Genomic DNA, 57137 nt, shown 5'->3' on the forward strand with positions numbered 1-57137 from the left:
ATCGCACGACACGGCATCCACAACATCAACATCATCGACCTCGATAACGTCGCCGTATCGAACATCAATCGACAGCTCCAGGCCAGTCAGGCAACGATAGGCATGGCGAAAGTCGATGCGCTCGCCGAACGCATCGTCTCGATCAACCCCGAGTGCTCGGTGAAGCGGATAGAGGATTTCCTAACGCCGGAAAATGCCGCCGAGCTGCTTTCGTCACGACCGGACGCGGTGCTCGACTGCACGGATCAGACGTCTGCCAAAGTTGCGATGGCCGAGCGTTGTCATCTCGATGGACTGGCGCTGTTCATGGCGGGTGCGGCGGGCGGACGTACCGACCCGACACGCATCCGCCATTCGGATCTCGGTGGAAGCCAGGGCGACGCGCTGCTCGCCCGAGTGCGTTCCCTATTGAGAAAGGGCGGGCGCTTGCAGCTGTCGCGCAAGGAGCATTTCGGTATCGAGGTCGTGTACTCCGCCGAGCCCATGCGCAAACCGGCGGCCGAGGCCTGCGATGCGACGACCGCACCGCAAGGCCTGAGCTGCGCGGGCTACGGCTCGAGCGTCTGCGTCACGGCCGCTTTCGGTTTCGCGCTCGCGGCGCGCGCCATCGAACACCTGCTGACACACTGAGCGCAAGACTTTCGGCCGAAACACCGCTACACTGCGCCTGCGCCGTGCCAATAGGCGCGTTCCCTTGTCTCCCTGACAAGAGGAGGCATCAGCCTCCCTTCCGGAATCCACACCCTGTCTGCCTGTATTGGTGTCACTCAGCTTGAGCGACGGGCCGTCGCTGGAGAACTGTTTGAACACTGAAGTCGATTTCGCCGGGCTTGGCCTGGCCGAGCCCCTGCTGCGCGCCATTTCTGAAGAAGGCTATACGCAGCCCACACCGATCCAGCAGAAAGCCATTCCGCTTGTCATGGCCGGGCGCGACCTGCTCGCTGCCGCACAGACCGGCACCGGCAAGACCGCCGGTTTCACCCTCCCCATTCTTCATACGTTGATCAACCGCCCGGCCAGCATCCCGCCGGGACGGCCACGCGTGCTGGTCCTCACCCCGACGCGCGAGCTCGCGGCTCAGGTCGAGGAGTCGGTCCGCACCTACGGTGCGCACGCCAAGCTGCGTTCCATGGTCATGTTCGGCGGCGTTGGCATGAACCCTCAGCTGCAGGCGCTGAAGCAGCGCGTGGACATCCTCGTTGCCACGCCGGGCCGTCTGCTCGATCACCTGGGCGAAAAGACGCTGGATCTGTCCGGCGTCGAAATCTTCGTGCTCGACGAAGCGGACCGCATGCTGGACATGGGTTTCATCCGTGACATCCGCAAGGTGATTGCGGCGCTGCCGAAGGTGCGCCAGACCTTGCTGTTCTCGGCGACCTTTTCGCCGGAGATCCGCGAACTGGCCCACGGCATGCTGAACGACGCAGCCGAGGTGGAAGTTGCCGCACGCAATACGACCGCCGAGCGCGTCGATCAGGGCGTCTACATGGTTGAGCAGAAGCAGAAGCGTCATCTGCTGGCGCATCTGATCAACAAGGGCCAGTGGTCGCAGGTGCTGGTGTTCACGCGCACCAAGCATGGCGCCAACCGTCTAGCCGAACAGCTCGACAAGCAGGGCATTACCGCCGCTGCCATCCACGGCAACAAGAGCCAGAACGCCCGCACCAAAGCGCTGGCCGACTTCAAGACGAATACGCTGCGCGTGCTGGTCGCCACCGACATCGCGGCGCGCGGTCTGGACATCGACCAGCTTCCGCATGTCGTCAATTTCGAGCTGCCGAACGTGCCCGAGGACTATGTTCACCGCATCGGCCGGACCGGCCGTGCAGGCGCCAGCGGCGCCGCGGTGTCGCTGGTCGATCGCGAGGAAGTGAAGTTGCTGACGGCTATCGAGAAGGTGACCCGGCAGTCGATTCCGCGCGTGACGGCCGATGGTTTCGTGCCGGTCGCTGGCGCCAGCGAGGAGCCGGATCGCGGTCCGCGTCCGCAAGGGCGCGGTGCTCGGCCGGACGGTGCAACGCGCAGCAAACCTGCTTCCAGCAATGGACAGCAGCCACGCCAGGGCCAGCAACCGCGGCCAGCCGGCGATCGCCCGGCGCGTACATCGCAGAACAAGCCCATCGCGCGCGGCAATGGCACCCCTGCCCGCCCGCAAGGCCGGAGCGGCAGTGCCAATGGCAACGTCGCCAACGGCAACCGTACGCCTGCGCGTATCCACGACGATGACGACGACAATCGCGGCAATCGTATCCAGCCGGCGGCCAAGCCGCCGCGCGAGGTCAATGGCAACGTGATGCCGCGTGGCAACGAGGCGCGACGTCCGCAACAGCCGGCACTGTTCTCGCGCAATCGCAGCGGACAGCGATAACATCACGCCATTTGCATGAAGGGCCAGGGGCGACCGCGTGCGTGACGATGCACTGAAAGTGCTGAAGGACGTCTTCGGCCATCCCGGGTTCCGCGGTGCGCAGGGCGAAATCGTCGAGCACGTCGCGGCCGGCGGCGACGCTCTGGTGCTGATGCCGACAGGCGGCGGCAAGTCGCTGTGCTACCAGGTGCCGGCGCTGCTGCGCCCGGGTACGGCAGTCGTCGTGTCGCCACTGATCGCGCTGATGCAGGATCAGGTCGCCGCGATGACCCAGCTCGGTGTACGCGCCGCGTTCCTCAATTCCACGCTCGATCTCGATCAGGTGCGTGAAGTCGAGCGCAGCCTGCTCGACGGCACGCTCGATCTGCTCTACGTCGCCCCTGAGCGCCTCAACACCCCACGTTGCCTCGATCTGCTGAGTCATATCCGGCCGGCGTTGTTTGCCATCGATGAGGCGCACTGCGTCGCGCAGTGGGGACACGACTTCCGTCCGGAGTACCTGCAGCTTTCCGTGCTGCACGAGCGCTTCCCGGACGTGCCGCGCATCGCGCTCACCGCCACCGCCGATCCGGCGACGCGCACCGAAATCATCGACCGGCTCGCGCTGCACGACGCGCGTGTGTTCGTGTCCAGCTTCGACCGGCCGAACATCCGTTACACCATCGTGGACAAGGACGACGCGCGCAAGCAGTTGCTGCGCTTCATCCGTAACGAGCATCCGGACGACGCCGGCATCGTCTATTGCCTGTCGCGCAAGAAAGTGGACGAGACGGCCGAATGGCTGCTCGCGCAGGGCATCAAGGCGCTCCCTTATCATGCCGGCATGGACGCAGCGACGCGTGCTGCGCATCAGGCCCGCTTCCAGCGCGAGGAGGGCATCGTGGTCGTTGCCACCATCGCCTTCGGCATGGGCATAGACAAGCCGGACGTGCGCTTCGTCGCCCACCTCGATCTGCCGCGTTCGATCGAAGGCTATTACCAGGAGACCGGACGTGCCGGACGCGACGGCGGCGCCGCCGACGCGTGGATGGCCTACGGTCTGGCCGACGTCGTGCAGCAGCGTCGTTTCATCGACCAGTCCGAGGGCAGCGAAGCCTTCCGCCGCATCTCCAGCAGCAAGCTCGACGCGCTGCTCGGCCTGTGCGAAACCGCTCAGTGCCGGCGCGTGCACCTGCTCGCGTATTTCGGCGAGCAGGGGCAGCCATGCGGCAACTGCGACAACTGCCTGACGCCGCCGGAAACCTGGGACGCGACGGTCGCCACACAGAAGGCGCTGTCCGCGATCTACCGCACAGGCAATCGCTTCGGCGTCACCCACCTGATCGACGTGCTGCGTGGCAAGGACACAGAGCGCATCCGCCAGTGGGGTCATGACAAGTTGAGCGTGCATGGCATCGGCAAGGCCGAGGACGACAATCTGTGGCGCGGTGTTTTCCGTCAGCTGGTCGCGCTCGGGCTGGCCCGCGTCGATCACGAATCCTATGGCGCACTGGTGCTGACCGAAGCTGCCCGCCCGGTGCTGCGCGGCGAACAGCCGGTGATGATGCGTCGCATCGCCGAAAAAACGCGTGAATCGGCGGTGCGGCGCACACGCAGCGTCACACCGGTGTCGATGGACGGCGTCGACGCCAATCTGCTGGCAGCGCTGAAGGCGTGGCGGCTGGACGAAGCGAAAACCCAGTCAGTTCCGGCCTACGTCATCCTGCACGACAGCACGCTGATCGAACTGGCACGCAAACGCCCGGCGGATCTCGATGACCTGACCGACATACCGGGCTTCGGCGCACGCAAGGTCGAGCGCTACGGTGACTCACTGGTCGAGTTGATCTCAGGCTTCGAGCACTGACATATTGCACTGCAATAGTGCTTTGTCGTCTTTATGCCCCGACCTGACGCAGCGCTGATGATGGGGCGTGCGTCGGATTTGAATTAAAACAATGACTTGTTTTAAATCTCGTCTTGGTCTGGATATTGCATAGTGCATCACTGACTTCGTTATTGAAGCAGGGAGGGCATCATGCGTTGCAACATTCGACCACTCCTTTTCGTCGTCGCCTGCGCGCTGACACAACCGCTGACTGTCTGGTCGGCAGCACCCGATTGCCGTGCGAGCAGCCAGGATCCGCTGGCCGCTGAGGCGTGCCCGGAAAATGCGCGCTCCGCCTATCCGCTGGCGCACCTGTTCGAAAATCCGTCGGAATCACGAACCAGTCTTGCGCTGGCGGCGCTGCTGCTGGGCGGCATGGCGATGCGCGCCCGCGTGCGCTGATCGGCGCGGCAAGGGCGCCGCGCGCGCTTCAGTCCGCCTCGATACGGATGAAGCCGTCGCGGTTCGGCATCCGCACTGCCGGCAGAGTGCGTGCGTCCATGACGTCGTCAGCAGCGATCACGCCGTTGATGTGCAGCAGCCAGGCGCTGAGCGCATACACCTCGTCCGCGTTCAGCGTGCCGGGGGCGGTCATCGGTTTGGCGCGACGGATGAAGTCGAACAGCGTCGTCGCGTACGGCCAGTAGCTGCCTACCGTCTTGTCGGCCGCCGGTGTGTTCAGCGGGCGCGTCGCACCCGCCAGTTCCTCGGCGCTGCCGCCACGGGCGTCCTTGCCGTGGCAGGCGGCGCAGTGGTGGGCAAACAGCGCGGCGCCCTCGCTTGCCGTGCCGCGACCGGGCGGAAGGCCGCGACCGTCTGGAAATGCGTTCAGTTGCTGCCGGGCGAGGGTGGCGCCGTCGACCGGCTGTCCGAGCCGTGGCGCCTCGACCGCGTTCGGCGTCGCGGCGCAGGCGCTCAGCAGCAGCCCTGAAAGCAGTGCTGCAGCGTGCTCAGTAGGTGTGCGTGACCAGCCCATCGTCCTCGACTGCCCAGGCAACGATTGCGTTGTAGTGGAAATAGCCGGCGCGCCCGCGCTCGGCGACCAATGCCGCGCGTTCCGGCTGCAGATTGCCGCGCTCGTCGGTGGCGCGGCTTTTCAGTACGGCGGGCTTGCCGTCCCATCGCCACGGTATGCGGAAACGGGTCAGGCAGCGGGGCAGCGCCGGCGATTCGAGTGCAGCGTCGGCCCAGCTCTTGCCGCCATCGGCCGAAACCTCGACCCGCCGGATGCGCCCGTGCCCGCTCCACGCCAGACCGCTCAGCTGATAGACGTCGGGGCGCGGCAGCGTCTGGCCGTGCGAGGGTGACGTGATCAGCGACTTGCAGTCCATCGTGAACGTGAACTGACGCGCTTTACCCGATGGCTGCAACTCGGTGTACTTCGACGTTTCGTTGCGCGACATCACCGGCTGGTCCGTCACTTCGAGCCGCTGCAGCCATTTGACGTGCAGCACGCCTTCCCAGCCCGGCACGATGAGACGCATCGGGTAGCCGTTCTCCGGGCGCAGCCGTTCCCCGTTCTGGTAGAGCCCGATCAGGCAGTCGTCGCGCATCTTGGCCAGCGGGATGCTCATGTTCATCGCTCCCGCGTCGGCACCTTCGGCGATCACCCACGACGCGCCGACGTCTACACCCGCTTCGTCGAGCAGGAGGGACAGCGGCACGCCGGTCCATTCGGCGCAGGACAGCAGTCCATGCACGGAACCGGCTGATCGCTGTATCGGCTCGCCATGCCAGCCCGCGTTGCTGTTGCCGCCGCACTCGATGAACAGCATCCGCGAACGCATCGGGTAGCGCAGCAGCGATCTCACGTCGAAGCTCAGTGGCTGGCGCACGAGACCGTGCACGACAAGTCTGTGACGCGCCGGGTCGATCTGCGGCACGCCGTTATGGTGCCGCTCGAAGTGCAGGCCGTTCGGCGTGATGATGCCTTCGAGGTCTTCCAGTGGCGTGAAGGACACGCCGTTGCCGGCCACTGCACGGTTGGCGCCGATGCGTCGCGCCGTCAGGCGCTCGTGCGGCGATGGCTGACCGTAGGGAGTGAAGGGCGCGCCCGGCGTGTGCAACCACGGCAGCTCGTCAGCGGCCTGCGTATCGATGGCAGCCGCGGCCGTTGCCAGAGCCAGCCCGCGACGCAGGAACAGCCGGCGATCGAGCAGGCCGCCGCCAGCGACTTCCGGCAAGGTGTGGAGCGCGGGCCGTTGGCGGGACATGGGATCAGAGGAAGAGCGTCAGCACGCCGGTATAGCCGTACAACTGGTCGTGCGAAATTTCGCCACCCGCGAAGAAGCCTGCCACCGGCAGGCCGGGAAAGGCCTCCTCCAGCATTTCGGGTTCGGTGTTGTCGTCGCCGAACATGTGCGCTCCACGCGCGGCGCAGGATATGTAAAGCGCCGCGAGCGGCGGCTGCTCCAGTGTCGCGCGCAGGTCGTTCAGCATGCGCTGCATGTCGGCGCGGGCACAGTCCGCGTCGCGCCGGTAGAAGCGCAGCCTCTGTCCGACCTCGACCGTGTCGTTGATGGCGATCAGGCCGTTGCCAGGGTCGAGGCCGATCACGTTGCGCACGCGGAATTCGGCGTCGTCGCGACCGGTCACGCCAAGTCCGGGCAGGATGTAGCGCGCCGCCCGCCGCAGGTCCTGGCCGAGCGAGGTGCCGGCCGCGTCCAGGAAGGCGTCCAGCGCGGGGCGGCCGTTGATTTCGGTGATGACGTTCTGGTCGCAGGCCGTGACGACATGGGTTTCGCCTACCGCACAGCAACCCTGCGTCAGGCGCGTCATGATGGAAACCTGCTCGTTGAAGGCGACGCCGCTGATGCCGCCGCGCAGTGCCCCGTTGGCAATCATCGGCGCTTGTCCGCGCGCCAGCGCGAGTCCGCCGGTGACGAAGCCGCTCGACACCTTGGTGGCCATGTCGGCGACCAGATCGGCCATGTCCGGCGTTGCCGGATCGGCGTGCACCACGGCGAAGTAGGGCTGCTCGGGGGCGGCATCGGTACCGAGCGCGTTGGGCAGGCGCTCGCGGCCTGAGAACACGCGGAAGCTGCCCTCCGGCAGGCTGCCCACCAGCAGCGACAGGCCGGGCTGATCCTGCGCCGCGATGCCGCGGCCGATGACGCCGACCGAACTGGTGCCGACCCAGTTCTCGATGCCGGTGAGCCGGGTCAGGCGCTCGAACATTTCCTGCAGGTCGCCGCCGTAGTGATCGGCGAAGTAGACGAAGCCGAGGTTGGCGTCTTCAGGCATGTCGAGCGCCGACAGTGCCAGGTCCATCGCGACCGGCCAGTCTTCGTGGAAGGCCGAACTGGCGGCGAATCGGGCCATCCGCAGTACCTCAGCCTCCGCCGGAGGGCGGCGGCGTGTCGTCGCCCGGTGCGGTCGACGACGGATGTGCGGCACCGGCGTTCTGCATCAGCGTCCACGGCCACATGGCGGCATTGCCGAATGCCTGCATCGGGTTCTGTGCCGGGTCCTGCGCATGCGCCGCGCCGGTGGCCGCTGCGCCGGTGGCGCTGGCCGCCATCGCCTGCATGGTGGCCAGCGTCGCCCGCTGTACCTCCAGACCCTGGATGCTGGTCTGCAGCATGCTCAGGTTCATGCGCAGCCAGCCTTCGACCGCCTTCAGGTCGGTGATGCGCTTGTCCAGCTCGCCGACGTCGAGCGTCGGCGTGACGAAACCGGGTACCGGGAAGGGCATCTGCCCCCATACGGAACGCAGGAATTCCATCGGGTCGTACTGTGAGGAGTCGCTGGCCATGGCATCACCTGTGTCGGTCTGTGTGCGCCAAGCATAGCGCGCCGTGCGTCGCGGGGGGACACAAAAGAAAACGCGGCCACAGCGGGCCGCGTGAAGGGAGACACAACGTGCACAACGCCTTCATTCTTGTGCAGCGGCGCCGGCAGCGGCAATCGTCCGTTCGGCTTAAGCCGAAGCGACTTGCTCCTTCAGCTTGAACTGTATCAGCGTGCGCAGCTTGGCCGGCATCACCGGCTTGAGCAGCAGGTGGTGGCCGAGATCCTTCGCCTCTTCCAGGCGCTCCGGCGTGGCGCTGCCGGTGACCAGGATGGCCGGAATGTCGACGCCGAAGTGCCGGCGCACCGCCGCCACCACGTCCGGCCCGACTTCGCCGTCGCGCAACTGGTAGTCGGCGATGATGAGGTCGGGCGGCGCGCCGCGTTCGGTCACGCTGTTCATCGCTTCCTCGTGCTTGCTGGCGATCAGCGTCTGCGCGCCCCAGCTGCCGAGCAGCGCGGCCATGCCGTTCACGATGCTCGCTTCGTCGTCGATGACCAGGATGCAACGGCCGCCGAGATCGGCCTGGCTGCGTTCGGTGCGAACTGCGGTGGCGCGTACCACCGGCGCGCGACCCATCGGTACGTCGATGCGGAACACGGTGCCTCGACCGGGGCGCGACGCCAGGCTGACCGGGTGCGACAGCAGCGCCGACAGCCTCTGCACGATGGACAGGCCGAGCCCCAGGCCCTTGCGCCGATCGCGTTCGGCATTGGCCAGCTGTACGAACTCCTCGAAGATGCGGCTCTGGTCGTCCGCTGCGATGCCCATGCCGGTGTCCCATACCTCGAAACGCAACCCGTTGCGGCGCACGCGCGTGCTGACCAGCACGCCGCCCGCCGGCGTGTAGCGCATCGCGTTCGAAATGAGGTTGCGCAGGATGCGTTCGAGCAGCACCGGATCGCTGCGCACCCATGCGGCGCGCGAGCGGATGCGGAAGGCCAGGCCGCGATCGAACGCTTCGGGTTCGAAATCCATGCGCAGCCGGTCGAACAGAGCGCTGACCGATACATCGGTGATCTCCGGCTTCACCTTGCCGGCGTCGATCTTCGAAATGTCGAGCAGTTCGTTGAACAGGCCCTCCAGCGCCTCGACCGAACTGCTGATGCTGGTGACCAGATTCGCTACCTCCGGCTCATGCGCCTTGGCCGACAGCGCGGCGGCGAACAGGCCCATCGCGTGCAGCGGCTGGCGCAGATCGTGGCTGGCGGCGGCGAAGAACTGGCTCTTGGCGCGGCTGGCCTGATCGGCGCGGTCACGCGCTTCCGACAGTTCGATGTTCTGCGACTCCAACCGGCGGCTGAGCACCTCGTTGGCATATCGGCTGCGCAGCGCGCGCTCGATCAGCGCGTTGAAGTTCTTGCCGACCCGCCACAGCGCGATCATCAGCACCGACACGATGAAGGCCACCAGCAGGTCGTGCCGGCTGCCCTCCCAGATGTAGCGCGCGATCACCGGCAGCAACGTTGCACCGAGGAAGGTGTAGTAGCTGGGCAGGTGCATCGAGGTCAGGGCGGCCGCAACGCCGCACACCGACACCAGCAGCGACATCAGCACGATCTGCTGTTCCGGCGCTTCCGGGCTGAAGAACAGCCACAGCGTCGAACTCCACAGCACGCCGGAAATGGCTGCGCCGATCAGCCAGTAGGTGCCCCAGCGCGGCGCGCTGGCGGCGTCCGGTGTGGCACGCCTGTACTGGCGCAGCAGCACCAGGCGCGACACCTGGTTGGCCATCGACAGCACGAACCACAGTGCGACCGTCCAGAGCGGGAAGGTGTCATATACCGTCCAGGCGACCAGCAGCGTGCCGAGGATCTGACCACCGAAGGCCGTGCCCAGGTTCGCGTACAGCATCTGGATCTGCGTCGCCACGACCTGGCGGTCGAGCTGGGCCTGTTCGCCCGGCTCCAGCCGCGCGGCCGCGTCGCCGCGCTCGCGCGTCAGCGACTCGATGGTCGTGTCTTCGGGCAGCACGACCGGAGGCGTCATCTGGCTCATGGCGTCGAGCCCGGCGTTCCGAGCTTCAGTCCGATGCGGCTGGCTGCCAGCACCGCCTGCGTGCGGTTGCTGGCGCCGAGTGCCTTCAGGATGGCGGTGATGTGCACCTTGACCGTGCCTTCGGCCAGATTCAGCTCGCGGCAGATTTCCTTGTTCGGCTTGCCCTGCACCATCAGCGTCAGCACTTCCGCCTGACGCTCGGTCAGGCCGATGTCGGACGCGGTCTGCGGCCGTCGCGGTGTTTCCTCCTGGCGCGGCGCACCGAGGCCCAGTTCGCCGACGATGGCCTGCCGCGGCACGTAGACACCGCCGGACAGCACCAGACGCAGCGCGCCGAGCAGCACTTCGTTGGTGCTCGATTTCGGAATGAAGCCCATCGCCCCCTCGTCGAGCGCCGCCAGAACCGTGTCCGAGTCGTCGAAACCCGACAGCACGACGATGGGCAGCGCCGGATGTGCGCCGCGGAAGGTCTGCAGCGCGCTCATGCCACGGCAGCCCGGCAGCGTCAGATCGAGCAGGGCGAGGTCGAGATCGGGGTGCTCGTCGGCCAGCCGCAGACCGCCTTCGCAATCGGGCGCGTCGTACAGGCGGATGTCGGCCGCAAGGCCCGGGAGCACGTGGCGCAGCGCTTCGCGTATCAGTGGGTGATCGTCAACGATCAGTATCTTCATGGGAGTCCGGGGCCATCACGTCGTCAGCGCCTGAAAGTGCCTCGCGCATCGGAGACGTCAATAATGGCGGAAAGTGGCGCAACTCGGGACCTGTATTATTACTTTAGTCGTAGTCCGCTTGGATGAACTGCACCGCGAGGGTGCGCAATTACACTCAGGCGGCCCGCCTCCGGCTCACACCGTGCCGAGGCGGAGCACATCGACACGTCATCGGGAGGTTCTGTTTGGGCTGTCTGCTCATCGTCGAAGATCATGCGCTGGTACGCGAGGGCATGGCCCAGACGCTGGCGCGGCTGGGTGCGGAGTGGTGCGTGATCGAGGCGTCCGATGCGGCGCAGGCGCTGGCCGTGATCGACGGCGGTGCCGAGGTCGATCTGGTGCTGACCGACCTGATGCTGCCCGGCATGAACGGCTTTTCTCTGCTCGCCACGCTGCGCGAACGCGATCCGTCGCTGCCGGTCGTGGTGGTGTCCGCGCTGAGCGACAAGGCGACGGTGTCGCGCGCGATGCGTCAGGGCGCCTCGGGCTTCGTGTCGAAGGGCGATTCCGGCGACCAGCTGGTACAGGCGGTGCGCCTGGTACTCGACGGCGGCCTCTATACCCCGCCCGAGCGTCGCCCGCCCACTGCCCGGGCCGGACGCACGTCGGCGACGATACGCCCGAGTCCGGCCGACGACTACGGTCTGACGCAGGCGCAGACGCGGGTGCTGCATCTGCTTGCCGAGGGGCGTTCCAACCGCGAAATCGCCGAGTCGCTCGGCCTCGCCGAAGGTACGGTCAAGGTGCACGTGACACGCATCTTCAAGGCGATGAAGGTAACGTCCCGTGCGCAGGTGCTGATCGCGCTGGCGCAGCGCGGTACGCGCCGCGAGGGCTGAACGCGGGTCGCACGCAAGGCGCGTCCCGCAGCGACCGGCTCAGTGCGTGGTGGTGCTGCCCATCGTCGCTTCGACGCTGCTCCGTGACTGGGCCGGCAGGGCATGTTCCATCGCGTCCTCGGCGTCGATATCCACCTCTTCGTGGTCGATGCGCAGGATGTCCAGCACCGGTGCAGCGACACGGCGGCAGGCGTTGGCCAGCGGCGACGGCAGGCTGTCCGGGATGCGCTTCTGCAGCAGCTGCTTCGACGACGAAATCGCGAACACCGGTTCCAGGATGCGCGTGCGGTACTGACCGAGCTGGCTCTCGATCAGCTTGTCGGCGGCTTCGCGCGCCCACGGATTGGTTGGCCACTGGGTCGGAATCGCCAGTGCGCGCGGGAAGGTTTCCAGATCCTGCTGCACGGTGCGGATGTCCTCGTGCGAATCGCGGAAGGGCAGCAGCACCAGGTGGGCGAGGCCGTACAGGTGGCGGTCCATTTCGCTGCGGTTGGCGCCGCCGTCGATCACGCCTATCCACTTGTTCAGGCCGCGTATCTTGTCCACCACCTTGGCCAGCGCATCGCGCGAACGCGCGTCGGCAGTGAGATAGCGGCGGCCTTCGGGGTCAAGCGGCTCGCGACCGATGTCGGTCAGCACGCAGACCGAGCGCTGGTTCAGCAGCCCCAGACCCTGACACAGCATGTGTGAAAGCGTGGTCTTGCCGGTGCCGCCCTTGTTGCCGATCACGCAGATGATTTCAGCCATTTCGTGTTCTCCACCTACCGGGGTTCGAGCAACGATTATTCCGCGATCAGGCGTGCGCCATCGGCGGGAACTGCAGCCGAAACCGGTTCTATTTCCGCGACCGGGCGGCCATTCTTGCCGCGTCGTCCGGCAAATGTGTACACATATAGCGCACGGGCGGCCGGGTCGCCGTCGATGACGCGGTCCGCCGCCATGCCAGGAATTTCGAAGCTGTTGGCAATCAGTTGCCCATCCGCCTTCATTTCCAGTGCCGCCTTGCGACCCAGCCTCGGCATCGGCACCGGCGACAGGAAGGCATAGACGATGTCGAACTGCCCGAGCGGCACCGACCACAGATCGTCGCGCCGTATCGTCACATTGGGCAGATGGCGGTTGCGCCAGCGGGCGATCAGCCAGGGCAGTGGCGCGTTCTCGACACCGGTGAAGCGGCAGTCCGGCCGCGACATGGCGAGCCGGCGCAGCAGTTCGCCGGTTCCGCAGCCGAGGTCGACCAGATGGATGGCGCGCTCCTGCGGCAGCGCCTGCAGCAGCGCACGGGCCGTCGCCTGGTTGGTCAGGAACAGCGGCACGCGGCTGCGGAAAGTGGACCAGAACACCGCCGACAGCAGCAGGAAGGCAAACAGATACCAGGCCGGCGCGATGTCCAGCATGCGGGCGCCGACCACCAGCGGTGAGAACAGCAGATGGATCACCACCCACCAGCGCGGCGCCTTGAGAGTCAGCGCGAAGGCGGCGGCGATGCCCGCCTGCATGACGACGATGGCGCCGATACCGGCTGGCGGCGTCACCGTGTAGCGCAGCGCGAACACGGCAACGATCCAGGATACGAGCTGTATGGCGAGGGCGCGGAACAGGTGCATAGCGAGGCCGCCGTGCGGAAAGTCGATGCCCTTACAGTAGCCCAGCCGGCGCCTGCGCAGTCACCGATTAGCGCGCGCAATGGCCCGCATTCCCGCGATTTGGCGTCAGCTGCGGGTGGCTTCTTCCAGCTTGTGCAGCCAGTGCAGCGCGTGGACGCGGTCGCTGCCGCACATCTCCGCCGACGCCTGCAGCCCGCCGCAGCAGGCCGGGCGCTCGGGCGAACCGAAGATGGCACAGCGCAGGTCTTCGGTCAGCTGCACGCAGCGCACGCCCGCTGGCTTGCCATCGGGCATGCCCGGAATCGGGCTGGAGATCGACGGCGCGATGCAGCAGGCGCCGCAGCCGTCCCGGCACCGCAGGGCCTCAGTCATCAAGCGCTTCCAGCAGGCGGCGCACCGGCGCCGGCAAAGCCGCGGAGGTGACGTCGGTGCGTGGCTGCCAGTGCAGTGACGACTCCGCTGCGAGGGCGCCGCGCGCGTCGACCGCGACGCGCAGGGGCACCAGATGGAGTTCGAAGTGGGTGAAGCCGTGGATCACCGGCGCCATCGCCTGCGCCGCGCGGCCGGAGATGCCGTGCGCTGCCAGCCAGTGCGCCGCTTCGTGCAGCGCGTCGGGCAACGTCTGCGCCGCCAGTTCGGGCAGGCTGAGTAGGCCACCCCAGATGCCGTGGCCGGGCCGACGTTCGAGCAGCACCGCGTCGGCCGTCGTCACCAGCAGTGCGTGGCGCAGGCGCTGCGGACGCAGCTTCGCCGGGCGCGGCGCCGGCAGTTCGCGCTGCCGGCCCTGCAGGCGTGCTTCGCAGCGCGCCGCGACCGGACAGGCGTCGCAGCGCGGCCGGTTGCGCGTGCACACGGTGGCGCCCAGATCCATCAGCGCCTGCGTATAGACCCCGCCGTCGCGCGTCGGCATCAGCGCGTGCGCCAGTGCCCACATGCGCTGCTCGACTGCGCGCGTTCCCGGGAAGCCGTCGATGCCGAAGACGCGGGCGAACACCCGCTTCACGTTGCCGTCGAGTATCGGTGCATGCGCGCCGAAGCAGAAGGTGGCGATGGCCGATGCGGTCGAGCGGCCGATGCCGGGCAGGCTTTCGATGTCCTCGACTGTGGTGGGAAAGCGGCCGCCGAAGCGCGTCATTACCTCGCGCGCGGCGCGGTGCAGGTTGCGCGCGCGGGCGTAGTAGCCAAGGCCGCTCCAGTTCTCCATCACCGTCGCTTCGTCGGCGGCGGCCAGTGCGGCCAGCGTCGGAAAGCGCTCGATGAAGCGCCCGTAGTAGCCGATCACCGTCTGCACCTGAGTCTGCTGCAGCATGATTTCCGACACCCAGACGCCGTACGCGTCGCCGGTCTGCCAGGGCAGGTCGTGCCGGCCGTGCAGGCGCTGCCAGCGCACCAGCGTGGCGGCGAAGTCGTCGCCGACGGCTACCTCTGAGGGAGTATTCATGGGCGCGGATTGTAGGCCGTGATGCAAAAGCGGCGATAATCCGTGCTCACTTGCATGCAGCCCGCCCGATGAAGCTTCCCGCCGTCCACGTCCCGCGCCGTCCGGTGCCCGTCTCCGTTCGTCCACATGGAGCGGGGCGATGAGCAATCCTGCGCACGATAGCCGCAGCTTCCGCGACGCGCTGGGCCTGTTCGCGACCGGGATCACCGTGGTCACGACCCGCGCGCCGAATGGCGAGGCGGTCGGGCTGACCGTCAATTCCTTCAATTCCGTGTCGCTGGAGCCGCCGCTGGTGCTGTGGAGCCTGTCTCTTGGCTCGCCCAGCGAGGCGGCTTTCCGCGCCTGCTCGCATTACGCGGTGCACGTGCTGGGCGAAAGCCAGCAGGCGTTGTCGCGTCAGTTCGCCAGCAGTCGCGAGCAGCGCTTCGCCGGCGTGCAGACGACGGATGGCTTGGGTGGCGCGCCGCTGATCGAAGGCTGCCTGGCGCGCTTCGAGTGTCGCAACGACATCCAGTACGCCGGCGGCGATCACCTCATCTTCGTCGGCCGGGTGGAGCGCTTCGAGCGCAGCGCTGGCGATCCGCTGCTGTATTTCGGCGGCGGCTACCGCGGTATCCGCCAGCCCTGATCACCAGACGTAGCCCAGGCCCAGCAGCAGCGTCGAGTCGGTCGCCTTGCGGCCGGGCGCGGGCGTGCGCTCCCAGTCGGCGTTCAGCTGCGCCGAGGCGGTGATGCCGCCGGCGATCGGCAGGCGCACGCCGGTCTTGGTCCGGATGGTCAGGAAGTCGTCGTCGGACAGACTCCAGAAGCCGTCCTGGTCGTGGAACAGTTCGGCCCGACGGTCGAACACCCAGTGCGAGGCGCGCACGCCCCAGCCGGCAGCCGGATAGTCCTCGTCCATGCCGGCGACGCGGTCCAGATTGACGTGGTCGAGACCGGCACGCAGCGACAGCCGCGTATTGTCGTCGTTGTACAGCTGCCAGCCGTAACCCGCACCGGTCGTGGTCCGCAGCTGGATGTCCTTGAACTTGTCCTGTTCCAGCGACAGCCGCGCATAGATGAAGTTGTCGTCATCGACGAAGTGGTCGTAGTTGCCGTCGAACAGCCACTGCTGCGCGGTTCGCACGCCGCGGTCCTTGCGCCGGTCCACCTTCATGCCCAGCCCCCAGGCGTAGCCCTTGGCGCGCGCATTGAGGCCGGCATCGCCGTACACCCGGTCGTTCTCCGAGTTGCCGCGCACGAAGGCGGCCGACAGGTTCACCCGGCCGCTGTAGCTCACGCCATTACCCGATTGTTCCGGCGTCGGGTTGATGTAGGCGATGTCGTCGCGCGCCACCGGTGCATTGCCGGTCGTACTCGATACCTCGACCTTGTCCGGCGCACTTGGTGACAGCTGCGCCTTGTTGAGCAGGTCGCCGTCGCGGGTCATCACGGTGAGCGCCTCGTCGGTGCGCACGCTGGTGACCTGGTCCCAGCGTACACGTACCTCGCCGGCGTATTCGGTGGCGATGACCAGTTCGTTGCCCGCCTTGCTGACGATGCGCCCGCTGAGTCGGTCACCGTTGGCGAACTGCACCTCGTCGGCGCTGGCGGGGGCGGCGCTGAGCAGCGCCGGCAGGAAGATGGAAAGGCAGTGCGGCAGGCGTCGCAATCGCATGGCGGGTTCTCCCGGATTGTGTGGCGTGCGTGCCGGCGAACAGCGTCGGCCGGCGGCGATGGATGGATCTGGGGATCCGGATGCAGCAGGGGTGAAGCGGCGTACGGAGGTTCTGCGGAGGGGCCAGTCTAGCGGCGGCGATGCAGCGAGGCTGTAGGAAAAGACGAAGACCTGGACGAGGGCCGGGCTGGAGCGGGTGATGGGAATCGAACCCACGTATGCAGCTTGGGAAGCTGCCGTTCTACCATTGAACTACACCCGCGCAGCGCTCCACGCTTGCTGGAGCGCTGCGGATTGTACGCCGGATGCGCGTCTACTTCACCTCGATGGTCGCTCGCATGCCGGCTTCAGCCTGCGAGCGCTTCGACATCACGTCGTCGAATTTGCCGGTGCGTATCGGCAGGAACCACCACTCGACGCTGTGGCCCGGCGCCACCTCGATGCGCCGGATCGGGCCGTAGATTTCGGCGACCACCTTGCCGGCGGCGTCCTTGGCGACGACCTTGCGCGTGTAGACGGCATCGGCCAGGCCATTCGAGCCGAAGTAGTACGGTTCGCTGCCGGCGTTGTCGATGCGCAGCGCGTACAGCCTGCCGGTTTCGAGCGTCAGCGCGTCCGGCGTGAAGCGATGCTGGCCCTTGTCGACGCCCATCTGGATGGTGACGGTCGTCGGTTCCTGCTTGCTCAGATCACCGGCGGCAAAGACGCCGGGCGACAGCAGGAAAAGTGCGGTGGCGATGCAATAACGGTTCATCGGGCACTCCGTTGCGGGACTGTCGGAAAGAGTCGGGCCGGCGCCGTCAGTTCCCGTCCGCTCGCGCGGACGGGAAACGTGGGCAGATGCCGGACGTGGATCAGAAGTCCCAGCGCACGCCGGCGATCACCTGCCGCGGCCGGTTCACGTGGATGCCATTCACGCGGCTCACGATGTAGGTGCGGTCGGTCAGGTTGGCGGCACTGAGGAACAGTGTCATGCCCTGCGGCTTCAGGCGGTAGTTGGCCGATGCGTTGAAGATGGTCTGCGCATCGATCTCCCCCGACTGGCCGTCGGGTAGCGGCGTCTTCGAGTTCAGACCGTCGGTGTATTGCTCGCTGATGTGCTCGACGCCCAGGCGCATGTCGAAGCCCGACGCGTGCTCGTAGCCGATCGCCGCCGCCAGCAGGTGGCGCGGCGCGTACGGCGTGCGGTTGCCGTTGACGTTGACCTCGCCGATCTCGTTGCGCGCGGCGTCATAGACGGTGTTCAGCACATCGTTCTCGAAGCGCGCCGTCCACAGATGCGTGTACGAGCCCTTCAGATAGACGTTGTGCGCACTGCCGTTCATGCGGCCGAAGTCGATGCGGCCGCCCAGCTCCAGGCCTTCCTTGCGGGTTTCGCCGCCGTTGGCGAAGGTCTGACCGAGGCCGAGTGACTGGCCGGGCACGATCTGGTTCTTGAAGTCGATGCGGAACAGCGTGGCTTCGAGCTGCACGCCCTTGAGCGGCGCCGAACGCATGCCCAGCTCGTAGTTGGTGCTCAGCTCCGGACTCACCGCCACGTAGTCGGCGTCGAACGGCGACAGCGTGGCGTCCGGGCGCGGCGGCGCGAAGCCGCGATGCACGCCGGCGAACACCGTGGTGTCGGGCAGGCCGAACCAGGTCACGCCGAAACCCGGCAGCACCTTGTCGTTCTTGTCGGACAGGCGGGCATTGACCGGGTTGAAGTCCTCGGTCGAGGCGCTGAAGGTCTGCCGGTACTGTTCGTAGCGCACACCCGGCGTCAGCGACCAGTTGCCGATGTAGAAGGTGTTCTGCACGTAGCCGGACAGCGCGTCGGTCTTGATGCGGAAGTCGTCGCGCAGCAGGGTGCCGATCGAATTCTCGCGTGCGGTCGAGAAGGCGCCGTTGTAGCGCTTGCGGCTGACGTCCTCCCAGTGCAGGCGTACGCCCATCACCAGTTCGTTCTGGATGCCGAAGGTGTTGTGCTTAAGGTCCAGCCGAGGCTCGATGCCGAAGGTTTCATAGCTGCGCGGACGCATGTTGTTGCCGCACAGACGGGCGAAATCCTCGAAGCCGTTCGGCACCGTGTAGTCGATATTCGCCGGGCAGGCGCCGGACAGCGGCACCGGATCGCCGTCACGCAGCGTTTCCAGTTCGTCCTCTTCGGCGATGGCGTCGAGCTGGCGGTAGGAGGCGCGATCCACCTTGCTGTAATACATATTGGTGGTCAGCTTCGCCTCTTCGTTGATCTGGAAGGTGTGCACCGCCTGTGCGGCGTTGCGTTCCAGCTCGAAGCGGTCGTCGCGGAAGGGGTTGGCGTACGGGTCGCGCTCGTAGCGGGCCTGGTCGAGGCCGGCTTCGCCGAACTTCGAGTCCTCCTCGAAGTAGCCGTACTTCAGCATCAGCGTGTTGCGCGCATTCAGGTTCAGCAGCGCCTTGATCGACACGTCCGTCATCTTGTGCTCGTTGCCGCGGCGGGTGCCGTCGCCTTCCCTCTGGCTGGCGCTGAGCAGCACGCCGCCCCAGTCGCCGCCGGTACCGACGCTGGCCGACAGGCCGTAGAAGTCGCGGCTGCCGGCCGACGCCTGCACCGAACCCTGGAACTTGCGCGGCACGTCCTGCGTGACGAAGTTGATCACGCCGCCCACCGTCTGCGGGCCATGCACGATCTGGCCCGAACCCTTGATCACCTCGATGCGGCGGATGCGCTCCAGCGGCGTGTGATAGTGGGTAGTCGGGTCGGCGTAGGGGGCGAGCTGGATCGGGGCGCCGTCCTCCAGCAGCAGCGTGCGGCTGCTGCGGCGCGGGTCGAGGCCGCGCACGCCGATGTTCAGGTTCAGGCCGAAGGCGTCCTCGGCGACGACATGTACGCCCGGCGCTTCGCGCACCGCTTCCATGATCGACAGCGGGCGCTGCGCTTCAAGCTGTTCCGGACCGATCGCATGGACCGAGCCGGGAATGGCTTCGAGCCGGTCCGGCAGGGCTTCGATCACGGTGATCGCGGGCAGCGCGGTCGGGCTGCTCTGGGCGTGGGCTACGCCGCCGATGCAGCCGATCGCCAGCGCGATCAGGGTGGGGGCGGGGCTCCTCGCGCTTTTTCTGGTTCTCACGTCTCTGATTCTCCGTTGTCGCGCGCGAACGCCTGCGCATGCGAGTGCGCAGCCGGACGGCACAGGGTGGCTTGTGTTGCGCGCCCGGGCGCACCTTCTTGCGGGTGCATGGACAGACATCGAGCGCGTGGCGACTATGATCAGTAGTGTGCTAATTGTTAAGGGACAAAATCCCGACCTGATCCGGCCCATCCGCCCGGCCCGGCGTGCGTTGCGCTGCAATACCGGTACACTTGTGCGGTGAGCGCACCCACCGTATCCATCCACCTGAATGGCCAGCCGCACCCGATCACGCCCGGGCAGACCGTGGCCGACCTGGTCGCCGCACTGGCGCTGACCGGCAAGCGCATCGCCGTCGAGCGCAACGGAGAAATCGTGCCGCGCGCGTCGCACGCGCAGACCGTGCTGAACGCCGGCGACCGCCTCGAAATCGTCGTTGCCGTAGGCGGCGGCTGAACCCGGAACATTCCCATGAGCAAGGACATCCTGAAGATCGGCACGCGCGAGTTCTCGTCGCGCCTGCTGGTCGGTACCGGCAAGTACCGCGACTTCGACGAAACCCGTGAGGCGGTCGAGGCCTCCGGCGCCGAAATCATCACCGTCGCCATCCGCCGCACCAATATCGGCCAGGAGCCAGGGCAACCCAGCCTGCTTGAGGTTCTGCCGCCCGACCGCTACACGCTGCTGCCCAACACCGCCGGCTGCTACACCGCCGACGACGCGGTGCGCACGCTGCGACTGGCGCGCGAACTGCTCGACGGCCACAACCTGGTCAAGCTGGAAGTGCTGGGCGACGCCGACACGCTGTTTCCGGACATGAAGCAGACGCTGGCCGCGGCCGAAACACTGGTGCGCGACGGCTTCGACGTGATGGTCTACTGCTCGGACGACCCGATCATGGCCAAACGGCTTGAAGAGATCGGCTGCGTCGCGGTGATGCCGCTGGCCAGCCTGATCGGCTCCGGCATGGGCATCCTGAATCCGTGGAATCTGCGCCTCATCATCGATAACGCGCGCGTGCCGGTCATCGTCGATGCCGGCGTCGGCACCGCGTCGGATGCCGCCATCGCGATGGAGCTGGGCTGCGACGGCGTGCTGATGAACACCGCCATCGCCAAGGCGCAGAACCCGGTGCTGATGGCCAGCGCGATGAAGAAGGGCGTTGAAGCCGGCCGCGAAGCCTTCCTCGCCGGTCGTATGCCGCGCAAGCTTTACAGCGGCGCGCCCAGTTCGCCGACCAGCGGCCTGATCACCGGCTGAACCCACTTCGCGCGGCGCCTGACGCGTCGCGCAGCAGGATTTTTCGCATGAACGACGACAACACGCCGGACACCTCGGAGGGCGCTGACGACGCGCGCCCGCAACGCCACATCCGCAGCTACGTGCTGCGCCAGGGCCGCATGTCGCCCGCCCAGGTGCGCAATATCGAAGAGGGCATGCCGCGCTGGGGCATTCCGTACGCGCCGCAGGCGATCGACTACGCCGCTGTTTTTGGTCGAACCGCGCCGGTGGTGCTGGAGATCGGCTTCGGCATGGGCTTCACCACGGCCGAGATTGCGGCCGCACGGCCGGACACCGATTTCATCGGCATCGAGGTGCATGGCCCGGGCGTCGGCAACATGTTCAAGCTGATCGCAGAACAGCAGCTCGCCAATGTACGTGTCATCCAGCACGACGCGGTCGAGGTGCTGCGCGACATGATTCCCGATGGTTCGCTGGCCGGCGTGCACGTGTATTTTCCCGACCCGTGGCCGAAGAAGCGCCATCTGAAGCGCCGGCTCATCCAGTCGCCGCTGGTCGCCCAGCTCGCTGCCAAGCTGGCGCCCGGCGGCTATCTGCACTGCGCCACCGACATCGAGGACTACGGCCAGCAGATGCTGGACGTGCTGTCCGCCGAACCCTTGCTCGAAAACACCGCCGACGGCTTCGCGCCGCGCCCGGACTACCGCCCATTGACCAAGTTCGAAGCGCGCGGCCTCAGGCTGGGTCACGGCGTGTGGGACGTGATCTTCCGGCGCAGGGGCTGAGCGCGCTCGCGCTTCACCGATTGTCGGCCCGCGGTCTTCTGTCCGCGACAGGGCCTTCAACCAGCACCGGTGCACGCCCTGGCTGAAACCCGATTGCGAGCAGAGCGCGATCGACCCGACCTCAGTCGAGAAAACGCTGCAGCAGCTCGTTCAGGAAGCGCCGTCCGCGCAGCGTCGGTTTGACCCGGCCGCTGTCCAGTGCCAGCAGGCCCGCTTCGCGCGCTTCGAGCAGGCGCGGCATCAGCTGCTCCAGCGCAAGGCCGGTGTGACGCGCGAACAGGTCGACGTGGAAGCCGTCGTTCAGCCGCGCCGCATTCATCATGAATTCGAAGGGCAGTTCATCGCTGCCGACCATGCGCGACTCCTGCACGAAATCGCCGCGCGCCGCGCCTTCCAGATAGGCGTTCGGATGCTTGTGCCGCATGTCGCGCCGGACGCGGTCGTGGAAGCTCAGCTTGCCGTGGGCGCCGGCGCCGATGCCCAGGTAGTCGCCGAACTGCCAGTAATTCAGGTTGTGCAGGCACTGCTGGCCCGGCCTGGCGAAGGCCGAGGTTTCGTAGTGCATGAAACCGGCGTTGGCCAGCTGCGCTTCTATCGCCTCTTGCATATCGGCCGAAACGTCGTCGTCCGGCAGGTCGGGCGGCTGCGCCGCGAACGGCGTATTCGGTTCCAGCGTCAGGTGATAGCAGGACAGGTGGGTCACGCCGGTGGCGATCGCGGTGTCGAGATCGGCGAGCGCTTCGGTCAGCGTCTGCTGCGGCAGCGCGTACATCAGGTCGATGTTCACCCGTTCGAAGGTGCGCAGCGCGAGGTCGATGGCGCGCCGCGCCTCGCGCGTGTCGTGGATGCGGCCGAGCGCGGCGAGCTGTCGGTCGTCGAAGCTCTGCACGCCGATCGACAGACGGTTCACGCCCGCGTCGCGGAAACCCTTGAAACGGTCGGCTTCCACCGTGCCCGGATTCGCCTCCAGCGTGATTTCCGCTTCCGGCGATAGATTCACGCGCGCGCGCACTGCGGTGAGCAGGCGGTCGAGCGCGTCCGGCGTCATCAGGCTGGGCGTGCCCCCGCCGAAGAAAATGGTCTGTACCCGGCGGCCCCAGATGTCGGGCAGTGACGATTCCAGGTCGGCGATCAGCGCGTCGATGTAGGCGGCTTCGGGAATGCCGTCGCGCACCGTGTGCGAGTTGAAGTCGCAGTACGGGCACTTGCGAACGCACCACGGGAAGTGGATGTACAGCGACAGCGGCGGCGAAACGGTGAACGCCGGCGAGTCCGACGAGGCTGGCGATGTTGCGCCCGCCGACCCCGGCTGCGCGGCGCGCGCCGGCTTCAGCGGGATGACGCGGCTCATGACGGATTCTGCAGCCGGTCGAGCAGATGACGCATCGCCGCCGCGCGGTGCGACAGCGTGTTCTTTAGTTCCGGTGCCAGTTCGGCGGCGGTCTGTTCGAGCGAAGGTACGAAGAAGTGCGGGTCGTAGCCGAAGCCGCCGTCGCCGCGTGCCTGCGCGACGATCTCTCCGTGCCACTCGCCGTCGGCGATCAGCGGCTGCGGGTCGTCGGCCGAGCGCACCAGCACGATGACCGAATAGAAATGGGCGCGGCGGTCGTCCACGCCGTGCAGATCGGCGATCAGCTTGGCATTGTTGGCGAGATCGGATTTCGGTTCGCCGGCGTAGCGCGCCGACAGCACGCCCGGCTTGCCGCCGAGTGCGCTGACGCACAGGCCGGAGTCGTCGGCCAGCGCCGGCAAACCGGTTTCGCGCGCCGCATGGCGCGCCTTGGCCAGCGCGTTCTCGACGAAAGTGGCGTGAGGCTCTTCCGCCTCGCTGACGCCGAGCGAGCCCTGAGTGACCACCTCGATGCCCAGCGGCGCCAGCATGGCCGACAGTTCGCGCAGCTTGCCGGCGTTGTTGCTTGCGAGGACCAGGCGTTCGATTTTCATCAGGGGTTAGATCTCCAGTGCGCGGCGCTGGGCCGCGATCAGGCCGTTGATGCCATTCTCGGCCAGATCCATCAGCGCGTTCAGTTCGCTGCGGGTGAAGGGCACGCCCTCGGCCGTGCCCTGCACTTCGCACAGGCCGCCCGAGGCGGTCATGACGACATTCATGTCGGTGTCGCAGTTCGAATCCTCATCGTAGTCGAGGTCGAGCACCGGTGTGCCTTCGTGTATTCCGACCGACACCGCGGCGACCAGTTCGCGCAGCGGGTTGGCGGGCAGCAGCCCCTTCTTCACCAGACCGGTCAGCGCGTCGTGCAGCGCGACGCAGGCGCCGGTGATCGAGGCGCAGCGGGTGCCGCCATCGGCCTGCAGCACGTCGCAGTCCAGCGTGATCTGGCGTTCGCCGAGCGCGGCGAGGTCGGTGACCGAGCGCAGGCTGCGGCCGATCAGACGCTGGATTTCCTGGGTGCGGCCGGTCTGCTTGCCCTTGGCCGCCTCGCGCGCACTGCGTGTGTGGGTGGCGCGCGGCAGCATGCCGTATTCGGCGGTTACCCAGCCCTGGCCCTTGCCGCGCAGGAAGGGCGGCACGCTCTCTTCGACGCTGGCGGTGCACAGCACGCGCGTATTGCCGATCTCGATCAGCACCGACCCTTCGGCGTGGCAGGTGAAATTACGGGTGATGCGCAGGTCGCGCGCCTGGTCGGGCCGGCGGCCGCTGGGTCGTGTCACGTCATTGTCCCTTCGAGTACTTGTTGATCGCGGAATTGATTTCCGCGATGGCGGATTCGATCGCCGATTCGTCCCACTCCTCGCGCATCGACGCGCGGTCGCCGAAACTTTCGATCACCGTGGTGTGGCGGTCGAGCGGCAGCGTGCGAGTGGTGACTGAGCCGTGCGGCTCGTCGGCGTAGTTGTCGTGCCAGTTGATCGCCACGGTCGTCAGATTGTCGGCGGTCTCTCCACCCGCCGCCTCAGCCTGATCCATCAGCCGCGGCACGGCGGTCATCACGTCCGGGTTCTCGAAGGTCCTCAGCAGCACGTCATTGCCCAGCGGGCCCCACACACCATCGCTGCACAGCAGAACGGTGTCGCCGGCCAGCAGCGGCGTCTTGCGCGAATATTCGATCTGCGGCGCGATCGGGCCGCCGAGACAGCTGTAGATGCGGTTGCGGTGCGGGTGCGTCATCGCACCGTCCTCGTCGAGCAGGCCGCGGTCGATCATGCGCTGCACGCGCGAGTGGTCGCGCGTCTGCGTCATCACATGGCCGGCGCGCAGCACATAGAGCCGAGAGTCGCCAGCGTGCGCCCAGTAGGCGACCGAATCCTGGATTACGCAAGCGACACAGGTGGTGCGCGGACCGTCCTCGAGGTCGCGCTCGTCGGCGTAGTCGAGGATGGCGCAATGCGCGTTGGTCAGGCCGCGCGACAGGAACAGGAAGGGGTCGTTCAGCCGCGGCTTGGCTTCGCGCTGGAAGGACTCGACCAGATACTGCACCGCGATCTGCGCCGCTACCTCGCCCTGGAAGTGGCCACCCATGCCGTCGGCCACCACCATCAGCAGAGCGTCGCGCGAATAGGAGTAGGCCATGCGGTCCTGATTGGACTTGCGCTTGCCGACGCGGCTGTCCTGAAAGATGGTGAATCTCATTTGCTCATCCAGGTGCTGAAGCGGCTGAACTGTGCGCGCACGCGGTTGAGCCAGTGATCGGAAGCGCTTGTGCTGGCGGCAGCGGCGGCGGCCGCTAGTTCCGTCTCTTCGTTCTCGCGGTCCCAGGTGGCCAGCGACCGCTGCAGGGCGAAAACGCTCTGCGGCCGCTTCAGGTGATTGAGCTGCATGCACAGGTCTATCGTTTCGAGCAGCTGCTTCGAGTACTGGCCTATCCAGCGCTCGGAGGCGAGGATGACCGTATCGTTCTCCATGCGCTGGTCGGCCGCCTGCGGCGGTCCGCCCGACAGGCAGGCGTACATGCTGGCGCCGATGCTGTAGATGTCGCTCCAAGGGCCGAGCAAGTCGCGGTTGCGGTAGTGCTCGGGGGCGGCAAAGCCGGGCGTGTACATCGGCTTCAGCATCGGCGTGTCGACCATCAGCGTGTTGCGTGCGGCGCCGAAGTCGATCAGTACCGGCGAACCGTTGTTGCGCAGGTAGATGTTCGACGGCTTGATGTCCAGGTGCAGCAGCTTGTGCGAATGCACTTCGCGCAGGCCGTTGAGCAGGCGCGTGAACACGTAGCGGATGAAACTTTCGCGAATCTCGCCGCGGCGACGCGTGATGTAGTCCTGCAGCGTGCGGCCGCGTTCGTAGCGCATCACCATGTACACGGTGTCGTTGGCGCGGAAGAAGTTGAGCACGCGCACCACGTTCGGGTGATTAAGCCCGGCCAGCGTGCGCCCTTCCTCGAAGAAGCACTTCATGCCATAGCGGAAGGCCGGCAGGAATTCCTCGGGAATCTTCGGCTGGATATGGCCTTCCTCGCGCAGGGCCAGCGCGTTCGGCAGGTATTCCTTGATCGCGACCGGCGTGTTGTCGCGGTCGTGCGCCAGATAGACGATGGAAAACCCGCCCAGGCTCAATTGGCTGTGGATGCGGTACTGGTCCAGTTCAAAGCCCGGCGGCAGGGCGCAATTGACTTGTGGGGGCATTCTGCGGGCCGCTATGATCCTTGTTTCGGCGCGATTCTGGGCGTTTGCCCACAGGCTGTAAAGCTGCCCGACAGGTGCTGTCGGCAGCGTTTGCACGCGTTGATGACCGATGGATCAACAGGGGAAGAACGCGTGGCAGGCAGCATACACAGCATGACGGGTTTCGCGACGGCTGCAGTCAGTGTCGGCGCAGCGACGCTGAACCTTGAGCTCAGAACCGTTAATTCGCGTTTCCTCGACCTGCATTTCCGGCTGCCCGACGAACTGCGCGTGATCGAGCCCTTGCTGCGCGAGCAGATCACCGGCGCATTGTCGCGTGGCAAGGTCGATTGCCGTGCCGGTCTGCAGGCGAGCGGCGAATCGGCGCGCGAGCTGGCGCTCAACCCGCAGCTGCTGGCCCAGCTGGTGGCGCTCGAAGCCGGCGTGCGCGCGGCACTGCCGCAGGCCGCCTCGCTGTCGGTCGCCGAGGTGCTGCGCTGGCCCGGCATGCTGGGCGACGACACGATACCGGCCGAGGCGCTGACCGAAGCGGGCGCACGTGCGGTGCGGCAGGCGCTGGCCGACCTCACCGCGTCGCGCAGCCGCGAAGGCGTGCGACTGGCCGGCATGCTGATGGAGCGCGTCACCCGCATGCGCGAACTGGTCGCGCAGGTGACGCCGCGCGTGCCCGAGGTCGTGCGCGAATACCAGGCCAAGCTCGTGCAGAAACTGCAGGAAGCCATAGGCAGCGCGGACGACGAGCGCATCCGCACCGAAGTCGGCCTGTTCGCGGTGCGCATCGATGTCGCCGAGGAACTGAACCGGCTGTCGGCGCATCTCGATGAAGTGGAGCGCATCCTCGCCAAGGGCGGCAGCGCCGGCAAACGGCTCGACTTCCTGATGCAGGAACTGAACCGCGAGGCGAACACGCTGGCCTCGAAGTCGGTCGCACAGGACGTTGGCGGCGTCGCGATGGAGCTCAAGCTGCTGATCGAACAGATGCGCGAGCAGGTACAGAACATCGAGTGAGCCGGCGGGCGGCTCCAGATTCACGCCGGCCTGCCGTTGACGCGGTTCCGGCGTATTTCGTCCTTTTCATTGCAAGACATGGCTAAACGCGGCGTACTTTTCATCGTCAGCGCACCGTCCGGTGCAGGCAAGACCACGCTGGTGCGCGGTCTTCTCGAACGCGATCCGCAGATCGGACTGTCGGTATCGCACACCACGCGGGCGGCGCGTCCGGGCGAGGTGGACGGCGTTGCCTATCACTTCGTCAGCATCGACACCTTCGACGCGATGCGCGCGGCGGGCGACTTCATCGAGTCGGCGCACGTGCACGGCAACTACTACGGCACCTCGCGTCGCTGGCTCGAAGAACGGCTCGATGCGGGCCATGACGTGCTGCTGGAAATCGACTGGCAGGGCGCCCAGCAGGTGCGTGCGCTGTTTCCGGAGGCGGTGAGCATCTTCATCCTGCCGCCGTCCTTCGAGGCGCTGGCGCAGCGCCTGACCGGCCGCGGATCGGACGCGCCGGAGGTGATAGAACGCAGGCTGGCTGCGGCGCGCGAAGAGATCGGTCATCTTCGCGAGTTTGATTTCGTTATAATCAATAACATACTGAGTCAGGCGCTGGACGAAATGGTCACCGTCGCACGCGCTGCGCGGCTGCTCCGATCGAGCCAGATGGCCCGGCATCCCGAGTTTTTCCATTCCCTGGGTGTGAATTGATATGGCACGCATTACCGTCGAAGATTGTCTGAAGCGCATTCCGAACCGTTTCCAGTTGACGCTGGTTGCCACCTACCGTGCCCGCCAGCTGTCCGCAGGCAGCACGCCGCAGGTCGATGGCGACAAGGACAAGCCCACTGTCGTCGCGCTGCGTGAAATCGCCGCCGGCAAGGTCGGTCTGGAAATCCTGAACCGAGGCCAGGCCTGATGAGGCCGGGCTGTCAGCGCTGACTTCATGAACCGACCGGTGGACGACCTCATCATGCCCACCCCGGTCGCCCACGTTACGCCTGCACAGCCCATCGTCAGCCTCGCCCCGGCTGACAACGATCCCGACGCCGGTACGCCGGCGCCCCCCTGTTCTACGGTCGCCGATCTCGAACGCCTGATCGCCGACATTTCAACCTATCTGCGCGAAGAAGACGTGCAGCGCGTGCGCGACGCGTACGCGCTGTCGGCCAGTGCGCACGCCGGGCAGTTCCGCATGAGCGGCGAGCCTTACGTGTCGCACCCGCTGGCGGTCGCCGAAATCCTCGCCGGCTGGCAGCTCGATTCGCAGGCGCTGTGCGCGGCGCTGCTGCACGACGTGATGGAAGACACCGCCATCACCAAGGCGGAGATTGCCGAGCGCTTCGGCAAGGTGGTGGCGGAACTGGTCGATGGCGTGTCCAAGCTGGACAAGATCGAGTTCCAGTCGAAGGAAGACGCGCAGGCCGAGAACTTCCGCAAGATGCTGATGGCGATGGCGCGCGACGTGCGCGTCATCCTGATCAAGCTGGCCGACCGCACGCACAACATGCGCACGCTGGGTTCGATGCGGCCGGACAAGCAGCGCCGCATTGCCCGCGAAACGCTGGAAATCCACGCCCCGATCGCCAACCGCCTCGGCCTGCACGCGGTGTACCGCGAGCTGCAGGACATGTCCTTCCACGCGATGCACCCGATGCGCTACCGCGTGCTGGAGCGCGCAATGAAGTCGGCGCGCGGCAACCGGCGTGAAGTGGTGGGCAAGATCACCGAAGCGATCCGCACCCGCCTGCCGGAGCGCGGCATCGACGCCGACGTGTTCGGCCGCGAGAAGAGCCTGTATTCGATCTTCCGCAAGATGCGCGACAAGCACCTGACCTTTTCGCAGGTGCTCGACATCTACGGTTTTCGCGTCGTGGTGAAGGACGTGGCGGCCTGCTATCTGGCCCTCGGTGCGCTGCATGCGCTGTACAAGCCGGTGCCGGGCAAGTTCAAGGACTACATCGCGATCCCGAAGGCCAACGGCTACCAGTCACTGCACACCACGCTGATCGGCCCCTTCGGTACACCGGTCGAGGTACAGATCCGCACGTCCGAGATGCACCAGATCGCGCAGAACGGTGTGGCTTCGCACTGGCTGTACAAGGACAGCGAACAGTCGCTCGACGACCTGCAGGCAAACACCCACCGCTGGTTGCAGTCGCTGCTCGAACTGCAAAGCTCGGCGCCGGATTCGGCCGAGTTCCTCGAACACGTGAAGATCGATCTGTTCCCGGGCGAGGTGTACGTGTTTACGCCCAAGGGCAAGATCATGTCGCTGCCGCGCGGCGCGACCGCAGTCGACTTCGCCTACGCGGTGCATACCGACGTCGGCCATTGTTGTGTGGCCTGTCGCATCAACCAGGAACTGATGCCGCTGCGCAGCGAGCTGAGCAGCGGAGACCAGGTCGAAATCATCACCGCCTCGCATCCGAACCCGAACCCGGCCTGGCTGGGTTACGTGAAGACCGGCAAGGCGCGCGCGCAGATCCGCCACTTCCTGAAGACCATGCAGGTCGAGGAATCGGCGCAGCTGGGCGAGCGGCTGCTTACCCAGGCGCTGCGCCAGTTCGGCGTGACGCCGGACGAGATCGGTGACGCCTCGTGGGCGCAATGGCTGGAGACAGCCGAAGTGAAAAGCCGCAAGGAAGCGCTGGCCGACATCGGCCAGGGCAAGAGCTCGGCCACCTTTGTCGCGCGCAGCCTGCTCAAGCTGCAGACCGCCAGCGAGCAGCAAGGCACGCCGCTGCCGGCGCCGGAGAGCGCGCTGCTGATCCGCGGTTCCGAAGGCATGGCGGTGCAGATCGCACGCTGCTGCCAGCCGATACCGGGCGACCCCATCGTCGGTCAGTTGCGTGTCGGTTCCGGCCTGATGATCCACGCGCACGACTGTCCGACGCTGCGCCGCAACCGCAAGGACGGCGACCAGTGGGTCGACGTCGAGTGGGAGCGCGACAGCAGCCGCGTGTTCGAAGTCGGCATCCGCGTCATCGCGGCGAACCGCCCGGGCGTGCTGGCCAAGGTCGCCTTCGAGATCGCCGAATGCGGCGCCAACATCCAGAATGTCGGCATGGAAGAGGACGGCAGCCTCTACACGCAAATCCACTTCACGCTGCAGGTCAGTGATCGCGTCCATCTGGCGCGCATCATGAAGGGCCTGCGCCGCGTGCCGGAGGTCGTGCGCATCGCCCGCGTGCGGGCCTGCGACAAGACCGACGAATCGCGCGGCAAGACACATTGAGTCGTTTCCAACGGAGTTTCAATTGGCTGATTACGAATCCGATCACACGCGCTTCATGCGCGAGTACCTCGAAAAGCACCCGGAGCAGATCGAAGAGCAGCGTCGCGGCCGCGCGCTGTGGTGGGACAAGCCGCAGGACTTCGAAGCGCAGCGCCGCTTCAACGAGGCACGCGTCGCGCAGAAGCCCTACCCCTACCAGACCGATCTGACGCCCACCGACGCGCACTGAAGCCGCGACGTCCTTATTCTGGCTGCCCCGTGCGCTGTGCCGCTGAGCCGGCGCGCAGGGTGGCGACCATCGCATGAGCGTGTTCGATCAGCCGCTGGCCATCGTCGACCTTGAAACGACAGGGGGCGACCCGCGCGCCGACCGTGTGACCGAGGTCGGCGTCGTGCTGATAGACGGGCCGCAGCGGCGCGAGTGGTCCAGCCTGGTCAATCCGGGCGTGTCGATTCCGCTGTCCATCCAGCGCTTCACCGGCATCACCGACGGCATGGTCGCCGGTGCGCCGCGCTTCGCCGAGATCGCGGAGGAACTGGCGGCGCTGCTGCACGACCGCCTGTTCGTGGCGCATAACGCGCGCTTCGACCACGGCTTCCTGCGCAACGAGTTCGCCCGCGTCGGTCTGAATTTCGCGCCGCGCGTGCTGTGCTCGGTCAAGCTGTCGCGCGCTCTCTATCCGCACTTTCCGCGCCACGGGCTGGACGCGCTGATGGAGCGCTTCGGGCTGGTCTGCGACGCCCGCCACCGCGCCATCGGTGACGCGCGACTGGTGTGCGATTTTCTCGACATCGTCGCGCGCGACTTTCCGCCGGCGGTGATCGGTCCGGCGATGGAGAAGGCCGGGCGCACCGCCGCCGCGCCGCCCGGCATGACACCGGGTGCGCTCGACGACGTGCCGGAGGCGCCGGGCGTCTATCTGTTCTACGGTGCCGCGCCCGAGTCGACCGACCTGCTGCCGGCGCCGGCAGAGCTGCCGCTCTACATCGGCAAGAGCCGTAACCTGCGTTCGCGCGTGCTGGCGCACTTCACCGGTTCGCACAAGGGCGGACAGGCGGCGCGCATGCTGCGCGAAACGAAGCGCGTCGATTGGGTCGAAACGGCGGGCGAACTGGGAGCACTGCTGCTCGAAGCGAAACTGGTGAAGCAGTTGCAGCCGCTCTACAACAAGCAGTTGCGGGCCGGCGGACCTGCCGTGGCGCTGGCGTTGCGCGGCGGCCCCGGTAACGAGGTGGCGGCTGGCGAAGCGGCGCTGACGCTGGTCGATCTCGACCGCGTCACGCCGCGTCAGCTGGCGGGACTGTACGGTCCCTTCCGCTCACGCCGCGACTGTCTGACCACGCTGCGCGAACTGGCGACAGCCTGGCAGCTGTGTCCGAAGCGCATCGGTCTGCAGGGCTACGAGCGGCGTACCGCCGCCTGCGTCAATGTGCAGATCAAGCGCTGCCGCGGTGTCTGCTGCGGTCGCGAAGACCCGCGGCAGCACGATATGCGGCTGATGAGTGCACTCGACGGCCTGCGTATGCCCGACTGGCCGTGGCCGGACGCCGTGGCGGTGCGCGAGCGCCGTCCGGGCGCCGAGCGTGGCGACCGGCACTGGCTGGCGCACTGGTGCTATCTGGGCAGCGCGCCGGAGGGCAGCGACGACGCGGCGCCGTTGCAGCGCGACGCGCGCTTCGATTATGACCACTACCGCATCCTGCGCCGTCATCTCGACGGACTGCCGGCCGACGCGGTCGAGGCCGTCTAGGATTTGTCGGGCGGATTTACCAGAGATTGCCGCAGCTGGCTTGCCGACATCGGGCGGGCAAACAGATAACCCTGACCCTCCGAACACCCGAGCCGCAGCAGCAGTTCAGCCTGTTCCGACAGCTCGATGCCTTCGGCGATGGTGGTCATGCGCAGCGAGCGGCCCAGCGCCAGCATGGCCTCTATCATTGCACGGGCGTCGTCGCTCTCTGTCAGGTCGATGATGAATGAACGGTCAATCTTGATGCGGTCTATCGGCAGGCCGCGCAGTACGCTCAGCGACGAGTAGCCGGTGCCGAAGTCGTCGATGCTGATCGAGACGCCCAGACGTTTCAGCGCGTCGAGTATGCCGGCGCTGTGTTCGATCACCTGCAGCGTGGACTCGGTGATTTCGAGTTCCAGCGATTCGGCCGGGAAGCCTGTTTCGGTCAGCACCTCCAGCACGTGGGCGACGAAATCCTCGCGCATGAACTGCCTGACCGACACGTTGACGGCGAGGCGCATCTGTCGCCCGTCGTTGTCCGGCAGGCCGACGATGTCATGGCAGGCGCGGCGCAGCACCCACATGCCCAGCGTTTCAATGATGCCGCTCTCTTCGGCGACCGGAATGAAGCGGGCCGGCGAAATCATGCCCAGTTCCGGATGCGGCCAGCGCACCAGCGCCTCGACGCCGATCACGTGCGCGTCGGACAGCCGGAGCTGGGGCTGGTAGTGCACCTCCAGCGCGTCGTTCTCGATCGCGCGACGCAGGCCCTGCTCCATATGCATGCGTTCCTGTGTGCGCTCCGACATGTCGGTCGTGAAGAACTGATAGCGGTTGCGTCCTTGCGACTTGGCCGAGTACATCGCGATGTCGGCCGCGCGCATCAGCACGTTGCGGTCGGTGCCGTGATCGGGGAACACCGCGATGCCTATGCTGCCGGTGATGCGTATCTGCTCGCCACCGAGGTCGAACGGGTCACGCAGCGCACCGAGCAGCTTCATCGCCAGATGCGAGGCGTCTTCAGGCTGTGCGCTGCCGGTGAGCACGACGAATTCGTCGCCGCCGAGGCGGGCCAGCGTGTCGCTGCGGCGCAGCGCCTCACGCAGCCGGACCGACACCGCGCGCAGCAACTCGTCGCCGACGCCATGGCCCAGCGTGTCGTTCACACCCTTGAAGCTGTCGAGGTCGAGGAAGAGCAGGATGCAGCGTTGCTGCGCACGACGTGCCTGTTCGATGGCGCGCTCGAAACGGTCGTCGAACAGCAGGCGGTTGGGCAGGCCGGTCAGCGCGTCGTGATGCGCCAGATGATTCAGCTTCTCCTCCGCCTGATGGATGGCGCTGAAATCGGAGAAGGCGGCGACGAAATGGGTGACCGTGCCGTTGTCGTTGCGCACGGCGCTGATGCTTTCCCAGGCAGGGAAGCTGTCGCCAGACGCGCGTTGGCACAGCACCTCGCCCTGCCAGTAGCCGGTGCCCGAGGGGGCGGCCAGCGCCGCGTAGAAATTGTCGCCGTGGCCGGTTCCCAGCACTGCGTCAGGGTCGAGGCCGAGTACCTGGGTCTCGTCGTGCCCGGTGATGCGTGTGTAGGCAGCATTGACCGCGACGATGCGCCGACGCGCGTCGGCGATCACGATGGCTTCGGCCGTGGTGTGGAACACGACGCTGGACTGGCGCAGGCGCTCCTCGTCGCGCCGGCGTTGCGTCACGTCCTGCAGGATGCCGACGATGCGCCGCTCGCCCGCCGGGTCGCCATAAGCGCGCGCGTGCGCTTCCAGATTGCGTGCGCCACCATTGCCTACGGTACGGAATTCGATGCGCACCGGATCGCCGCGCTGCAGTGCCGCGTTCAGCGCCGCCGACACGCGCTCGCGATCGCCGGCATCGACGCGCGACAGGAAGAGGCTCCACGACTCGTCCAGCGGGACCGGGCGGTCGCCGAACAGGCTGCGCAAGTGTCCGTCGCCGTGCAGCTGCATCGAATCGCCCTGCCACTCGATCACGCCGAGCGAGGCGGCATCGAGCGCCTGCTTGAACAGCTGTTCGCTGCGCTCCACGAGCACCTCGACCTCGCGACGCGCCAGCGCCATCTGTATCGTCGCGTGCAGCTCGCGCGCCTCGCACGGCTTGACCAGATAGCCGAAGGGTCGGCATTCGAGTGCGCGGCGCAGCGTGTCGTCCTCGGCGTAGGCGGTCAGGAAGACCACCGGTACGCGATGCTGCGACTGGATCTGCAGTGCCGCGTCGATGCCGTCGAGCGGGCCTTCAAGGTGGATGTCCATCAGCACCAGATCGGGCGCTACCTCGCCGACCTTGCGCACCGCCTGCTCGCCGCTGGCCAGCACCGCGCCCACCTTGTAGCCGAAGGACTGCAGCTGGTTCTTCAGGTCGAAAGCGATCACGCGTTCGTCCTCGACCAGCATCAGATTGATCGGGAGCGGTGCGTTCATGTCGTACCTCGTGCGGGAAGGGCGGCCGGAAAGGTGATGAGATAGCTGGCGCCGCCGTCGCGCACCATCTGCAGTTCGCCGTGCAGCTGATCTATCAGCAAGGGCACCAGCTGCAGGCCGAGCGACTTCACGGCGTCGAAGTCGAAACCCGCCGGCAGGCCGACACCGTTGTCGCGCACGCCCAGCGTCAGCCGCTCGTCGCAGCTGTGCAGCGAAATGGTGATGATGCCAGTGCGCTGGGCGGGGAAGGCGTGCTTGAAGGCATTGGTGACCAGTTCGTTCACCACCAGCCCGCACGGGATGGCGCGTTCAAGATCGAGGTACACCGGCTGCCCCGGGCGTTCCAGCTGCAGCTCGACGCCGCTCGCGCTGCTGCGATAGGCACCGCGCAGCAACTGGGCCAGACGGTCGAGGTAGTCGCCGAGGTCCATGCGCGAGAAGTCCTTGCGCTCGTACAGCAGCTGATGAGTCAGTGCCATCGCCCGTACGCGGTTCTGGCTCTCGTTCAGGATGTCGCGCACGCGCGGGTCGTCGACATTGTTCGCCTGCAGATTGAGCAGGCTGGTGATGACCTGCAGATTGTTCTTCACCCGGTGGTGTACTTCGTTGAGCAGCACCGTCTTTTCCTGCAGCGCCTGCTCCAGCACCTGCTGCGCGCGACGTCGCTCGGTGATATCGACGATGGATGCCAGCACCATGACACCTTCGCCGGTGTCCATCGGATTCAGACCGATCTCGACCGGGAATTCGCTGCCGTCGGCGCGGCAGGCGAACAGGTCACGACCGCCACCCATCGGTCGTGGGCTGGGTGATGAAAGGAAGCTGTGGCGGAAGTCGGCGTGGTGAGCACGTGCGGCCGACGGCACCAGCATGTCGACCGAGCGGCCGATCAGTTCGGAGCGCGGGTAACCGAACAGTCTTTCGGTCTGTTCGTTGACCAGCACCATCATGCCGCGACCATCGACCAGAACCATCGCGCTGGGTGCGTACTCGACGACGCGGCGGAAGGCGTCGTCGTTCATCTGCGGCATAGGCGGGGTATCGTGCGCCGCTGTGCCATCGGTACGGATATCCATCGGCCATCCTCCGTGAGCCCGCGCTGGTTTCGGGCTCATTCATTCTGGATGGCCGCGTGCATCAAGACAAGGTCGTGTTGCCCTTCGTTTCGATTGCACAAAAACAAAAGCCCCTGCGGCTGGCAGGGGCTTTGGCTGTGGCTTTGCGCCGCAATCAGGCTTCCGGGTCGTACATGCAGTGCTTGATCTTGTGGCGGTTGGCGATCAGCTCGTCGATCGTCGGCTTGCCGGTCATCGCACGCTGTATCGCGATCTTGGTTGCTTCGTAATTGGTGCGGTACAGATCCTTCATGTCCAGGTTGGGGTCCTTGACCGCATTCGGGTCCAGCCACACCAGGTCGATGATGACCAGTTCGTCCACCAGTTCCTTCGGGATGATGCCTTCCGACACGCAGTCGACGACCGCGTCGGCGGTGGCGGACTGCACCACGCCGCCGAGCAGCTCGACGGTGCGCGAATTCTTGATCGTGACCTTGGGCACCATCATGGTGGCCGGCTTGGCCATCTGGTTGCAGTCGCGCACGGCCAGCATGCGGGTGTGACCGGCGGTCTGGCCCATCATCTGGGCGAAGGCCTGGCCGACCGGGCCGTCGATCGAGCCGATGACGATTTCCGGCATGGCGTCGGTGTATTGACCTTCCTTGGCGAAGACGGTGGCTTCACCGACCTTCATCACGATACGTTCGGACATGGTTCGATTCCTTTTGACAGTGTTCTCAATTCGTTGGCGCGCAAGACTCAGCCGCCGCGAAGTTTAGCGCGCATGCGGTCGATTTCACGCCGCTGCGTCTTCGTCGGCCGTCCGTGCAGCATGTGTGACGGTTCCGGAGCAAGTCGGCGCCGTTCACGTTCCGCTTCGCGCCGCGCAATGCTGTCGGCGGTCTCTTCGTAAAGCTTGCGCGCCTCTTCGGCCGGGCCGCGTTTGCCGGACAGCGCCTGCACGATCACCGTGTAGCGCACTTCGCCGGTCTGGATGTCCAGCCGGTCGCCGATGCGTACCTCGCGCGACGGCTTGGCGCGCGCCTCGTTCAGCTGGATGCGGCCGGCGTCGATGGCGTCGGAGGCCAGCGTGCGCGTCTTGAAGAAGCGCGCTGCCCACAGCCACTTGTCGAGCCGCAGCCGTTCGCGCGCGGCGTCGTCCTCGTGGCTCACGGCAGCAGGCGTTCGCCGGCGTAGAGGTCGGCGATGCGCTCGCGCGCGCGGATCAGATGCACCTTGTCGCCATCGACCATCACTTCGGCGGCGCGCGGCCGCGTGTTGTAGTTCGAGCTCATGGTCATGCCGTAGGCGCCGGCCGAGAAGATGGCGACCAGGTCTTCCGGTTCGACCGCCAGTTCGCGTGCGCGGCCGAGGAAGTCGCCGCTTTCGCACACCGGGCCGACCACGTCGTAGGTGTCCGCCTTGCCGCGCGGCCGCACTTCGGCGATGCGGTGAAAGGCGTCGTACAGCGCCGGGCGGGCGAGGTCGTTCATCGCCGCATCGATGATGGCGAAGTTGCGCTCCTCACCGCGCTTCAGGTATTCGATCTTGGACAGCAGTACGCCGGCGTTGCCGACCAGCGAGCGGCCGGGTTCGAGCAGCAGTCGCTCCTTGCGGCCGGCCAGCACCGCCAGCAATGGCGCCAAGTAGTCGCGTGTTGCCGGTACGTCCTCGTCGTCGTAGCGGATGCCGAGGCCGCCGCCGAGGTCGAGGTGACGCAGTTCGATGCCGTCGCGGTTCAGTGCTTCGGCCAGCGCCACCACCTTGGCGGCTGCTTCGGCCACCGGCGCCGGGTCCAGCAGCTGCGAGCCGATGTGGCAGGCGATGCCGCGGATCTCCAACTGCGGCAGCTTCGCCGCGTCGAGATAGATGCGATGCGCGTCGGCGATGGGCACGCCGAACTTGTTGCACTTCAGGCCGGTGGAAATGTACGGATGGGTTTTCGGGTCGACGTCCGGATTCACGCGCAGCGCGATCGGTGCGCGCTTGCCGAGGCTGCCGGCCACTTCGGCCAGCCGGTGCAGTTCGGCTTCCGATTCGACGTTGAAGCAATAGATGCCGTGCGTCAGCGCGGCGCGCATTTCGTCGCGCGTCTTGCCGACGCCGGAGAACACCACCTTGCTCGGGTCGCCGCCCGCCGCGATCACGCGTGCCAGCTCGCCGCCGGACACGATGTCGAAGCCGGTGCCCAGTCGCGCGAACACATTCATGATGGCCAGGTTGGAATTCGACTTCACCGCGTAGCACAGCATGGCGTCGCGGCCGGACAGTGCTTCGGCGTAGGCAGCGTGCGCCTCGGTCAGCGCCGCACGGCTGTATACGAAGGTGGGCGTGCCGTACTCGGCGGCAATGCGCTCGAGTGCGACGCCTTCGGCGTACAGCGCACCGTCTCGGGTTTCGAAATGCTTCATTGCTTGTCGGCCTTGTTAGTATCTTGCGGAGCAGGTGCGGGCGCGGGCTTCGCGGCCGCCGGCTGGGCGCCCTGCTTGGGCGGCAGCGTCAACGGTCCCTTGGTGCCGCAGGCAGCGAGCGTCAGGGTCAGTGCGGCGATGCGCACGAGCGGGCTGGAAAACATGTCGGATGGCCGGAATATGAACGAGAGTGAATTTAACAAATTGGCCGATGCGACGCTGGCTGCGATCGAGCAGGCCATCGAGCGCAGCGGCGCCGGAATCGACTACGAACTGCAGGCCGGCGGCGTGCTGGAACTGGAGTTCGAAGACGGTTCCAAAATGGTGATCAACCGGCACGGCGTCGCGCAGGAAATCTGGGTGGCGGCGCGGTCCGGCGGCTTCCACTTCCGTGCCGACGGGGACCGCTGGATAGGCACGCGCGACGGCAAGGAACTGATTCAGGCACTGGAAGAACTGCTCAGCCAGCAGGCAGGCGAGCCGGTGAAGCTGCGCGGCTGAGCGTTTCCGGCACCGTCAGCCGCGACTCGCTCGGTACGATGTGGCCGGTCGGCGAGCGCGGCGGCGTCGGAATCGGTGCCGGCGACTGCGGCGGCGGGCCGGGCTGCAACTCACCCTCCGAAGCCGGCGTTTCCGGCTCTTCCGGCAGCGACTCGGGCGGCGGTGGCAGGTGTTCCTGGTACATCAGGTCGGTGCGCGGGTTGCCCTTGCTGTCCTCGCCAGCATCGATGCTGATCAGGCCGTCGGGCAGCGGCAGCCGCTGTTCGGGCACGTCCTTCAGTGCGTGGCGCATGTAATCGACCCACATCGGCAGCGCTGCCGAACCACCGGTTTCGCCACGACCCAGGGTGCGCGGATTGTCGAAACCTATCCAGGCGACCGTGACGCGCGAGGGCTGGTAGCCGCAGAACCAGGCGTCGAGATAGTCGTTGGTGGTGCCGGTCTTGCCGGCGAGGTCGCCGCGCTTGAGGGCCAGCGCGCGGGTGGCGGTTCCGCGGCGCACGACGTCCTGCATCATGCTGTCCATCAAGTAGGCGTTGCGCGCGTCGATGACGCGCAAACCCTCGTCGCCGGCCTTGCGCGGCGTGAAGCGCGCCAGCACGCGTCCCTCGCTGTCGGTGATCTCGCTCACCACGTAGGGCTCGACCCGGTAGCCGCCGTTGGCGAACACGGCATAGGCGGACGCCATCTGCCACGGGGTGACCGACCCGGCGCCGAGCGCCATCGTCAGGTAGGGCGGATGGCGCGCGGCATCGAATCCGAAGCGTGAAACGTAGTCCTGCGCGTAACGCGGGCCGATCGAGCGCAGCATGCGGATCGACACCATGTTCTTCGACTTCGCCAGTGCGGTGCGCAGCGAGATCGGGCCGTCGTACTTGCCGTCGTAGTTCTTCGGCTGCCAGCTCTGGCTGCCGGTTTCGCCGGCCGACACCACCAGTGGCGTGTCCTCTTCCACTGTCGCCGGACCGTAGCCCTTCTCCAGCGCTGCCGAGTAGATGAAGGGCTTGAACGCCGAGCCCGGCTGACGCCAGCCCTGGGTGACGTGGTTGAACTTGCTGCGATTGAAGTCGAAACCGCCGACCAGTGCGCGCACGGCGCCGTCATCGCTGTCGATGGCGACCAGCGCCGCCTCGACCTCGGGCATCTGCGCCAGCGTCCAGCCGAGCTTGGCGTCCTGCATCACGCGCACGACCGCGCCGCGCCGCAGCTTGCGGGCCGGCGGCGCCTTGTCGTCCAGCATCGCCTTAGCGAACTTGATCGCGTCCGCGCCCAGGTTGAGCACTTCGCCGCCGCGCTTGTAGACCTTCACCGCGGTCGGACTGGCAGCGAGCACCACCGCAGCGTGCAGGCCCACCGCGTCCGGCACGTCCTGCAGCAGATCGTCGAGCAGTTCGTCGTCGTCGGCGCCGACCGCCTTCATGTCGACGAAGGATTCCGCGCCGCGATAGCCGTGCCGGCGGTCGTAGTCAAATACGCCCTTGCGGACGGCCTCGATGGCGGCGTCCTGGTCGGCGCGCCGTATCGTCGTGACCACGCGCAGGCCGATCGAGTAGGCGTTCTCGCCGAAGCGCTCGACCGCCATCTGGCGCGCCATTTCGGCAACGAAATCCGCCGGCTTCGGCCCGCTGGCGGTGCTGCCGCTGTCGCGACGCACGACCAGCTCTTCCTCGACCGCGCGAGCGCGCGTCGCTTCGTCGATGTAGCCCAGTTCCTGCATGCGCCGCAGCACGTAGGACTGGCGCAGTGCTGCGCGCTTCGGGTTCACCACTGGGTTGTACTTGGAAGGCGCTTTCGGCAGGCCGGCGAGCATCGCTGCTTCGGCGACGCTAATGTCCTTCAGGTTTTTGCCGAAATAGGCTCTGGAAGCGGCAGCAAAACCGTAGGCGCGCTGACCGAGATAGATCTGGTTGATGTAGAGCTGGAGTATCTGGTCTTTTGTCAGGCTGTTCTCGATTTTGAACGCCATCAGGGCTTCATAGACTTTCCGGCGTAGGGTGCGTTCGCTCGACAGGAAGAAGTTGCGCGCCACCTGCATGGTGATGGTGCTGGCGCCTTGGCTGCGTCCGCCGCTGGTCAGGTTGGCCAGTGCGGCGCGGGCAATGCCCATGTAGTCGATGCCCGAGTGCTGGTAGAAGCGCTCGTCCTCGGCGGCAATGATGGCGTGCTTGAGCGCGTCCGGCACCTGCTCGATCGGCACGACCGAGCGGCGTTCTTCGCCGAATTCGCCGATCAGTTGCCCGTCGGCGTTGTAGACGCGGAGCGGGATCTTCGGCCGGTAGTCGGTCAGGATGTCCAGCGACGGCAGCTGCGGGTAGGCGAGCAGTACGACGATCAGCGCGAGGGCCGCGCCTATCAGTGCGAGGCCGGTGAGGGCGGTCAACGGGTAGAGCAGCCAGCGGAATTTGGAGAGCAAGACGATGGGTTTCCGGAGGGGGTTTGAGGCCGAAAGTATAGCCGGCCGACCGTGTGAAGCTTCTCGTTACGCCTACCCAAAATTTGTTTACTTGTCGATACCTTGCTGCTAGCATCTTAATGTAATTTGTGCGTATTGGGCCTAATTCACTGTCTTAAAAGGAAAAAGCTTGGCTTTCGACCTGTCGGTATTTAACCCGGGAGCGCGTCCCCTGATGGGGCTTGACGTGTCGTCCTCGGCGGTCAAGCTGGTCGAGCTGTCCCGGACAGCGAAGGGCGAGCACCGCATCGAGCGCTACGCCATTGAGAACCTCCCGCGCGATTCGGTGGTGGATGGCAACATCGCCAAGCTCGAAGACGTCGCCGACGCCGTGCGTCGGGCGTGGAAGCGCATGGGCACGTCGACGCGCAATGTCGCGCTGGCCTTGCCGGCGGCGGCCGTCATCACGAAGAAGATCATCGTTCCGGCAAATCAGCGCGAGCAGGAGCTCGAGGTGCTGGTGGAGTCGGAAGCCAATCAGTACATCCCCTTTCAGCTCGACGAGGTGAATCTGGATTTCCAGGTGGTCGGCCCGGCGCCCGGCAATCCGGACGAGGTCGAGGTGCTGATCGCCGCCTCGCGCAAGGAAAAGGTCGAGGACCGCGTCGCGGTGGCCGAAGCGGCCGGCCTGCGCGCCGTCGTGGTCGACGTCGAGTCCTACGCGGCACAGGCCGCATTCGAACTGGTCGAGAAGCAGCTGCCGGACGGCGGCAAGGACACCAACATCGTGCTGGTCGACGTCGGCGCCAACGTGATGAACGTGATCATCCTGCGCAATGACCAGCCGGTGTATTCCCGCGAGCAGGCATTCGGCGGCTACCAGCTGACGCAGGACATCATGCGCAACTACGGCATGAGCCCGGAAGAGGCCGAAGCCGCAAAGCGCACCAACACGCTGCCGGAGAATTACGAGAACGACCTGCTGCGCCCCTTCATGGACAACCTCGCGCTCGAGGTGTCGCGCGCGCTGCAGTTCTTCTTCACCTCGACGCAGTACAACAGCGTCGACCATATCGTGCTGGCCGGCGGGTGCTCGGTGATCCCCGGTCTGGACGAGGTGGTTGCCAACCGCACCCAGGTCGAAACCCGTATCGCGAACCCCTTTGTCGACATGCAGCTGTCGCAGACGGTCACCGCCAAGCGACTCAGTCAGGACGCACCTTCGCTGCTGGTGGCCTGCGGTCTCGCGCTCAGGAGGTTCGACGCATGATACGCATCAACCTTCTTCCCCATCGCGAGGAGAAGCGCAAGGCGCGGCGCCAGCAGTTCTATGCGCTGACCGGCCTGACGCTGGTGCTCGGCGGACTCATCGTGGCGCTCGGCAACGGCATCATCAGCGGTTACGTGTCGGCCCAGGACGAGAAGAACGCCTTCCTGAAGACCGAAATCGCTGCGCTCGACAAGTCGATCGACGAGATCAAGCGGCTGCGCGAGCAGACCGACGCGCTGTTGCAGCGCAAGCGGGTGATCGAGTCGCTGCAGGGCAACCGGTCGGAGGCGGTCGGCCTGTTCAACGAACTCGCGAAGAACGTGCCGGAAGGCGTCTATATCAAGAAGGTCTCGCAGCAGGCGAACAAGATCAATCTGGTCGGGTACGCGCAATCGAACGCGCGGGTGTCCAGCCTGATGCGGAATCTGGAATCGTCGCCGCTGCTCGAGCGCCCGACCCTCATCGAAATCAAGGGCGCCACCGTCGACAAGCGCCGCATGAACGAATTCAGCCTTGATCTGTTCATCACGCGCGCAGTGGACGAGGCCGACAGCAAGACGACGAAGGGGCGCAAGACATGAAGCAGATCCAGATGCCCCAGATCGATTTCACGCGCATCGCGGACGATTTCAAGAATCTCGACCCGAAGGACGTCGGCAACTGGGCCACCGCGCCGAAGGCTGCGGTCCTGCTGGGTGTGCTGGTCGCAACGCTGGCCGCGGGCTGGTGGTTCCTGTGGGATCCGCTGCGCGTCGAGCTCGAACAGAAGCGACTCGAGGAACAGACGCTGAAGGACGAGTGGCTCAACAAGAAGCGTCAGGCGGTGAATCTCGAGCAGTACCAGCAGCAGCTGGCCGACATCGACAAGTCCTTCGGCGCGCTGCTCAAGCAGCTGCCGAACAAGGCCGAGATGGAATCGCTGCTGGTCGATATCAGTCAGGCCGGTCTGAGCCGTGGCCTGCAGTTCGAAACCTGGAAGCCGGGTGGCGAAGCGGTCAAGGATTTCTACGCCGAGATGCCGATCACCATCCGCGTCACCGGCGGCTATCACGACCTCGGCAACTTTGCTGGCGACGTCGCCAAGCTCTCGCGCATCGTGACCCTGGGTTCGATCGTCATTGATTCAAGCAAGGACGGCCTGAAGATGGATGCCGTGGCGACCACCTACCGTTATCTCGACGACGAAGAGATTGCCCGAATCAAGAAGGCAAAGGCCGACAAGGCCAAGGGGGCCAATAAATGAAGCGCCTCCTGACGATGCTGGCGGCCAGTCTGGCGCTGGCGGGCTGCGGTAGCGAAGACCATGAAGACCTGCGCTCGTGGATGGAAGAGAACACCCAGGGCCTGAAGGGGCAGGTGAAGCCGCTGCCGGAAATCAAGCCGTCGATCATCGTTGCCTACGAAGCGGGCAATCTGCTCGATCCGTTCAGCGTGCAGAAGATCGAGCCGGAGCGGAAGAAGGGCGGCGGTGGCGGCGGGGGCATCACGCCTGACCTCGACCGGCGCAAGGAGCCGCTGGAGCAGTACCCGCTCGACACGCTGGCGATGGTCGGTCTGCTCGAACAGGGGCGGGTCACCTACGCGCTGATCAAGGCGGACACGACCTTGCATCGCGTGCGCAGCGGCAATTACATGGGTCAGAACTTCGGTGTCATCACGTCGATATCCGGCGATGGCATCACCTTGAAGGAAATCGTTCAGGACGCGGACGGCGAATGGGTCGAACGTACCAGTACGCTCCAGTTGCAGGAGCAGGAGGCAAAGAAATGAATTTCGTCCGCAAACTCGCCGGCCTGCTGTGCGCGCTCGCCGTCGCTTCGATACCGGCACTTGCCGTTGCACAGGCTCAGCCGAACAGCATCGAGTCCATCCTGGTGTCGCAGCAGGGCGGGGAGGTACTGGTCAAGGTGACGACCAAGTCGGAACTGGCCACGGTGCCCGCCAACTTCAGCGTCGCGTCGCCCGCGCGCATCGCCTTCGATTTCCCGTCGACCGGCAACGCGCTCGGCCGCTCGTCCCAGACCTTGAACGAAGCGCATCTGCGCAGCTTCAACATCGTCGAGGTCGGTGACCGCACGCGACTGGTGCTCAACCTCAACAAGCTGTCCACGTTCAATACCCGGCTGTCCGGGCGCGACCTGTACATCAGCCTGGCGATGCCGACGAATGCCGAAGCGGTCGCCCAATCTGACAAGACGTCCCGATTCGCCGAGCCGAGCGCGAACGAGGGCACGCAGACCTTGCGCAACGTCGGCTTCCGTCGCGGCAAGGACGGTGAAGGTCGCGTCGTGGTCGAACTGTCGGATCCGAACACCGGCATCGACATCCGCCAGCAGGGAACGAAGCTGGTGGTCGAATTCCTGCGCGCCTCGGTGGCCGAAGAGTTCCTGAAGCGTTACGACGTGACCGACTTCGGCACCCCGATCACCCAGATGGAAGTCGTGCGTTCGGGTGCCAACACCCGCCTCACGGTCACCCCGACCGGTCTGTGGGAGCACAACGCCTACCAGAGCGAGAATCAGTTCATCCTCGAGGTCAAACGTCTGGTCGAGGACCCGAACAAGCTGGTTCAGGGCAGCAAGCCGGGCTACCAGGGCGAGAAACTGTCGCTGAACTTCCAGAATATCGACGTGCGTTCGGTGCTGCAGGTGATCGCTGACTTCACCGACAACAACATCATCACCTCCGACACGGTCGGTGGTTCGCTCACGCTGCGACTGAAGGACGTCCCATGGGACCAGGCTCTCGACATCATTCTCGACGCCAAGGGACTGGACAAGCGCAAGACGGGCAACGTCATCTGGATCGCACCGCGCGACGAGCTGACGGCGAAGGAAAAGCTGGCGCTCGAAAGCCAGCAGCAGGTGAGCGAGCTTGAGCCGCTGCGCACTGAAACCTTCCAGCTGAACTATCACAAGGCTGAAGTCCTGTACAAATCCATCCTCGATGACAAGGACAAGCGCTTCCTGTCCAAGCGTGGGTCGATCGTGATGGACACGCGCACCAACAAGCTCATCGTGACCGACATTCCGTCGCGACTCGAAGACATCCGCCGCATCCTGATCGAGCTCGACGTGGCGACCCGTCAGGTCCTGATCGAAGCGCGTATCGTCGAAGCGAACGAGGATTTCGCGAAGAACCTCGGCGCACGTCTCGGCATCAACCAGACGGCCGCAGGTTCGGTGCAGCTGGGTCGCGCCGGCCTCAACATCGGCGGATCGGCTGCGGCGACCGGTTTCCAGACCGGCCAGGTGCAGACCCAGCCGAACTTCCTGACTGATTCGTTGAGCACGAACCTGCGTGCAAACAACATCACGCCGCGTACGCCGGGCCAACTGTCCTTCGTGCTGTTCAATTCGGCGGCGACCCGTTTCCTGAACCTCGAACTGTCGGCACTCGAACAGGACGGCAAGGGCAAGGTGATTTCCAGCCCGCGCGTCATGACCTCCGACCAGAACGAGGCGCTGATCGAGCAGGGTGTTGAAATTCCGTACCAGCAGGCAACCAGTTCGGGCGCGACCAGCGTGTCCTTCCGCAAGGCCAACCTCAAGCTGCAGGTGAAGCCGCAGATCACCCCGGACGGTCGGGTGCAGATGGCGCTCGACATCAACAAGGACACGCCGAACACCCAGCTCTCGACCGGCTCTGGCGTGGCCATCGACACCAAGCACGTCAAGACCGACGTGCTGGTCGAGAACGGCGGCACGGTGGTCATCGGCGGTATCTACACGCAGGACGAGCGCCGCACGCAGACGCGCGTGCCTTTCCTCGGCGATCTGCCTTACGTCGGCTTCCTGTTCCGCAGCACGGAAACCCGCGACAACCGCGCCGAACTGCTCATCTTCGTCACGCCGCGCATCGTCAGCGACAATCTGACGCTGCGCTGAGCGAGCTCATCGACTTGGCACCAGGCGGCCCCGGCGACGGGGCCGCTTTCTTTTTGCGCTGCTAGAATCCGGCCGGTGGAACATAGCGACAACATTATTCTGGTCGGCATGATGGGCGCCGGCAAAACGACCGTCGGCCGTCAGCTCGCGCGCAGGCTGCGCAAGCGCTTCGTCGACTGCGATCACGAGATCGAGGCGCGTACCGGCGTCAGCATTCCGACCATCTTCGAGATCGAGGGCGAAGCCGGCTTTCGCCGGCGCGAAGCGGCGACCATCGAAGCGCTGGCGCACGAAACCGGGCTGGTGCTGGCCACCGGCGGCGGTGCGGTGCTCGATCCGATGAATCGGCAGAATCTGAAGGCCGGTGGCTGGGTGGTCTATCTCGACGTGCCGCCCGACGTGCTGTGGTCGCGCACCCGCGGCGACCGCAACCGGCCGCTGCTGCAGGTCGAGGACCCGCGCGCCCGGGTGCGCGAACTTCATGGCCTGCGCGACCCTCTGTACCGTGAGGTCGCCGATTTCATCGCCGAAAGCGGCCAGGGCAGTCCGCTGTCCATCGTGCGGAAACTTGAACGGGAATACCTGAACCGATGCGCAGCCTGAACGTGGCGCTCGACGAGCGCGCCTACGACATCCATATCGGTCGTGGTCTGATAGACCGTGGCGATCTGTTCGCGTCGGTACTGAAGCGCAAGCGCGCTGTGGTCATCAGCAACGAAATCGTCGCGCCGCTGTACGCCGCGCGCGTGCTCGACGCTCTGGACTCGGTCGGCGTTGCCCGCCAGCTGGTCGTGCTGCCTGACGGCGAGGCACACAAGGACTGGCCGACGCTGAACCTCATTTTCGACGCGCTGCTCGGCGCCCGCGTCGAGCGCTCGACCACGCTGATCGCGCTCGGCGGCGGCGTCATCGGCGACATGGTCGGCTTTGCGGCCGCCACGTACCAGCGCGGCGTGCCCTTCATCCAGGTGCCGACCACGCTGCTGTCCCAGGTCGATTCGTCGGTCGGCGGCAAGACCGCGATCAACCATCCGTTGGGCAAGAACATGATCGGCGCCTTCTACCAGCCCAAACTCGTGCTGGCCGACATCGATACGCTGGACACCTTGCCCGACCGCGAACTGAAGGCCGGGCTGGCCGAAGTGATCAAGTACGGTCTGATCCGCGATCGCGAGTTCTTCGACTGGCTCGAAATCAACATGCCGCGCCTGCTGGCGCGCGACACCGAAGCGCTGGCCTTCGCCATCGAGCGGTCCTGCCGCAACAAGGCAGACGTCGTCATCGAGGACGAAACCGAGGCCGGCGTGCGCGCCCACCTCAACCTCGGCCACACCTTCGGCCACGCGATCGAGACCGGTCTCGGCTACGGCGAGTGGCTGCACGGCGAGGCGGTTGCGGCCGGTACGCTGATGGCGGCCGAGCTGTCGCGCCGGCTCGGCTGGCTGACCGATGACGACGTCGCGCGCATCCACCGCATCCACGAATCCGCCGGTCTGGCGCTGCGCGGACCGAAGCTGGGCGTAGAGCGCTACCTCGAACTGATGTCGCACGACAAGAAGGTCGAGGCCGGAAAGTTGCGCCTTGTGCTGCTCAAGCGCATCGGCGAGGCCGTCGTGTATGGCGATGCTGCGGTGGCCGACATTGCCGCGTCCATCGAGCACTGCTGCGCAGATGCCTGAGCTCGCACCCTACGCAGCCTGCGACGACAATTCGCGCGGACGCCGTTTCCCGGAAGATTCGCCGCACGGGCGCAGCCAGTTCCAGCGCGACCGCGATCGCATCGTGCACAGCACCGCCTTCCGGCGGCTCGAATACAAGACCCAGGTGTTCGTCAATCACGAAGGCGACCTGTTCCGCACCCGGCTCACGCACAGCATCGAGGTCGCGCAGATCGCGCGCTCGATCGCCCGCGCCCTGCGGGTGAATGAAGATCTGGCCGAGGCGGTGTCGATTGCCCATGACCTCGGCCACACGCCTTTCGGCCACGCCGGTCAGGACGCGCTGAACGAATGCATGCGCGACTACGGCGGTTTCGAGCACAACCTGCAGAGTCTGCGCACGGTCGATCTGCTGGAGGAACGCTACGGCGCCTTCGACGGCCTGAACCTCACCTTCGAGACGCGCGAGGGCATCCTCAAGCACTGTTCGCCGGCGCGCGCGCGCGAACTGGGCGAACTGGGCCAGCGCTTCCTCGACCGTACGCAGCCGACCATCGAGGCGCAGATCTGCAATCTGGCTGACGAAATCGCCTACAACAATCACGACGTCGACGACGGCCTGCGCTCCGGCCTGATCACGCTGGAACAGCTGGAAGAGGTGCCCATCTTCGCCCGCTTCCGCCGCGAAGTGATCGATCTGTATCAGCAGATCGCAGGCCGGCGCCTCATTCACGAGGCGATCCGCCGCATGATCAATGCGCAAGTGATTGATCTGGTAGGGGAAACGACGGGTCGTATCGAAGCCGTGGCGCCGCGCTCCATCGACGACGTACGGGCTGCCCCGGTGCTGGTTGCCTACAGCGAAGCGATGCGGGCCGAGCAGCTCACGCTCAAGCAGTTCCTGCGCGACAACCTGTACCGTCACTATCAGGTACTGCGCATGACCGCCAAGGCGCGCCGCATCATCGCCGAACTGTTCGGCGCCTTCCTGGACGATCCGCGCCTGCTGCCGCCGCAGTATCAGGTGATGGCCCGCGAAGACAAGCCCCGCGCCATTGCCGATTACATCGCCGGAATGACCGACCGTTACGCGATGCGCGAGCATCGCCGCCTGTTCGCGGTCGGCGAGATCTGACCCCGTCGGTCGGCGCTGTTTGATGCGCCGCCGCACGGGTGTTGTACGCAGCGGATCAAGGTTTTATACTCCGTCGTCCACCCCCAAAGTGCCTGTGCCGGTCTCACCGACGAGTCGGCGAGGCCACCCGAGCCGGTGCCCGCCAAATCCCCTTCAGAGGATGACCGCGGAAACCGGCTTTTTCGTGGATGCGGCGGTGCGAATTCCCGCAGTGGCGAGCGATCAGAGCGATGCCGCGCGCGGTTGGCAAACGAGTTTCGAGGACGAAAGCAATGGGTCTTCCCCATACTCAGGGTCTGTACGACCCCGAAAACGAGCGTGATGCATGTGGTGTGGGTTTCGTTGCGAACATCAAGAATCGCAAATCGCACGACATCATCGAACAGGGTCTGCTGATCCTGAAGAACCTCGATCACCGTGGCGCAACCGGTTACGACCCGCTGCTCGGCGATGGCGCCGGCATTCTTATCCAGATGCCCGATGCGCTGATGCGCGCCGAGGCCGCGAAGATCGGCATCACGCTGCCGCCCGCCGGCGATTACGCCTGTGGCACCGTTTTCCTGCCGCAATCGGCCAACGGCTGTGCCGCCTGTGAGTCGGTCGTGGCGCGCATCATTCACGAAGAAGGCCTCACCTTCCTCGGCTGGCGCGACGTTCCGCGCGACAGCAGCATCCTGGCCGAAGCCGCGCGCGCCATTGAGCCGCAGATGCGTCAGGTGTTCATCGCCCGCCCCGATACCGTGGCCGACCAGACCGCCTTCGAACGCAAGCTGTTCGTCGTGCGCAAGCGTGTCGAACACGCAGTGCGCGCGCTGAAGCTGGCCGACGTGAAGCAGTTCTACATTCCGTCGCTGTCCTCGCGCACCCTTGTATATAAGGGCATGCTGCTGGCGCACCAGGTCGGCGAGTACTTCCTCGACCTGCAGGACGCGCGCGCCCAGTCCGCGCTGGCGCTGGTACACCAGCGCTTCTCGACCAACACCTTCCCGACCTGGGATCTGGCTCACCCCTTCCGCATGATTGCCCACAACGGTGAAATCAACACCGTGCGCGGCAACATCAACTGGATGAAGGCGCGTCAGAAGTCGATGAAGTCGGCCGCCCTCGGCGACGATCTCGACAAGCTGTGGCCGCTCATCGTCGAAGGCGGCTCCGATTCGGCCTCGTTCGACAACGCGCTCGAACTGCTGGTGATGGGCGGCTACTCGCTGGCCCACGCCATGATGATGCTGATCCCCGAAGCCTGGGCCGGCAATCCGCTGATGGACGAAGAGCGTCGCGCCTTCTACGAATTCCACGCCGCCATCATGGAGCCGTGGGACGGCCCCGCCGCCGTGGCCTTCACCGACGGCCGTCAGATCGGCGCCACGCTGGACCGCAACGGCCTGCGTCCGGCGCGCTTCCTGGTCACCGACGACGACATGGTCGTGATGGCCTCCGAAATGGGCGTTCTGCCGATTCCGGACGAGCGCATCGTGCAGAAGTGGCGTCTGCAGCCGGGCAAGATGTTCATGATCGACCTCGAAAAGGGCGCGATCATCGAGGACGCCGCCCTCAAGCACGAGCTGTCCACCGAGTATCCGTACGACAAGTGGATCACCGATTCGCGTTTCTTCCTGACCGAACTGGAAGAGATCAAGTACGCCACCGAGCGCAGCGAAACCCTGCTCGATACGCAGCAGGCCTTCGGCTACACGCAGGAAGACATCAAGTTCATCCTGGCGCCGATGGCGGCCGGCGGCGAAGAAGCCATCGGCTCGATGGGTAACGACTCTGCGCTGCCGGTGCTGTCGGACAAGAACAAGCCGCTGTATTCCTACTTCAAGCAGCTGTTCGCCCAGGTCACGAACCCGCCGATCGACCCGATCCGCGAAGAGATCGTGATGTCGCTCGCCTCCTTCATCGGCCCGCGTCCCAACCTGATGGGTGTGGCCGACAACGAGGACGGCCTGACGCCGCGCCTGGAAGTCACCCAGCCGGTGCTCACCAACGAAGACGTGCTGCGCCTGCGCGACATCGAGCGTCTGACCGGTGGCAAGTACCGCTCGCTGGTACTCGACATCACCTACCCGGCGGCTGACGGCGCCGCGGCCTGCGAAGGGGCGATCAAGCGCCTGCAGGAAGCGGCCGAGAAGTCGGTGGCCGACGGTTTCAACATCGTCATCCTGTCCGACCGTGCCGCCTCGCGCGAGCGCGTCGCCATCCCGGCGCTGCTGGCCACGTCGGCCGTGCATCACCACCTGGTGCGCAAGGGCCTGCGCACGCTGACCGGCCTCGTCATCGATACCGGTTCGGCGCGTGAAACCCATCATTTCGCGCTGCTTGCCGGTTACGGCGCCGAAGCGATCTGTCCGTGGCTGGCTTTCGACACCATCGCCGAAATTTCCAACGAGCTGCCGTCCGGTCTGTCGACCAAGGACGCATCGAAGCGCTTCATCAAGGCGGTGGGCAAGGGCCTGAACAAGGTCATGTCCAAGATGGGCATCTCGACCTACCAGTCGTACAGCGGCGCGCAGATCTTCGAAGCGATCGGTCTCAACTCGGCCTTCGTCGCCCGCTACTTCACCGGCACCGCCACCCAGGTCGAAGGCATCGGCCTGCAGGAAGTGGCCGAAGAGGCGCTGCGCACGCACGCCCAGGCCTTCGGCAACGACCCGGTGCTGGCCAATGCGCTCGATGCCGGCGGCGAATACGCCTTCCGCATCCGCGGCGAAGAGCACATGTGGACGCCGGACGCGATCGCCAAGCTGCAGCACTCGACGCGTACCAATAAGTACGACACGTACAAGGAATACGCCCGCATCATCAACGACCAGACCAAGCGTCACATGACGCTGCGCGGTCTGTTCGACATCAAGCCGGCGGGCGCACCGGTGCCGCTGTCCGAAGTCGAGCCGGCGACCGAAATCGTCAAGCGCTTCGCCACTGGTGCGATGTCGCTCGGCTCGATCTCGACCGAAGCGCACACCACGCTGGCCATCGCGATGAACCGCATCGGCGGCAAGTCGAACACCGGCGAGGGCGGTGAAGACCCGATCCGCTTCAACCCGGTGACCGAAGACACCACGCTCGACAAGCTGATCGGCTCGTCGCGCGTCGAAGTCGCGCTGCCGCTGAAGAAGGGCGATTCGCTGCGCTCGAAGATCAAGCAGGTCGCGTCCGGCCGGTTCGGCGTCACCGCCGAGTACCTGGCCAACTCCGACCAGATCCAGATCAAGATGGCCCAGGGCGCCAAGCCGGGCGAAGGCGGTCAGCTGCCCGGCCACAAGGTGTCGGAATACATCGGCTTCCTGCGCCACTCGGTGCCGGGCGTCGGTCTGATTTCGCCGCCGCCGCACCACGACATCTATTCGATCGAGGATCTGGCCCAGCTGATCCACGACCTGAAGAACTCGAATCCGACGGCGTCGATCTCGGTCAAGCTGGTGTCGGAAATCGGTGTCGGTACCGTCGCTGCCGGCGTGTCCAAGGCCAAGGCCGACCACCTGGTGATCGCCGGCCATGACGGCGGCACCGGTGCCAGCCCGATTTCGTCGATCAAGCACTGCGGTACGCCGTGGGAACTCGGCCTGGCCGAAACCCAGCAGACTCTGGTGCTGAACCGCCTGCGCGGCCGCATCCGCGTGCAGGCCGACGGTCAGATGAAGACCGGCCGCGACGTGCTGATCGGCGCGCTGCTCGGCGCCGACGAATTCGGCTTCGCCACCGCACCGCTGGTGGTCGAGGGCTGCATCATGATGCGCAAGTGCCACCTGAACACCTGCCCGGTCGGCGTCGCCACCCAGGATCCGGTGCTGCGCAAGAAATTCACCGGCCAGCCGGAACACGTGGTCAATTACTTCTTCTTCGTCGCCGAAGAAGTGCGCGAACTGATGGCCTCGATGGGCGTGCGCAAGTTCGACGATCTGGTCGGCCGCTCCGACCTGCTCGACACCCGCGCCGGCATCGAACATTGGAAGGCGCGCGGCCTCGATTTTTCGCGCATCTTCTACATGCCGCCGGTTCCGGCCGAAGTGTCGCGCGTGCACAGCGAAACGCAGGACCACGGCATCGACCGCGCGCTCGACCACAGCCTGATCGCCAAGGCGAAGGACGCCATCGAAACCGGCAAGCCGGTCGTCGTCGAATCGCCGATCACCAATGTGAACCGCACCGCCGGCACCATGCTGTCGCACGAAGTGGCGCGCCGCTACGGCCACAAGGGTCTGCCTGACAACACCATCATGGTGAAGCTCAGCGGCACCGCAGGCCAGAGCTTCGGCGCCTTCATCGCGCGCGGCATCACGCTGGAACTGACCGGCCAGGGCAACGACTACGTCGCCAAGGGCCTGTCCGGCGGCCGCATCGTAATCAAGCCGTCGGACGCTTTCCGCGGCGCATCGGAAAAGAACATCATCGTCGGCAACACCGTGCTCTACGGTGCGACCGAAGGCGAGTGCTACTTCCGCGGCGTTGCCGGCGAGCGTTTCGCCGTGCGCAACTCGGGCGCCATCGCGGTGGTCGAGGGTACCGGTGACCACGGCTGCGAATACATGACCGGCGGTACCGTGGTCGTGCTCGGCCAGACCGGTCGCAACTTCGCAGCCGGCATGTCGGGCGGCGTCGCCTACGTCTATGACGAGGACGGCAGCTTCGCCAAGCGCTGCAACATGTCGATGGTCGAGCTGGACGTGATCAGCGGTGACCTGGCTGACGAGTCGGACGACGACATCATCGGCGAGGCTGCGATCAACCACCTGACGATGAGCGACGAAGCCATTCTGCGTCGCCTGATCGCGCGTCACGCCGCCTTCTCGGGCTCGAAGCGTGCCGCCGACATCCTCGCCGACTGGGCGAATGCCCGTGGCAAGTTCGTCAAGGTGATGCCGGTCGAGTATCGCCGCGCGCTGCGTGAAATGGCTGCCAAGGCGGATGCGCCTGCTGCAGCGATGGCCAAGTAACAGGAAAAGAATCGAACATGGGAAAGTCCACCGGTTTTCTTGAGTACCAGCGTCTGTCCGAAGCTTCGCTGCCGGTCGCCGAGCGCGTGCGCAACTACAAGGAGTTCGTGCTCCACCTGAGCGACGAGGAAGCGAAGATCCAGGGTGCGCGCTGCATGGACTGCGGCATCCCGTTCTGCAACAGCGGCTGCCCGGTCAACAACATCATCCCCGACTTCAACGACCTGGTTTATCGCCAGGACTGGAAGCAGGCGATCGAGGTGCTGCACTCGACCAACAACTTCCCGGAATTCACCGGCCGCATCTGTCCGGCGCCGTGCGAAGCCGCCTGTACGCTGAACATCAACAGCGACGCGGTGGGCATCAAGTCGATCGAGCACGCCATCATCGACAAGGCCTGGGAAAACGGCTGGGTGGTGCCGCAACCGCCGGCGAAGAAGACCGGCAAGAAGGTCGCGGTCGTCGGTTCCGGCCCGGCCGGCATGGCCGCCGCGCAGCAACTGGCGCGCGCCGGTCACGACGTGACCGTGTTCGAGAAGAACAGCCGCGTCGGCGGTCTGCTGCGCTACGGCATCCCCGACTTCAAGATGGAAAAGTCGCACATCGACCGCCGCATCGCACAGATGGAAGCCGAAGGCGTGACCTTCCGCACCGGCGTGCAGGTCGGTCCGCTGCCCGAAGGTTCGCCGGTGCACAGCGATGCCGCGACCGTGGTCAGCCCGGAGCAGCTGAAGGCCGAGTTCGACGCCGTCATCCTCGCCGGTGGTGCGGAACAGCCGCGCGACCTGCCGGTGCCGGGCCGCGAACTGGCCGGCGTGCATTTCGCGATGGACTTCCTGCCGCTGCAGAACCGCGTCGTTGCCGGCGACACCGTGCCCGACCAGATCATGGCCACCGGCAAGCACGTAGTCGTGATCGGCGGCGGCGACACCGGCTCCGACTGCGTCGGCACCTCGAACCGTCACGGCGCGGCCAGCGTCATCCAGTTCGAACTGATGCCGCAGCCGCCGGAGTCGGAGAACAAGCCGCTGGTATGGCCCTACTGGCCGATCAAGCTGCGCACCTCGTCCAGCCACGAAGAAGGCTGTGAGCGTGACTGGGCGATCGCCACCAAGGAATTCATCGGCGAGAACGGCAAGGTCACCCAGGTCAAGACCGTGCGCGTCGAGTGGAAGGACGGCCGCATGCAGGAAGTGGCCGGCACCGAGCAACTGCTGAAGGCCGACCTCGTGCTGCTCGCGATGGGCTTCGTCAGCCCGGCTGGCAGCATCATCGAAAGCTTCGGCGTCGAGAAGGACGGCCGTGGCAACGCCCGCGCCACCACCGACGGTGAAGGCTGCTACGCCACCAACGTGCCCAAGGTATTCGCCGCCGGCGACATGCGCCGCGGGCAATCGCTGGTGGTGTGGGCGATCAGAGAAGGGCGCCAATGCGCCCGCGAGGTGGATCAGTTCCTCATGGGTTCGACCACTCTGCCGCGTTGATCTCTCCGCCCCTCTCTGACCGCCCACAGGCGGGGAGTGGGGAACGCCGGCCGACCGGCCGGCGTTGGCGCGGGGCCGGCAGTGCGCACGCGAAGTCGATCAGTTCCTCCTGGGTTCGACCACTCTGCCGCGTTGATCTCTCCGCCCCTCTCTGACCGCCCACAGGCGGGGACAGGGGAACGCCGGCCGCCGGGCCGGTGTTGGCGCGAGGGCCGCAATCGCGAGCAAGCTCGCTCCCACAAGACCTGGCTCGGGTTGGGTCTCGGGTCAGGCGCCTCCCATGTAGGAGCGGTCTTCCGACCGCGACTGCGGCGCCTGAGTAGGAAGCGGTGCTTGATCACAGGCCCCGTCGGGGTCAGAAGACCCCTCCCACAGAACCCTGATTCCGCCTCGGGCCGCAGGTCTGGCGCCCCCCCTGTGGGAGCGGCCTTGGCCGCGACACGGCCGCTGCGGTCCGCCGGCTTCGATACAGGCTGCCGTCGGGGTCAAGACCCCTCCCACAGAACCCCGCCCGGGCTCCGGCTGCGAATCGGGCGCCTCCCCTGTGGGAGCGGCCTTGGCCGCGACGCCGCCGTTGCAGTCCGCGGGCTTCGATGCAGGCTGCTGTCGGGGTCAAGACCCCTCCCACAGAGCCCCGCCCACTCGCCGGCGACCGCTCAAGCGCCCACCTACGGCAACTTTCGCATCAGCACTGGCGGCTCCGGGGGCGGTGCGGGCGGACGGGCTATCGGCGGGTAGAGGGGAGGGTGGCGACGGATGATGCGTGGCGGTACGCCGTACAGGGGCTCCTCGAGCAGAGCCGGATCGTCGCAATCCACACGCCGCTGTTCCAGGCAGCGTCGGCGCGCTTCCGCCATCGCCGCCTCCTGCCGCGCGGCGCTCTCTCGCGCGGCCGACGCACGTTCCCGCTGCAATGCCGATTCGACTTCGCGCTGCACCGCGTCGCGGTCTGCCACGCCACCTGCCGGGGCTGGCGGCGTCGCGGCACGGGCAGGGGGCGGCGAGCCGGTCACGGTGAGCGGATCGATCGTGCGCACCGGCGTCGATTTGCGCCCCTCGGGCGGTGCGTCGCCGTAATTCACGACGCCGCGTTCATCGACCCAGCGGTGCACCGTGTCTCCCGCGAACGACGTCACGGGCAGCATGCACATTGCGGCGTAAAGGGCGACGGCTTTCATGTCGTAGACCTCCCGGTTGAATTGTTAAATCTATGGCAACGCACACGTCGGCAGGTTGCAAACACGCGGTGGGCGAGAACTGCTGCGCAGCAGGCCGTCGTACCCCGAATGCTAGAATCCACGCGGTTTTCCGCCATATGGTGTCCGATGCAGATCGTCATTCTGGCAGCCGGCCAAGGCAAGCGCATGCGCTCCGCCCTGCCCAAGGTGCTGCAACCCCTGTCTGACCGCCCGCTGCTCGGGCATGTGCTGCGCACCGCAGCGTCCCTGAACCCGTCACACACCTGCGTGGTGTACGGCCACGGTGGCGACGCAGTGCGCGCGGCCTTCCCCGATGTCGCGGTCGACTGGGCGCTGCAGGCCGAACAGCTCGGCACCGGTCACGCCGTCCGACAGGCGCTGCCGCACCTGTCGCGCGACGAGCCGGTGCTCATACTTTACGGCGACGTGCCGCTGCTGCGTGCCGACACCCTGGTCAAGCTGGCCGAAGCGGCCGGCAACGACAAGCTCGCCATCCTCACCGTCAGCTTCGACGACCCGACCGGCTATGGCCGCATCGTGCGCGACGGCGAAGGCCGCATCGTGCGCATCGTCGAGCAGAAGGATGCCTCCGAGGCCGAGCGCGCCATCCGCGAAGTGAACACCGGCATCATGGTCGTGCCCGGCGGCAAGCTCGCCGGCTGGCTCGACCAGCTGTCGAACGACAACGCCCAGCGCGAGTACTACTTGACCGACGTGGTCGCCGCCGCCGTGCGCGACGGCGTGCCGGTGGTGAGCACGCAGCCTGCGCGCGTGTCGGAAACGCTGGGCGTGAACGACAAGGCGCAACTGGCCGAAC

General features: G+C 66.1%; 53 protein-coding genes and 1 tRNA gene (1 of these 54 running past the window's edge). 27 read left to right on the plus strand and 27 right to left on the minus strand.

Annotation, left to right across the window (positions count from 1 at the left end; translation table 11 throughout):
- The 4 genes from IV112_RS19540 to IV112_RS19555 form a co-directional block, all read left to right on the plus strand.
- Nucleotides 1–630, plus strand: a 630-nt coding sequence (locus tag IV112_RS19540) for a tRNA threonylcarbamoyladenosine dehydratase (protein ID WP_304006491.1), incomplete at its 5' end; no start/stop codon positions are given.
- A 172-nt stretch (nt 631–802) separates the two neighbouring features.
- Nucleotides 803–2368, plus strand: a complete 1566-nt coding sequence (locus IV112_RS19545; RefSeq protein ID WP_304006493.1) for a DEAD/DEAH box helicase — start codon at nt 803–805, stop codon at nt 2366–2368.
- Between the two features lie 37 nt (nt 2369–2405).
- The gene (recQ, locus tag IV112_RS19550) at nt 2406–4214 is read left to right on the plus strand and encodes a DNA helicase RecQ (RefSeq protein ID WP_304006495.1); all 1809 of its coding nucleotides are present in this window, start codon (nt 2406–2408) and stop codon (nt 4212–4214) included.
- 171 nt (nt 4215–4385) lie between these two features.
- Nucleotides 4386–4637, plus strand: coding sequence for a hypothetical protein (locus tag IV112_RS19555; protein ID WP_304006497.1), 252 nt, complete (start codon nt 4386–4388; stop codon nt 4635–4637).
- Nucleotides 4638–4665: 28 nt separating this feature from the next.
- Here IV112_RS19555 and IV112_RS19560 read toward each other — a convergent pair whose 3' ends face one another.
- The 6 genes from IV112_RS19560 to IV112_RS19585 form a co-directional block, all read right to left on the minus strand.
- Complete coding sequence (locus IV112_RS19560) at nt 4666–5211, minus strand: c-type cytochrome (RefSeq protein WP_304006499.1); 546 nt, start codon at nt 5209–5211, stop codon at nt 4666–4668.
- Nucleotides 5186–6448, minus strand: coding sequence for a sulfite dehydrogenase (gene soxC / locus IV112_RS19565; protein WP_304006502.1), 1263 nt, complete (start codon nt 6446–6448; stop codon nt 5186–5188). Before soxC ends, IV112_RS19560 begins: the two co-directional genes overlap by 26 nt.
- 4 nt (nt 6449–6452) lie before the next feature.
- Nucleotides 6453–7556 (minus strand): FIST signal transduction protein, encoded by a 1104-nt coding sequence (locus IV112_RS19570; protein ID WP_304006506.1) that lies wholly within the window; start codon nt 7554–7556, stop codon nt 6453–6455.
- Between the two features lie 10 nt (nt 7557–7566).
- The gene (locus IV112_RS19575) at nt 7567–7989 is read right to left on the minus strand and encodes a PhaM family polyhydroxyalkanoate granule multifunctional regulatory protein (RefSeq protein ID WP_304006508.1); all 423 of its coding nucleotides are present in this window, start codon (nt 7987–7989) and stop codon (nt 7567–7569) included.
- Nucleotides 7990–8154: 165 nt separating this feature from the next.
- Nucleotides 8155–10023, minus strand: a complete 1869-nt coding sequence (locus tag IV112_RS19580; RefSeq protein ID WP_304006510.1) for an ATP-binding response regulator — start codon at nt 10021–10023, stop codon at nt 8155–8157.
- Nucleotides 10020–10694, minus strand: a complete 675-nt coding sequence (locus tag IV112_RS19585) for a response regulator (protein WP_020166107.1) — start codon at nt 10692–10694, stop codon at nt 10020–10022. Before IV112_RS19585 ends, IV112_RS19580 begins: the two co-directional genes overlap by 4 nt.
- A gap of 224 nt (nt 10695–10918) precedes the next feature.
- Here IV112_RS19585 and IV112_RS19590 point away from each other — a divergent pair, with 224 nt between their 5' ends.
- Nucleotides 10919–11572 carry a response regulator transcription factor gene (locus tag IV112_RS19590; protein ID WP_304006515.1) on the plus strand — a complete coding sequence of 218 codons (654 nt, stop codon included), beginning with the start codon at nt 10919–10921 and terminating at the stop codon, nt 11570–11572.
- 39 nt (nt 11573–11611) lie between these two features.
- Here the strand turns inward: IV112_RS19590 and IV112_RS19595 are convergent, their stop codons facing one another.
- The 4 genes from IV112_RS19595 to mutY all read right to left on the minus strand — a co-directional run bounded on the left by IV112_RS19595 (nt 11612) and on the right by mutY (nt 14620).
- The gene (locus tag IV112_RS19595; protein ID WP_019916462.1) at nt 11612–12319 is read right to left on the minus strand and encodes a hypothetical protein; all 708 of its coding nucleotides are present in this window, start codon (nt 12317–12319) and stop codon (nt 11612–11614) included.
- Nucleotides 12320–12354: 35 nt separating this feature from the next.
- On the minus strand, nt 12355–13179 hold the full coding sequence (locus IV112_RS19600; RefSeq protein ID WP_304006523.1) for a class I SAM-dependent methyltransferase: 825 nt from the start codon (nt 13177–13179) through the stop codon (nt 12355–12357).
- A gap of 105 nt (nt 13180–13284) precedes the next feature.
- On the minus strand, nt 13285–13551 hold the full coding sequence (locus IV112_RS19605) for a YkgJ family cysteine cluster protein (protein WP_304006526.1): 267 nt from the start codon (nt 13549–13551) through the stop codon (nt 13285–13287).
- On the minus strand, nt 13544–14620 hold the full coding sequence (gene mutY, locus IV112_RS19610) for an A/G-specific adenine glycosylase (RefSeq protein WP_304006528.1): 1077 nt from the start codon (nt 14618–14620) through the stop codon (nt 13544–13546). The genes IV112_RS19605 and mutY overlap by 8 nt, the downstream gene beginning before the upstream one ends.
- Nucleotides 14621–14759: 139 nt before the next feature.
- Here mutY and IV112_RS19615 point away from each other — a divergent pair, with 139 nt between their 5' ends.
- Entirely contained in the window at nt 14760–15248 is a 489-nt protein-coding gene (locus IV112_RS19615) for a flavin reductase family protein (RefSeq protein ID WP_304006531.1), read from the plus strand.
- Here IV112_RS19615 and IV112_RS19620 read toward each other — a convergent pair whose 3' ends face one another.
- From IV112_RS19620 to IV112_RS19635, 4 genes are all read right to left on the minus strand, one after another.
- Nucleotides 15249–16277, minus strand: coding sequence for a DUF481 domain-containing protein (locus IV112_RS19620; protein WP_304006534.1), 1029 nt, complete (start codon nt 16275–16277; stop codon nt 15249–15251).
- A gap of 188 nt (nt 16278–16465) precedes the next feature.
- A tRNA-Gly gene (locus tag IV112_RS19625) sits at nt 16466–16539 on the minus strand.
- A 51-nt stretch (nt 16540–16590) separates the two neighbouring features.
- Nucleotides 16591–17031: a hypothetical protein gene (locus IV112_RS19630; protein WP_304006536.1), complete on the minus strand. Its 441-nt coding sequence runs from the start codon at nt 17029–17031 to the stop codon at nt 16591–16593.
- Between the two features lie 100 nt (nt 17032–17131).
- Nucleotides 17132–19366: a TonB-dependent receptor family protein gene (locus IV112_RS19635; protein ID WP_304006539.1), complete on the minus strand. Its 2235-nt coding sequence runs from the start codon at nt 19364–19366 to the stop codon at nt 17132–17134.
- A gap of 240 nt (nt 19367–19606) precedes the next feature.
- Between IV112_RS19635 and thiS the strand changes: the two genes are divergently transcribed.
- Genes thiS through trmB form a run of 3 tightly spaced genes read left to right on the plus strand, consistent with a single transcriptional unit; the run spans nt 19607 to nt 21393 of the window.
- Nucleotides 19607–19822, plus strand: coding sequence for a sulfur carrier protein ThiS (thiS, locus tag IV112_RS19640; RefSeq protein WP_304006542.1), 216 nt, complete (start codon nt 19607–19609; stop codon nt 19820–19822).
- Between the two features lie 15 nt (nt 19823–19837).
- The gene (locus tag IV112_RS19645; RefSeq protein WP_304006544.1) at nt 19838–20626 is read left to right on the plus strand and encodes a thiazole synthase; all 789 of its coding nucleotides are present in this window, start codon (nt 19838–19840) and stop codon (nt 20624–20626) included.
- Between the two features lie 47 nt (nt 20627–20673).
- Nucleotides 20674–21393 (plus strand): tRNA (guanosine(46)-N7)-methyltransferase TrmB, encoded by a 720-nt coding sequence (gene trmB, locus IV112_RS19650; RefSeq protein ID WP_304006547.1) that lies wholly within the window; start codon nt 20674–20676, stop codon nt 21391–21393.
- A gap of 121 nt (nt 21394–21514) precedes the next feature.
- Here trmB and hemW read toward each other — a convergent pair whose 3' ends face one another.
- From hemW to IV112_RS19675, 5 genes are read right to left on the minus strand one after another with little or no spacing between them, the layout of a single operon-like run.
- Nucleotides 21515–22744 carry a radical SAM family heme chaperone HemW gene (hemW, locus tag IV112_RS19655; RefSeq protein ID WP_304006550.1) on the minus strand — a complete coding sequence of 410 codons (1230 nt, stop codon included), beginning with the start codon at nt 22742–22744 and terminating at the stop codon, nt 21515–21517.
- Nucleotides 22741–23337: an RdgB/HAM1 family non-canonical purine NTP pyrophosphatase gene (gene rdgB / locus IV112_RS19660; protein ID WP_304006553.1), complete on the minus strand. Its 597-nt coding sequence runs from the start codon at nt 23335–23337 to the stop codon at nt 22741–22743. The genes hemW and rdgB overlap by 4 nt, the downstream gene beginning before the upstream one ends.
- Before the next feature lie 6 nt (nt 23338–23343).
- Nucleotides 23344–24063, minus strand: coding sequence for a ribonuclease PH (gene rph / locus IV112_RS19665; protein ID WP_304006556.1), 720 nt, complete (start codon nt 24061–24063; stop codon nt 23344–23346).
- Nucleotide 24064: 1 nt separating this feature from the next.
- A complete protein-coding gene (locus IV112_RS19670) occupies nt 24065–24982 on the minus strand; it encodes a PP2C family protein-serine/threonine phosphatase (RefSeq protein ID WP_304006559.1) in 918 nt (305 codons plus the stop codon).
- Complete coding sequence (locus IV112_RS19675; protein WP_304006562.1) at nt 24979–25974, minus strand: serine/threonine protein kinase; 996 nt, start codon at nt 25972–25974, stop codon at nt 24979–24981. The genes IV112_RS19670 and IV112_RS19675 overlap by 4 nt, the downstream gene beginning before the upstream one ends.
- Before the next feature lie 153 nt (nt 25975–26127).
- Here IV112_RS19675 and IV112_RS19680 point away from each other — a divergent pair, with 153 nt between their 5' ends.
- The 6 genes from IV112_RS19680 to IV112_RS19705 all read left to right on the plus strand — a co-directional run bounded on the left by IV112_RS19680 (nt 26128) and on the right by IV112_RS19705 (nt 31959).
- Nucleotides 26128–26982: a YicC/YloC family endoribonuclease gene (locus IV112_RS19680; protein WP_304006565.1), complete on the plus strand. Its 855-nt coding sequence runs from the start codon at nt 26128–26130 to the stop codon at nt 26980–26982.
- Nucleotides 26983–27060: 78 nt separating this feature from the next.
- Nucleotides 27061–27681, plus strand: a complete 621-nt coding sequence (gene gmk / locus IV112_RS19685; RefSeq protein WP_304006567.1) for a guanylate kinase — start codon at nt 27061–27063, stop codon at nt 27679–27681.
- Between the two features lies 1 nt (nt 27682).
- Complete coding sequence (gene rpoZ / locus IV112_RS19690) at nt 27683–27889, plus strand: DNA-directed RNA polymerase subunit omega (RefSeq protein ID WP_019916482.1); 207 nt, start codon at nt 27683–27685, stop codon at nt 27887–27889.
- 54 nt (nt 27890–27943) lie between these two features.
- Entirely contained in the window at nt 27944–30208 is a 2265-nt protein-coding gene (locus IV112_RS19695) for a RelA/SpoT family protein (RefSeq protein ID WP_304006671.1), read from the plus strand.
- A gap of 22 nt (nt 30209–30230) precedes the next feature.
- Nucleotides 30231–30437 (plus strand): DUF3460 family protein, encoded by a 207-nt coding sequence (locus IV112_RS19700; protein ID WP_020166086.1) that lies wholly within the window; start codon nt 30231–30233, stop codon nt 30435–30437.
- A gap of 73 nt (nt 30438–30510) precedes the next feature.
- Nucleotides 30511–31959, plus strand: coding sequence for a 3'-5' exonuclease family protein (locus tag IV112_RS19705; protein WP_304006572.1), 1449 nt, complete (start codon nt 30511–30513; stop codon nt 31957–31959).
- Here IV112_RS19705 and IV112_RS19710 read toward each other — a convergent pair.
- The 6 genes from IV112_RS19710 to lptM all read right to left on the minus strand — a co-directional run bounded on the left by IV112_RS19710 (nt 31956) and on the right by lptM (nt 38096).
- The gene (locus IV112_RS19710) at nt 31956–34388 is read right to left on the minus strand and encodes a two-component system response regulator (protein WP_304006575.1); all 2433 of its coding nucleotides are present in this window, start codon (nt 34386–34388) and stop codon (nt 31956–31958) included. The two genes, IV112_RS19705 and IV112_RS19710, sit on opposite strands and share 4 nt — an antisense overlap.
- Complete coding sequence (locus IV112_RS19715) at nt 34385–35464, minus strand: sensor histidine kinase (protein WP_304006577.1); 1080 nt, start codon at nt 35462–35464, stop codon at nt 34385–34387. Before IV112_RS19715 ends, IV112_RS19710 begins: the two co-directional genes overlap by 4 nt.
- Nucleotides 35465–35618: 154 nt before the next feature.
- The gene (gene fae, locus IV112_RS19720) at nt 35619–36155 is read right to left on the minus strand and encodes a formaldehyde-activating enzyme (RefSeq protein WP_019916488.1); all 537 of its coding nucleotides are present in this window, start codon (nt 36153–36155) and stop codon (nt 35619–35621) included.
- Between the two features lie 47 nt (nt 36156–36202).
- Nucleotides 36203–36616 (minus strand): RNA-binding S4 domain-containing protein, encoded by a 414-nt coding sequence (locus IV112_RS19725; protein WP_019916489.1) that lies wholly within the window; start codon nt 36614–36616, stop codon nt 36203–36205.
- Nucleotides 36613–37854 (minus strand): diaminopimelate decarboxylase, encoded by a 1242-nt coding sequence (gene lysA, locus IV112_RS19730; protein WP_304006581.1) that lies wholly within the window; start codon nt 37852–37854, stop codon nt 36613–36615. The genes IV112_RS19725 and lysA overlap by 4 nt, the downstream gene beginning before the upstream one ends.
- Entirely contained in the window at nt 37851–38096 is a 246-nt protein-coding gene (gene lptM, locus IV112_RS19735; RefSeq protein WP_368492598.1) for an LPS translocon maturation chaperone LptM, read from the minus strand. The genes lysA and lptM overlap by 4 nt, the downstream gene beginning before the upstream one ends.
- On the opposite strand from lptM, the gene cyaY reads away from it, so the two are divergent.
- A complete protein-coding gene (gene cyaY / locus IV112_RS19740) occupies nt 38035–38355 on the plus strand; it encodes an iron donor protein CyaY (protein WP_304006586.1) in 321 nt (106 codons plus the stop codon). The genes lptM and cyaY overlap by 62 nt on opposite strands.
- On the opposite strand, the gene IV112_RS19745 is transcribed toward cyaY, so the two are convergent.
- Nucleotides 38315–40768: a penicillin-binding protein 1A gene (locus IV112_RS19745; RefSeq protein WP_304006589.1), complete on the minus strand. Its 2454-nt coding sequence runs from the start codon at nt 40766–40768 to the stop codon at nt 38315–38317. The two genes, cyaY and IV112_RS19745, sit on opposite strands and share 41 nt — an antisense overlap.
- A gap of 169 nt (nt 40769–40937) precedes the next feature.
- Here IV112_RS19745 and IV112_RS19750 point away from each other — a divergent pair, with 169 nt between their 5' ends.
- From IV112_RS19750 to IV112_RS19795, 10 genes are all read left to right on the plus strand, one after another.
- A complete protein-coding gene (locus IV112_RS19750; RefSeq protein ID WP_024300771.1) occupies nt 40938–42017 on the plus strand; it encodes a pilus assembly protein PilM in 1080 nt (359 codons plus the stop codon).
- Nucleotides 42014–42598 carry a PilN domain-containing protein gene (locus tag IV112_RS19755; protein WP_304006592.1) on the plus strand — a complete coding sequence of 195 codons (585 nt, stop codon included), beginning with the start codon at nt 42014–42016 and terminating at the stop codon, nt 42596–42598. The genes IV112_RS19750 and IV112_RS19755 overlap by 4 nt, the downstream gene beginning before the upstream one ends.
- Complete coding sequence (locus IV112_RS19760; RefSeq protein WP_020166076.1) at nt 42595–43260, plus strand: type 4a pilus biogenesis protein PilO; 666 nt, start codon at nt 42595–42597, stop codon at nt 43258–43260. The genes IV112_RS19755 and IV112_RS19760 overlap by 4 nt, the downstream gene beginning before the upstream one ends.
- Nucleotides 43257–43787 (plus strand): pilus assembly protein PilP, encoded by a 531-nt coding sequence (locus IV112_RS19765; protein ID WP_296813084.1) that lies wholly within the window; start codon nt 43257–43259, stop codon nt 43785–43787. Before IV112_RS19760 ends, IV112_RS19765 begins: the two co-directional genes overlap by 4 nt.
- Entirely contained in the window at nt 43784–45904 is a 2121-nt protein-coding gene (locus IV112_RS19770; RefSeq protein WP_304006599.1) for a type IV pilus secretin PilQ, read from the plus strand. Before IV112_RS19765 ends, IV112_RS19770 begins: the two co-directional genes overlap by 4 nt.
- 75 nt (nt 45905–45979) lie before the next feature.
- Nucleotides 45980–46507 carry a shikimate kinase gene (locus tag IV112_RS19775; RefSeq protein ID WP_304006602.1) on the plus strand — a complete coding sequence of 176 codons (528 nt, stop codon included), beginning with the start codon at nt 45980–45982 and terminating at the stop codon, nt 46505–46507.
- Nucleotides 46495–47583 (plus strand): 3-dehydroquinate synthase, encoded by a 1089-nt coding sequence (gene aroB, locus IV112_RS19780; RefSeq protein WP_304006605.1) that lies wholly within the window; start codon nt 46495–46497, stop codon nt 47581–47583. The genes IV112_RS19775 and aroB overlap by 13 nt, the downstream gene beginning before the upstream one ends.
- Complete coding sequence (locus IV112_RS19785) at nt 47576–48697, plus strand: deoxyguanosinetriphosphate triphosphohydrolase (protein WP_304006608.1); 1122 nt, start codon at nt 47576–47578, stop codon at nt 48695–48697. The genes aroB and IV112_RS19785 overlap by 8 nt, the downstream gene beginning before the upstream one ends.
- Before the next feature lie 272 nt (nt 48698–48969).
- A complete protein-coding gene (locus IV112_RS19790) occupies nt 48970–53637 on the plus strand; it encodes a glutamate synthase-related protein (RefSeq protein ID WP_304006611.1) in 4668 nt (1555 codons plus the stop codon).
- A 17-nt stretch (nt 53638–53654) separates the two neighbouring features.
- The gene (locus IV112_RS19795) at nt 53655–55121 is read left to right on the plus strand and encodes a glutamate synthase subunit beta (protein WP_304006613.1); all 1467 of its coding nucleotides are present in this window, start codon (nt 53655–53657) and stop codon (nt 55119–55121) included.
- Between the two features lie 668 nt (nt 55122–55789).
- On the opposite strand, the gene IV112_RS19800 is transcribed toward IV112_RS19795, so the two are convergent.
- Nucleotides 55790–56299, minus strand: coding sequence for a DUF4124 domain-containing protein (locus tag IV112_RS19800; protein ID WP_304006616.1), 510 nt, complete (start codon nt 56297–56299; stop codon nt 55790–55792).
- Between the two features lie 147 nt (nt 56300–56446).
- On the opposite strand from IV112_RS19800, the gene glmU reads away from it, so the two are divergent.
- Nucleotides 56447–57137, plus strand: the 5' portion of a protein-coding gene (gene glmU / locus IV112_RS19805) for a bifunctional UDP-N-acetylglucosamine diphosphorylase/glucosamine-1-phosphate N-acetyltransferase GlmU (RefSeq protein ID WP_304006619.1). Its footprint extends 671 nt past the window's final position; the window shows 691 of its 1362 coding nt (coding positions 1–691); it begins with the start codon at nt 56447–56449; its stop codon lies beyond the right edge, outside the window.

The organism is Methyloversatilis discipulorum (assembly GCF_018780585.1).
Lineage (GTDB): Bacteria > Pseudomonadota > Gammaproteobacteria > Burkholderiales > Rhodocyclaceae > Methyloversatilis > Methyloversatilis discipulorum_B.

Bases quoted from the DNA above. Each gene is read 5' to 3' on its own strand.
- IV112_RS19620 (WP_304006534.1), bottom strand. From the start codon at position 16,277: ATGCGATTGCGACGCCTGCCGCACTGCCTTTCCATCTTCCTGCCGGCG.
- IV112_RS19795 (WP_304006613.1), top strand. From the start codon at position 53,655: ATGGGAAAGTCCACCGGTTTTCTTGAGTACCAGCGTCTGTCCGAAGCT.
- trmB (WP_304006547.1), top strand. From the start codon at position 20,674: ATGAACGACGACAACACGCCGGACACCTCGGAGGGCGCTGACGACGCG.
- IV112_RS19615 (WP_304006531.1), top strand. From the start codon at position 14,760: ATGAGCAATCCTGCGCACGATAGCCGCAGCTTCCGCGACGCGCTGGGC.
- IV112_RS19755 (WP_304006592.1), top strand. From the start codon at position 42,014: ATGATACGCATCAACCTTCTTCCCCATCGCGAGGAGAAGCGCAAGGCG.
- IV112_RS19800 (WP_304006616.1), bottom strand. From the start codon at position 56,299: ATGAAAGCCGTCGCCCTTTACGCCGCAATGTGCATGCTGCCCGTGACG.
- lptM (WP_368492598.1), bottom strand. From the start codon at position 38,096: ATGGCCTGCTCGATCGCAGCCAGCGTCGCATCGGCCAATTTGTTAAAT.
- IV112_RS19710 (WP_304006575.1), bottom strand. From the start codon at position 34,388: ATGAACGCACCGCTCCCGATCAATCTGATGCTGGTCGAGGACGAACGC.
- rdgB (WP_304006553.1), bottom strand. From the start codon at position 23,337: ATGAAAATCGAACGCCTGGTCCTCGCAAGCAACAACGCCGGCAAGCTG.
- IV112_RS19705 (WP_304006572.1), top strand. From the start codon at position 30,511: ATGAGCGTGTTCGATCAGCCGCTGGCCATCGTCGACCTTGAAACGACA.
- fae (WP_019916488.1), bottom strand. From the start codon at position 36,155: ATGTCCGAACGTATCGTGATGAAGGTCGGTGAAGCCACCGTCTTCGCC.
- aroB (WP_304006605.1), top strand. From the start codon at position 46,495: ATGCGCAGCCTGAACGTGGCGCTCGACGAGCGCGCCTACGACATCCAT.
- IV112_RS19785 (WP_304006608.1), top strand. From the start codon at position 47,576: ATGCCTGAGCTCGCACCCTACGCAGCCTGCGACGACAATTCGCGCGGA.
- IV112_RS19675 (WP_304006562.1), bottom strand. From the start codon at position 25,974: ATGCCCCCACAAGTCAATTGCGCCCTGCCGCCGGGCTTTGAACTGGAC.
- IV112_RS19585 (WP_020166107.1), bottom strand. From the start codon at position 10,694: ATGAAGATACTGATCGTTGACGATCACCCACTGATACGCGAAGCGCTG.
- IV112_RS19555 (WP_304006497.1), top strand. From the start codon at position 4,386: ATGCGTTGCAACATTCGACCACTCCTTTTCGTCGTCGCCTGCGCGCTG.
- IV112_RS19680 (WP_304006565.1), top strand. From the start codon at position 26,128: ATGACGGGTTTCGCGACGGCTGCAGTCAGTGTCGGCGCAGCGACGCTG.
- rpoZ (WP_019916482.1), top strand. From the start codon at position 27,683: ATGGCACGCATTACCGTCGAAGATTGTCTGAAGCGCATTCCGAACCGT.
- IV112_RS19790 (WP_304006611.1), top strand. From the start codon at position 48,970: ATGGGTCTTCCCCATACTCAGGGTCTGTACGACCCCGAAAACGAGCGT.
- IV112_RS19570 (WP_304006506.1), bottom strand. From the start codon at position 7,556: ATGGCCCGATTCGCCGCCAGTTCGGCCTTCCACGAAGACTGGCCGGTC.
- IV112_RS19630 (WP_304006536.1), bottom strand. From the start codon at position 17,031: ATGAACCGTTATTGCATCGCCACCGCACTTTTCCTGCTGTCGCCCGGC.
- IV112_RS19770 (WP_304006599.1), top strand. From the start codon at position 43,784: ATGAATTTCGTCCGCAAACTCGCCGGCCTGCTGTGCGCGCTCGCCGTC.
- IV112_RS19670 (WP_304006559.1), bottom strand. From the start codon at position 24,982: ATGAGATTCACCATCTTTCAGGACAGCCGCGTCGGCAAGCGCAAGTCC.
- IV112_RS19715 (WP_304006577.1), bottom strand. From the start codon at position 35,464: ATGGATATCCGTACCGATGGCACAGCGGCGCACGATACCCCGCCTATG.
- IV112_RS19575 (WP_304006508.1), bottom strand. From the start codon at position 7,989: ATGGCCAGCGACTCCTCACAGTACGACCCGATGGAATTCCTGCGTTCC.
- hemW (WP_304006550.1), bottom strand. From the start codon at position 22,744: ATGAGCCGCGTCATCCCGCTGAAGCCGGCGCGCGCCGCGCAGCCGGGG.
- IV112_RS19645 (WP_304006544.1), top strand. From the start codon at position 19,838: ATGAGCAAGGACATCCTGAAGATCGGCACGCGCGAGTTCTCGTCGCGC.
- mutY (WP_304006528.1), bottom strand. From the start codon at position 14,620: ATGAATACTCCCTCAGAGGTAGCCGTCGGCGACGACTTCGCCGCCACG.
- IV112_RS19600 (WP_304006523.1), bottom strand. From the start codon at position 13,179: ATGCACCTGTTCCGCGCCCTCGCCATACAGCTCGTATCCTGGATCGTT.
- IV112_RS19760 (WP_020166076.1), top strand. From the start codon at position 42,595: ATGAAGCAGATCCAGATGCCCCAGATCGATTTCACGCGCATCGCGGAC.
- IV112_RS19765 (WP_296813084.1), top strand. From the start codon at position 43,257: ATGAAGCGCCTCCTGACGATGCTGGCGGCCAGTCTGGCGCTGGCGGGC.
- lysA (WP_304006581.1), bottom strand. From the start codon at position 37,854: ATGAAGCATTTCGAAACCCGAGACGGTGCGCTGTACGCCGAAGGCGTC.
- IV112_RS19695 (WP_304006671.1), top strand. From the start codon at position 27,944: ATGCCCACCCCGGTCGCCCACGTTACGCCTGCACAGCCCATCGTCAGC.
- IV112_RS19605 (WP_304006526.1), bottom strand. From the start codon at position 13,551: ATGACTGAGGCCCTGCGGTGCCGGGACGGCTGCGGCGCCTGCTGCATC.
- IV112_RS19560 (WP_304006499.1), bottom strand. From the start codon at position 5,211: ATGGGCTGGTCACGCACACCTACTGAGCACGCTGCAGCACTGCTTTCA.
- IV112_RS19580 (WP_304006510.1), bottom strand. From the start codon at position 10,023: ATGAGCCAGATGACGCCTCCGGTCGTGCTGCCCGAAGACACGACCATC.
- cyaY (WP_304006586.1), top strand. From the start codon at position 38,035: ATGAACGAGAGTGAATTTAACAAATTGGCCGATGCGACGCTGGCTGCG.
- gmk (WP_304006567.1), top strand. From the start codon at position 27,061: ATGGCTAAACGCGGCGTACTTTTCATCGTCAGCGCACCGTCCGGTGCA.
- IV112_RS19595 (WP_019916462.1), bottom strand. From the start codon at position 12,319: ATGGCTGAAATCATCTGCGTGATCGGCAACAAGGGCGGCACCGGCAAG.
- soxC (WP_304006502.1), bottom strand. From the start codon at position 6,448: ATGTCCCGCCAACGGCCCGCGCTCCACACCTTGCCGGAAGTCGCTGGC.